The organism is Microcoleus sp. K4-B3 (genome assembly GCF_036704615.1).
GTDB lineage: Bacteria > Cyanobacteriota > Cyanobacteriia > Cyanobacteriales > Microcoleaceae > Microcoleus.
In genome coordinates, this window is the sequence record NZ_JAUBSF010000041.1 from 1 (window position 1) to 53,099 (window position 53,099).

The 53,099-nt window shown below is 46.3% G+C and carries 48 protein-coding genes, 2 rRNA genes and 1 pseudogene; 25 read left to right on the plus strand and 26 right to left on the minus strand.

Annotated elements, in window-relative coordinates; all coding sequences use genetic code 11:
* The 4 genes and pseudogenes from QUA78_RS17835 to QUA78_RS17850 form a co-directional block, all read right to left on the minus strand.
* A pseudogene (locus QUA78_RS17835) lies at positions 1 to 1,049 on the minus strand (IS630 family transposase); the annotation flags it as partial.
* A gap of 677 nt (positions 1,050 to 1,726) precedes the next feature.
* Positions 1,727 to 2,587 carry an SDR family oxidoreductase gene (locus QUA78_RS17840; RefSeq protein ID WP_333305844.1) on the minus strand — a complete coding sequence of 287 codons (861 nt, stop codon included), beginning with the start codon at positions 2,585 to 2,587 and terminating at the stop codon, positions 1,727 to 1,729.
* 398 nt (positions 2,588 to 2,985) lie between these two features.
* Positions 2,986 to 5,634 (minus strand): SdrD B-like domain-containing protein, encoded by a 2,649-nt coding sequence (locus QUA78_RS17845; protein ID WP_333305842.1) that lies wholly within the window; start codon positions 5,632 to 5,634, stop codon positions 2,986 to 2,988.
* 660 nt (positions 5,635 to 6,294) lie between these two features.
* On the minus strand, positions 6,295 to 8,310 hold the full coding sequence (locus QUA78_RS17850; RefSeq protein WP_333305840.1) for an SdrD B-like domain-containing protein: 2,016 nt from the start codon (positions 8,308 to 8,310) through the stop codon (positions 6,295 to 6,297).
* Between the two features lie 186 nt (positions 8,311 to 8,496).
* Here QUA78_RS17850 and QUA78_RS17855 point away from each other — a divergent pair, with 186 nt between their 5' ends.
* Entirely contained in the window at positions 8,497 to 9,177 is a 681-nt protein-coding gene (locus tag QUA78_RS17855; protein WP_333305838.1) for a peptidoglycan-binding protein, read from the plus strand.
* Positions 9,178 to 9,874: 697 nt separating this feature from the next.
* On the opposite strand, the gene QUA78_RS17860 is transcribed toward QUA78_RS17855, so the two are convergent.
* Positions 9,875 to 11,755: a DUF1565 domain-containing protein gene (locus QUA78_RS17860; RefSeq protein ID WP_333398945.1), complete on the minus strand. Its 1,881-nt coding sequence runs from the start codon at positions 11,753 to 11,755 to the stop codon at positions 9,875 to 9,877.
* Positions 11,756 to 12,115: 360 nt separating this feature from the next.
* Between QUA78_RS17860 and QUA78_RS17865 the strand changes: the two genes are divergently transcribed.
* Complete coding sequence (locus QUA78_RS17865) at positions 12,116 to 13,198, plus strand: thiamine phosphate synthase (protein ID WP_333398946.1); 1,083 nt, start codon at positions 12,116 to 12,118, stop codon at positions 13,196 to 13,198.
* A gap of 138 nt (positions 13,199 to 13,336) precedes the next feature.
* A complete protein-coding gene (thiS, locus tag QUA78_RS17870) occupies positions 13,337 to 13,549 on the plus strand; it encodes a sulfur carrier protein ThiS (protein WP_333398947.1) in 213 nt (70 codons plus the stop codon).
* 257 nt (positions 13,550 to 13,806) lie between these two features.
* On the opposite strand, the gene rpmA is transcribed toward thiS, so the two are convergent.
* Both rpmA and rplU read right to left on the minus strand, forming a co-directional pair.
* Entirely contained in the window at positions 13,807 to 14,094 is a 288-nt protein-coding gene (gene rpmA, locus QUA78_RS17875; RefSeq protein WP_333031965.1) for a 50S ribosomal protein L27, read from the minus strand.
* A gap of 27 nt (positions 14,095 to 14,121) precedes the next feature.
* Positions 14,122 to 14,514 carry a 50S ribosomal protein L21 gene (gene rplU / locus QUA78_RS17880; protein ID WP_333398948.1) on the minus strand — a complete coding sequence of 131 codons (393 nt, stop codon included), beginning with the start codon at positions 14,512 to 14,514 and terminating at the stop codon, positions 14,122 to 14,124.
* A gap of 297 nt (positions 14,515 to 14,811) precedes the next feature.
* Here rplU and QUA78_RS17885 point away from each other — a divergent pair, with 297 nt between their 5' ends.
* Positions 14,812 to 17,772: a pentapeptide repeat-containing protein gene (locus QUA78_RS17885; protein WP_333302087.1), complete on the plus strand. Its 2,961-nt coding sequence runs from the start codon at positions 14,812 to 14,814 to the stop codon at positions 17,770 to 17,772.
* A gap of 169 nt (positions 17,773 to 17,941) precedes the next feature.
* Here QUA78_RS17885 and QUA78_RS17890 read toward each other — a convergent pair whose 3' ends face one another.
* From QUA78_RS17890 to glpK, 4 genes are all read right to left on the minus strand, one after another.
* A complete protein-coding gene (locus QUA78_RS17890; protein ID WP_015176895.1) occupies positions 17,942 to 18,157 on the minus strand; it encodes a hypothetical protein in 216 nt (71 codons plus the stop codon).
* A gap of 325 nt (positions 18,158 to 18,482) precedes the next feature.
* Positions 18,483 to 18,983, minus strand: coding sequence for a DUF3122 domain-containing protein (locus QUA78_RS17895; protein WP_333302088.1), 501 nt, complete (start codon positions 18,981 to 18,983; stop codon positions 18,483 to 18,485).
* Between the two features lie 227 nt (positions 18,984 to 19,210).
* On the minus strand, positions 19,211 to 19,582 hold the full coding sequence (locus QUA78_RS17900) for a c-type cytochrome (protein ID WP_333302089.1): 372 nt from the start codon (positions 19,580 to 19,582) through the stop codon (positions 19,211 to 19,213).
* A gap of 73 nt (positions 19,583 to 19,655) precedes the next feature.
* Positions 19,656 to 21,143 (minus strand): glycerol kinase GlpK, encoded by a 1,488-nt coding sequence (gene glpK / locus QUA78_RS17905; protein WP_333302090.1) that lies wholly within the window; start codon positions 21,141 to 21,143, stop codon positions 19,656 to 19,658.
* Between the two features lie 98 nt (positions 21,144 to 21,241).
* On the opposite strand from glpK, the gene QUA78_RS17910 reads away from it, so the two are divergent.
* A complete protein-coding gene (locus QUA78_RS17910) occupies positions 21,242 to 21,826 on the plus strand; it encodes an endonuclease dU (RefSeq protein ID WP_333302091.1) in 585 nt (194 codons plus the stop codon).
* 193 nt (positions 21,827 to 22,019) lie between these two features.
* On the opposite strand, the gene QUA78_RS17915 is transcribed toward QUA78_RS17910, so the two are convergent.
* Positions 22,020 to 23,222, minus strand: coding sequence for a hypothetical protein (locus QUA78_RS17915; protein WP_333302092.1), 1,203 nt, complete (start codon positions 23,220 to 23,222; stop codon positions 22,020 to 22,022).
* A gap of 826 nt (positions 23,223 to 24,048) precedes the next feature.
* On the opposite strand from QUA78_RS17915, the gene apcA reads away from it, so the two are divergent.
* The 3 genes from apcA to QUA78_RS17930 all read left to right on the plus strand — a co-directional run bounded on the left by apcA (position 24,049) and on the right by QUA78_RS17930 (position 25,665).
* A complete protein-coding gene (gene apcA / locus QUA78_RS17920) occupies positions 24,049 to 24,534 on the plus strand; it encodes an allophycocyanin subunit alpha (protein WP_333036136.1) in 486 nt (161 codons plus the stop codon).
* A 176-nt stretch (positions 24,535 to 24,710) separates the two neighbouring features.
* Entirely contained in the window at positions 24,711 to 25,196 is a 486-nt protein-coding gene (gene apcB, locus QUA78_RS17925) for an allophycocyanin subunit beta (RefSeq protein ID WP_006634930.1), read from the plus strand.
* Between the two features lie 265 nt (positions 25,197 to 25,461).
* Positions 25,462 to 25,665 (plus strand): phycobilisome linker polypeptide, encoded by a 204-nt coding sequence (locus QUA78_RS17930; protein WP_006634929.1) that lies wholly within the window; start codon positions 25,462 to 25,464, stop codon positions 25,663 to 25,665.
* A gap of 110 nt (positions 25,666 to 25,775) precedes the next feature.
* Here the strand turns inward: QUA78_RS17930 and QUA78_RS17935 are convergent, their stop codons facing one another.
* A complete protein-coding gene (locus tag QUA78_RS17935) occupies positions 25,776 to 26,198 on the minus strand; it encodes an EamA family transporter (RefSeq protein ID WP_333302093.1) in 423 nt (140 codons plus the stop codon).
* Between the two features lie 36 nt (positions 26,199 to 26,234).
* On the opposite strand from QUA78_RS17935, the gene QUA78_RS17940 reads away from it, so the two are divergent.
* From QUA78_RS17940 to QUA78_RS17950, 3 genes are all read left to right on the plus strand, one after another.
* Complete coding sequence (locus QUA78_RS17940; protein ID WP_333302094.1) at positions 26,235 to 27,455, plus strand: FtsW/RodA/SpoVE family cell cycle protein; 1,221 nt, start codon at positions 26,235 to 26,237, stop codon at positions 27,453 to 27,455.
* A 442-nt stretch (positions 27,456 to 27,897) separates the two neighbouring features.
* Positions 27,898 to 28,227: a hypothetical protein gene (locus QUA78_RS32920; RefSeq protein WP_445302455.1), complete on the plus strand. Its 330-nt coding sequence runs from the start codon at positions 27,898 to 27,900 to the stop codon at positions 28,225 to 28,227.
* A 41-nt stretch (positions 28,228 to 28,268) separates the two neighbouring features.
* Complete coding sequence (locus QUA78_RS17950) at positions 28,269 to 31,520, plus strand: CHAT domain-containing protein (RefSeq protein WP_333302095.1); 3,252 nt, start codon at positions 28,269 to 28,271, stop codon at positions 31,518 to 31,520.
* Between the two features lie 18 nt (positions 31,521 to 31,538).
* Here the strand turns inward: QUA78_RS17950 and QUA78_RS17955 are convergent, their stop codons facing one another.
* Positions 31,539 to 32,192, minus strand: coding sequence for a Crp/Fnr family transcriptional regulator (locus QUA78_RS17955; protein ID WP_333302096.1), 654 nt, complete (start codon positions 32,190 to 32,192; stop codon positions 31,539 to 31,541).
* Positions 32,193 to 32,509: 317 nt separating this feature from the next.
* Between QUA78_RS17955 and hslO the strand changes: the two genes are divergently transcribed.
* From hslO to QUA78_RS17970, 3 genes are all read left to right on the plus strand, one after another.
* Positions 32,510 to 33,409 carry an Hsp33 family molecular chaperone HslO gene (hslO, locus tag QUA78_RS17960; RefSeq protein ID WP_333302097.1) on the plus strand — a complete coding sequence of 300 codons (900 nt, stop codon included), beginning with the start codon at positions 32,510 to 32,512 and terminating at the stop codon, positions 33,407 to 33,409.
* A 246-nt stretch (positions 33,410 to 33,655) separates the two neighbouring features.
* Positions 33,656 to 35,719 carry a hypothetical protein gene (locus tag QUA78_RS17965; protein WP_333302098.1) on the plus strand — a complete coding sequence of 688 codons (2,064 nt, stop codon included), beginning with the start codon at positions 33,656 to 33,658 and terminating at the stop codon, positions 35,717 to 35,719.
* A gap of 59 nt (positions 35,720 to 35,778) precedes the next feature.
* Entirely contained in the window at positions 35,779 to 36,189 is a 411-nt protein-coding gene (locus tag QUA78_RS17970; RefSeq protein WP_333302099.1) for an ester cyclase, read from the plus strand.
* A gap of 208 nt (positions 36,190 to 36,397) precedes the next feature.
* Here the strand turns inward: QUA78_RS17970 and QUA78_RS17975 are convergent, their stop codons facing one another.
* The 4 genes from QUA78_RS17975 to QUA78_RS17990 all read right to left on the minus strand — a co-directional run bounded on the left by QUA78_RS17975 (position 36,398) and on the right by QUA78_RS17990 (position 38,979).
* A complete protein-coding gene (locus tag QUA78_RS17975) occupies positions 36,398 to 37,153 on the minus strand; it encodes a tRNA(His) guanylyltransferase Thg1 family protein (RefSeq protein WP_333302100.1) in 756 nt (251 codons plus the stop codon).
* Positions 37,134 to 37,601: an AAA family ATPase gene (locus tag QUA78_RS17980; RefSeq protein WP_333302101.1), complete on the minus strand. Its 468-nt coding sequence runs from the start codon at positions 37,599 to 37,601 to the stop codon at positions 37,134 to 37,136. The genes QUA78_RS17975 and QUA78_RS17980 overlap by 20 nt, the downstream gene beginning before the upstream one ends.
* A gap of 21 nt (positions 37,602 to 37,622) precedes the next feature.
* A complete protein-coding gene (locus QUA78_RS17985) occupies positions 37,623 to 38,096 on the minus strand; it encodes a TspO/MBR family protein (protein ID WP_333302102.1) in 474 nt (157 codons plus the stop codon).
* A gap of 301 nt (positions 38,097 to 38,397) precedes the next feature.
* On the minus strand, positions 38,398 to 38,979 hold the full coding sequence (locus tag QUA78_RS17990; protein ID WP_333302103.1) for a hypothetical protein: 582 nt from the start codon (positions 38,977 to 38,979) through the stop codon (positions 38,398 to 38,400).
* 364 nt (positions 38,980 to 39,343) lie between these two features.
* On the opposite strand from QUA78_RS17990, the gene QUA78_RS17995 reads away from it, so the two are divergent.
* Positions 39,344 to 39,658 (plus strand): zinc ribbon domain-containing protein, encoded by a 315-nt coding sequence (locus tag QUA78_RS17995; protein ID WP_333131828.1) that lies wholly within the window; start codon positions 39,344 to 39,346, stop codon positions 39,656 to 39,658.
* Positions 39,659 to 39,821: 163 nt separating this feature from the next.
* Here QUA78_RS17995 and QUA78_RS18000 read toward each other — a convergent pair whose 3' ends face one another.
* The gene (locus tag QUA78_RS18000) at positions 39,822 to 40,673 is read right to left on the minus strand and encodes a DUF1232 domain-containing protein (RefSeq protein WP_333302104.1); all 852 of its coding nucleotides are present in this window, start codon (positions 40,671 to 40,673) and stop codon (positions 39,822 to 39,824) included.
* A gap of 134 nt (positions 40,674 to 40,807) precedes the next feature.
* On the opposite strand from QUA78_RS18000, the gene QUA78_RS18005 reads away from it, so the two are divergent.
* Positions 40,808 to 41,632 carry an NAD-dependent epimerase/dehydratase family protein gene (locus QUA78_RS18005; RefSeq protein ID WP_333302105.1) on the plus strand — a complete coding sequence of 275 codons (825 nt, stop codon included), beginning with the start codon at positions 40,808 to 40,810 and terminating at the stop codon, positions 41,630 to 41,632.
* Positions 41,633 to 41,692: 60 nt separating this feature from the next.
* Here the strand turns inward: QUA78_RS18005 and QUA78_RS18010 are convergent, their stop codons facing one another.
* The 7 genes from QUA78_RS18010 to sufB form a co-directional block, all read right to left on the minus strand.
* Positions 41,693 to 42,325 carry a Uma2 family endonuclease gene (locus QUA78_RS18010; RefSeq protein WP_333139912.1) on the minus strand — a complete coding sequence of 211 codons (633 nt, stop codon included), beginning with the start codon at positions 42,323 to 42,325 and terminating at the stop codon, positions 41,693 to 41,695.
* Between the two features lie 139 nt (positions 42,326 to 42,464).
* Complete coding sequence (locus tag QUA78_RS18015; RefSeq protein WP_333302106.1) at positions 42,465 to 43,409, minus strand: hypothetical protein; 945 nt, start codon at positions 43,407 to 43,409, stop codon at positions 42,465 to 42,467.
* 114 nt (positions 43,410 to 43,523) lie between these two features.
* On the minus strand, positions 43,524 to 44,786 hold the full coding sequence (locus QUA78_RS18020; protein WP_333302107.1) for a SufS family cysteine desulfurase: 1,263 nt from the start codon (positions 44,784 to 44,786) through the stop codon (positions 43,524 to 43,526).
* A gap of 178 nt (positions 44,787 to 44,964) precedes the next feature.
* Complete coding sequence (gene sufD / locus QUA78_RS18025; protein WP_333302108.1) at positions 44,965 to 46,329, minus strand: Fe-S cluster assembly protein SufD; 1,365 nt, start codon at positions 46,327 to 46,329, stop codon at positions 44,965 to 44,967.
* Complete coding sequence (gene sufC / locus QUA78_RS18030) at positions 46,326 to 47,117, minus strand: Fe-S cluster assembly ATPase SufC (protein WP_333302109.1); 792 nt, start codon at positions 47,115 to 47,117, stop codon at positions 46,326 to 46,328. The genes sufD and sufC overlap by 4 nt, the downstream gene beginning before the upstream one ends.
* A gap of 192 nt (positions 47,118 to 47,309) precedes the next feature.
* A complete protein-coding gene (locus QUA78_RS18035) occupies positions 47,310 to 47,744 on the minus strand; it encodes a clan AA aspartic protease (protein ID WP_333302110.1) in 435 nt (144 codons plus the stop codon).
* Between the two features lie 208 nt (positions 47,745 to 47,952).
* Positions 47,953 to 49,395 (minus strand): Fe-S cluster assembly protein SufB, encoded by a 1,443-nt coding sequence (gene sufB, locus QUA78_RS18040; RefSeq protein WP_333302111.1) that lies wholly within the window; start codon positions 49,393 to 49,395, stop codon positions 47,953 to 47,955.
* A 188-nt stretch (positions 49,396 to 49,583) separates the two neighbouring features.
* Between sufB and sufR the strand changes: the two genes are divergently transcribed.
* The 9 genes from sufR to QUA78_RS18085 all read left to right on the plus strand — a co-directional run bounded on the left by sufR (position 49,584) and on the right by QUA78_RS18085 (position 52,781).
* Positions 49,584 to 50,288, plus strand: coding sequence for an iron-sulfur cluster biosynthesis transcriptional regulator SufR (gene sufR, locus QUA78_RS18045; protein WP_333302112.1), 705 nt, complete (start codon positions 49,584 to 49,586; stop codon positions 50,286 to 50,288).
* Between the two features lie 222 nt (positions 50,289 to 50,510).
* Complete coding sequence (locus tag QUA78_RS18050; RefSeq protein WP_333302113.1) at positions 50,511 to 50,918, plus strand: hypothetical protein; 408 nt, start codon at positions 50,511 to 50,513, stop codon at positions 50,916 to 50,918.
* The gene (locus tag QUA78_RS18055) at positions 50,896 to 51,081 is read left to right on the plus strand and encodes a hypothetical protein (protein WP_333302114.1); all 186 of its coding nucleotides are present in this window, start codon (positions 50,896 to 50,898) and stop codon (positions 51,079 to 51,081) included. Before QUA78_RS18050 ends, QUA78_RS18055 begins: the two co-directional genes overlap by 23 nt.
* A 45-nt stretch (positions 51,082 to 51,126) precedes the next feature.
* A 5S ribosomal RNA gene (gene rrf, locus QUA78_RS18060) occupies positions 51,127 to 51,243 on the plus strand.
* 174 nt (positions 51,244 to 51,417) lie between these two features.
* Positions 51,418 to 51,639: a hypothetical protein gene (locus QUA78_RS18065; RefSeq protein ID WP_333302115.1), complete on the plus strand. Its 222-nt coding sequence runs from the start codon at positions 51,418 to 51,420 to the stop codon at positions 51,637 to 51,639.
* Positions 51,617 to 51,802, plus strand: a complete 186-nt coding sequence (locus QUA78_RS18070; RefSeq protein ID WP_333302114.1) for a hypothetical protein — start codon at positions 51,617 to 51,619, stop codon at positions 51,800 to 51,802. The genes QUA78_RS18065 and QUA78_RS18070 overlap by 23 nt, the downstream gene beginning before the upstream one ends.
* Positions 51,803 to 51,847: 45 nt before the next feature.
* A 5S ribosomal RNA gene (gene rrf / locus QUA78_RS18075) occupies positions 51,848 to 51,964 on the plus strand.
* Between the two features lie 135 nt (positions 51,965 to 52,099).
* Positions 52,100 to 52,399 (plus strand): type II toxin-antitoxin system HigB family toxin, encoded by a 300-nt coding sequence (locus QUA78_RS18080; RefSeq protein WP_333207050.1) that lies wholly within the window; start codon positions 52,100 to 52,102, stop codon positions 52,397 to 52,399.
* The gene (locus tag QUA78_RS18085; RefSeq protein ID WP_333398949.1) at positions 52,383 to 52,781 is read left to right on the plus strand and encodes a transcriptional regulator; all 399 of its coding nucleotides are present in this window, start codon (positions 52,383 to 52,385) and stop codon (positions 52,779 to 52,781) included. Before QUA78_RS18080 ends, QUA78_RS18085 begins: the two co-directional genes overlap by 17 nt.
* The last annotated feature ends 318 nt before the right edge of the window (positions 52,782 to 53,099 follow it).

Here is a 53,099-nt window from a genome sequence, read left to right on the forward strand (position 1 = left end):
CCTTCATTTAATAATCTATGTAGTAATTCTGACAATTCTTCTACTGACTTAAACAGTCGATGTGCTATATATTCTTTCGCTGAATGCCAGACCAATTCAATCAAATTATAATCGGGGCTGTAAGGTGGTAAAAATTCTCAAATAATATGAGGCATTTCGGCTGATATTTGGCTCAGAATATCTTTCTTTTTATGAAAACTAGCATTGTCTAAAATAATTACAATCTTCATTCCAGATTCGGCAAATTTTTCAGCTTGATTACCCAGTTCTCTCCATTCTTGAACTATCGAATCATTTAAGGCATTAATTTGCTCGTAAAAGGTATTCGAGTCTCCTCTTTTTATCACAAAATTTAACCTTTTTTTGTCATGATATCTCAACCCACCCATAATATTTACTCTGCCTCTTTTCCTTTGACCTGTGATTTTTTTGCGACTGCCTTTTTTACCCCAACTTTTTCTTCTTATCACTCGTAAACTGAATCCACTTTCATCCCAAAACCATACCTGTAAAAGCTCTGGTGTTTCTTTTGTTATTCTTAAATACTCAGATAGCTTCTGTTTAAATACTTCTCTTTCAATGGGATTTTGTTTGTCTTCTAAACTATATTTAGCCCAAATATAAACGTATTTCTTTTTATGTAGTATTCTGGATATTTGGGAACTACTCAATTTAATTCCTGTGACTTTTTCTAAATATGTTGCTAGTCGGGCTGCTGTCCATCTCCCAAATTCATATCCATATTCTTCCGGCTCTTTGTCGATTGTATCTATCAATATTTTTTCATACTCTGGAGTGACTTTGCGAAAATTTCCTGGGCTTCTTTTATCTAAAAAACTATCCAAATTATCAGGGTCGCCATGAACTGACCAATAAGCTACTGTTGTGTAAGCAATCTCCATAAATTCACTAATTTCTTGATAAGTTTTTCCGTCATTTATTAGCAATAAAATTAGAACTTTTTCCCTCACATAATTATTCTCAGACTCTTTTAGTATTTTAATGAGTCTCTGTTTTTGATTTTGAGATAGATGATTTTTGGCTGGCATACACTATAACTAATCATTGCTTATTTTTTTATATTATACAATCTAGCTGCGTCTCAGCTTAGTTGCTGATAGGTGTTCTTTAGTTAAATAGCTTTTTGAACCTGGATATTTTAACTTTCATCCGGGAATTAGCCCGGCTAAATATTTTCAGTGATTTTGTGCAAAAAAAAATGTTTAAACTTCTAATCGTTTTTGTATTTTTCGATAATTCAATGCTTTTAATCTAAGCTTAATAGCCTGGGTTCTATTCCAGAAAATAATATTCTATTAGGGAAAATAAAATATTGCAACTCTTCTAATTGTGCCTCTATCCTATCGTTTTTTTGCTCAGACTCGCGACTGCGGGCGCGATCGGGCGCCCGCAGCTTCCGTGTTCTATCCCCTGCAGTCGCGAGTCTGAGCGCCCGCTACTGGCACTAACTACTTCTATACCCCCTTTTTTTCTTGAATTTGAACTGACCACTTTTCTTTTATTTACACAAAGCATTCAGACGCGCTATAGGAGTGATTGTTAGCAAACCCCACTCCTACAAGATACTATTGTTTTTTGCAATGACCTACTTGCTAAAGCAATTACAAGAGTATCTACCGGAATGGCAACTTTCTGAAACCTTACCCAAATGGGATATGACGATTATCCCTATTTGACTGGTACTTTATTTCTCCGCAACTCCTTTCTATCCGTTAACCACAGAGCCACCATTGGGATGCAAAATTTGACCCGTCATGTAAGACGAATCTTTTGAAGCTAAAAACACGTAACTGGGGGCAACTTCATCGGGTTGACCGGGGCGTCCCAAGGGCGTGTCTGCACCAAATTTTTCAACTTTTTCTTCAGGGAAAGTTGCAGGAATTAGAGGCGTCCAAATCGGGCCGGGAGCTACTCCGTTGACGCGAATTTTTTTCTCAGCTAGACTTTGAGACAAAGAGCGGGTAAAAGCAACAATTGCTCCTTTTGTTGAGGAGTAATCTAGCAATTGTTGGTTGCCTTTGTAAGCGGTGACAGAGGTAGTGTTGATAATTGCACTTCCTTCTTTTAGGTGTTTTAGAGCGGCTTTTGTGAGGTAAAACATTGAAAAAATGTTGGTGCGGAAGGTGCGCTCTAATTGTTCGGCGGTGATGTCTTCAATGCTTTCTTGGGGATGCTGTTCGGCGGCATTATTGACGAGGATGTCGAGATGGCCAAATTCTTTAACTGTTTGTTCTACAAGATTTTGGCAGACGCTTTCATCGCCGATGTCGCCGGCGATCGCAATACAGCGGCGGCCTTGTTGTTCGATCGCCTCTTTGGTCTTGTTAGCATCTTCCTCTTCGTTGAGATAGCTGATGACCACGTTAGCCCCTTCCTTCGCAAAAGCGATCGCCACAGCACGCCCGATACCGCTGTCTCCGCCGGTAATTAAGGCTATTTTGTCCCGCAATTTGTCGCTACCGCGATATCCCTCGGCGAAGGATTGAGGTTGTGGAGTCATTTGGGATTCAACACCCGGTTGCTGTTCTTGATGTTGAGCCGGATTGGTTTGTTGTTGAGTTGGCATAAAATATTCCTCTATGTTCTACCTCTATAAATAAAGGTTTTCTTGGGGCAGGGAATCATTCTTTTTGCCGATCGCGCTCTACGACTAAAGACAGTAATTAAAGAGATAAATAAACCCTTCTTCCGAACCCATGATTGTGGCGGGCTGGTTTATATAAATTGTGAGTTTTCCTCAAAGATTGTCGGTAAAACCCGTCCCTAGGAGCATCGGGATATATTTGTTGTAGAGGCGGGTTTCACGAAAAATATTTCCGGTAATTAAAGAAATCGATAAACCCGCCCCGGGAGCCTCTAATTATTGTCAAAACAGCAAAAAGCACGCCAAAACATCATTTGACGTGCAGTTTAAACAAGCTAGTTACTAATTGCTGAGTCTCAAACTAGAGACTCTACTTAAGATTAAAGCAGTGAATTCGCAGAAGTCTTAGGAGGAGCGACGAACAAGGATTCATCGTCGGAATTCAGAGCTTTTAAAGAGTAGTCAATCAGAAAATTTACCGACTCTTGGAACTGGTTGGAGTCAAAAACCTCAGGCGCAGCACCACTCCCCTCTTTTACAACGATCCCGCTGTAATCCTTACTGACTGGTTGAGCGTCTAAGCCGCCGCGGTTATTGAGATCATCATCGTCGAGGCTAGAAGCAGTTACCATAGCCGGAGCCCCAGTAGCCAAAGCCCCAGTTAGCACATCATAATCGATGCTAGAAGCACTGACGGTTGGTGTAGCTGTTGGTGTCGGTACCACCACAGTAGGCGTAGTATTAGGGCCCGGCACGTCAAAGCTAACCGGGTTGGGCCCAGTTCTGATCGGGAAATTGTTGGGAACACCCGGAGTATCGAAGACTTCCAAAACCGAGTAGCTGGCTGGAGACAAATTATTAAACCGAGCAATCCCAGCAGCATCAGTTCTCACCAGCGGTTCTGTTGCAGCATCATAGCGGCCGTTGCCGTTCAAATCCAAAGTGAAGGGCACATCGGCAAGGGGCGGTTCGCTTCCGTCTTTTACACCGTTGCGGTTGTCATCTCGGAATTTAGGAACCAAGAGGTCATAGCGGCGAGAGTTACCGACCAAAGCGCAAGTAAAGGTTTGATTCGCACCGAGAACAACATCTACTGGTTGAGTCGTTTGGAAGTAACCAGGAGGCGTTACTTCTCGAATGCTGTAAGTGCCGGGGCGCAAATTGTTGAATGCAAAGACACCAAACTGATTGGTAGTAGTAGTCGGTTCATTTGCTTGCAACTGACCGTCACTATTACTATCGATAAAAATGGTGACACCAGGAATAGCTGGTTCATTCCCATCTCGATAACCGTTCAGGTTGAAGTCTTCAAACTTACACCCGGTGATGTTGCTGCTGGGTGTGTTGGCAAAGGTAACGTTGGCGTCCTGAAGATTGAGAGTAACATCGACGCGATCGGCAGTAGAAGCCGAGAAATTCGGCGGTACAACTTCTCTGACGACATAGTTGCCTACTGACAAGTTGGTAAAGGCGGCTCTTCCCTGGTCATTTGTCCTGAGTTGCTGTTCTCCAGTGTCGGGAGTCCCATTATTGTTGGTGTCGAGGAATACGGTGACACCGTTAATTGGCACTTCACCCTGAGTTGGTTCGTAGCGACCGTTGGCATTCAAATCATTGTATTTGAAGACATTGATGTTGGGTAGAGTGTTGCCCACACCGGCATTACTGCCAACACCCTGAGTAGCTCCAACTGGAGAAAAGGTAAGTGATGGTTGGGGGTTGGGCGCTGGTAAAGTTGTAACTGGCGCTGCAAAAATCGGCCGCTCACCAGTGGTCGCGATCGATCTTTCACCTGTTTGTTGAACGCCGTCGCGGTTGGTGTCTACGAATCTAGGGTCGTTTGGTTTCAGCGTGTAGGTTGAGTCTGCTACTAGCAGCGGTTGCTCTTTGCTGATCGTACCCTGGAATCGCGCCTGAGGCCCTGGTGCGGAAACCAGAGCGGGGTTTCCAGTTGTTGATACTGGAGCATTGAGGTTTCCTGGGGCACCGCCACCTACTTCTGCAGGCAGTACACCTGGAAAAATTTCCAACACTCTGTAATTGCCAGCTCGCAGATCCTTGAAGGTAACTACTCCGTTCGCATCTGTGATCGCTATCGGTTCGGAGCCTGCTCCATCCCAGCGACCGTTCGCGTTCACATCTAAAATAAACGGTACTCGGGCAATGGGGGGTTCCAAGACTCCATTAACAACATTTCGCGAGCCGTTGCGGTCTATGTCTCGAAATTTGTTAACTTCAATTTGATAGAGCGGAGTATCGCCAACTTGAGCGCAGGCAAATGTTTGACCTGCTGCTACCGTCACGTCCAGTACCGGAACGTTGCCGGGAGGAGTGCTTTGGGGAAAATCTTGTGTTTCTAAGGGTTCTGCGTCCGTAGCATTAACTTCTAGTCCGGTAACAGAATTAATCTGTCGTCTGATCCGTTCTTCCCGAATCTTGTAGGTTCCGGGTGCTACGTTGAACGACCATGCACCATTTTTGTCTGTTAAGGTGTTGGCTTCCCCTGCATCGCGTTGACCGTTGCCATTTGAATCAATATAGATCCTGACATTTTTAATGCCCGGTTCATTTCCATCTCGGAAGCCGTCGGCATCTATGTCTAGGTATTTGCATCCAACGATTCGGCTGCCTGTAACTGCGGTGTTGCCAAAGAAAACGTTAGCATTTCTGTTGCCGACAGTGACCGCGAGGGGGTTGGGAGTGGTAGCACGGAAACCGGCAGGTATTGCGGTTTCCGTGAGTACGTAGTTGCCAGGGATAAGATTTATGAATGAGAACGCGCCGTTAGCGTCCGTCGTGGTTGAGACTTCGCCAGTACCAGCATCCAATACACCGTTGGTGCTTGTTGCTGATTCGAGGAGGATGGGGATATCCCGAAGACCCGGTTCATTTGGCTGTCTGACGCCATCTGCGTTCAGGTCATTGAACTTGATTCCTAAAATTGCCGGGCCAGCATTCCCAACCACAACAGGCTGTAGTTGCAGGGCAATGCGCTCTAGCTCTTCGTTAGTTTTAGTTAAATCTGTCATGATTTCTCTCCTTCACACCTAAATCCACGTAAATTACAGACTACTGTATGGGTTGTAAGTTGCTGAGTAGTTTTTACTAATAGCTGACAACCGCTACTCGATTTTACATACGTCTGCACTTGAGGTAATGTTCCCATCTCACACAACAATGCCTCAAGCTTTGTCGCTGGCAAGTATATCAGGTTTTGAAGAACCCTGGCAATTTGAGGGCAACATCTTCAAGATTTGCACGCCTTCTCTGTCCGTACATACTTGCTGTTTCGAGCTTTAAAAAGCCTAAGACTGATTTCTCCCCCCTGATATCAAGTCCGGCTGCATCGTTCTTGTTTGTCCTGGGAGATCTGTGCTTGGCAATCCCAGAGGATGCCATCGCCAAGCACAGATCTCCCAAGATCGATCGAGCTACCGGACTTGATATGACTTGCTTTGCCTGGAAATACGCCGATCGGGGTTGGGGGAATTGCCTGATAGTTTCTCACTCACAGAGATGCTACTGCCTCTGAATATTGCACCCAATATACAAGCCAGTTTCGGAGTTGCCGGAACTTAGGCTTGAGTGTTGGAGGTTGCCAACAATAGGGTATCACGCGATCGCCCTTTAACCTCTTCGTTATTTTTATCTGCGGTTTGGGATTCCGGGCGATCGAGCTTTGTGTCACCCTACATCACCGGGAAATCTCTCACACCCATCGGCACAACCGAGTGAGCGATCGCCGAATTAATTAATTCATTTCCCTTGACAATTTGGTTGATTTCTGCATTCAGATTCAGACCGACATTCTGTTGCTCAATGTTAGGAATATTGCCTAAATTCGCAAAAGATCCATCACTCCAAAAATCACTAATTCGATAAATATCACGACCCTGGCTCGAAAGCAAGCTATCCGCCCCAATATTGCCCGCAGGTTCGCCCGCGTAGTTGCTGGCATCCGTCCGCGAATCCCGATTCAAGGATTTAGCCGACCTATCCTCAGTATCTCCCGTCAGCAAATCTCCCGTCACCAAATCAATGCTGCTGGCCCGAATCTCTGCCGAGACAACAACCACCGCAGGCGGGGTCGTTTGAATGAAACCGGGCGGCTGGACTTCCCTGACAACATAACTACCTACCGGAACGTTGCGGAAACTGTAATTGCCTTGAACGTCGCTTAAGGTACTCGCTTCACCCGGATCTAAACTGCTGTTGTTGTTGAGGTCGATGTAAATTTGAGTGTTGGCGATCGGCGGTTCCCCGGGATCTAGGCGGCCGTTGGCGTTAAAATCGTTAAATTTCACACCGCTGATCGTGCCCGTTACCAACACGTTGCCAAAGCTGAGATTAGTGGCATTTGTGCCGTTGCCCACGGCGATCGGAGTCGGATTTGGCGTGGTTTGTCGAAAACCGGGCTGCGGGACTTCCCTGACCACATAGGTCCCTTGAGGCAAATTGATAAAAGAGAAATTACCTTGGGGGTTTGTTAAAGTCGAAGGTTCGTTGGGGTCTCGGCCGCCGTTGTTGTTGAAATCAAGGTAAATCGGCCAGTTGGCAACTCTCGGTTCCGTCGGTTCGTTGATACCGTTAGCGTTGAGGTCGTTGAACTTGAAGCCGCTGATGCTGCCGGTGGGAAAATTGTTGCCGAAATTGACGCCGACAGCGTTGGTATTGCCCATGATGTCGATCGGGCCTGGGTTTGGCGTAGTCTGTATCCATCCCGGTTGCTGGACTTCCCTCACCAAATACCGGCCCGGAGAAACATTCGCAAAAGTGTAGTTGCCTTGCGGGTTTGTGATAGTGTTGGGTTCGCCCGGGTCAACGCTGCCGTTGCCGTTGAGGTCGATGTAAATTTGCCAGTTGGTCAGAGGTGGGTCTGTCGCGTCTCGGACGCTGTTGGCATTGAGGTCGTTGAACTTGAAGCCGCTGATGCTGCCGACAAAAAAGACATTGCCAAAATTGATGTTGTTGACAGTGGCGTTGGAACTAACATTAACCGGGCCGGGGTCAGGCGTGGTTTGGCGAAAACCCGGTTGCTGGACTTCTCTCACCAAATATGTATCTGCGGGAATATTGACAAAAGCGTAATTGCCCTGAGGGTTTGTCAAAGTAACTGGTTCGCCGCCGTCGAGCCTGTTGTTGCGGTTGAGGTCGAGGTAAATTTGCCAGTTAGCTAGCCCTTGTTCCCCGGGATCTCGGAGGGTGTTGCTGTTGATGTCGTTGAATTTTGTGCCTGCGATCGTCCCTGCGTTAAAGTTGTTGCCAAAATTGATATTGCCAGCGTTTGTGCCGCTGGTAATCGTGATGGGTGCTGGATTTGGGGTAGTTTGGCGAAAGTTCGGCTGCTGGACTTCCCTAACTTGGTAAGTTCCCGGCGGCAGGTTGGCGAAGATGTAGTTGCCTTGCGGGTTTGTGAGGGTGGAAGGTTCGTTAAACTCTGGCTGGCTGTTGTTGTTGAGGTCGAGGTAGATTTGCCAGTTGGGAATTGGGACTTCTCCGGGATCGGGGCGACCGTTGGCGTTAAGGTCGTTGTATTTGGTGCCGCTGATGCTGCCGACTTGGAAGTTCCCGATGTTGACGTTGCCGATGTCTATTTGGCGGGCGGTTCTGGTGGGATTGCTGCTGGATTCGGACATGGTGTTGCTGGGGCCCAAGGAACGCGGTTCAATGTTTTCTGTAGGGCAATCTAGCAGTTTTTTTGCCAATTGCAGCTATTTGAGAGGGATAAATTTTTTTTAGGAAAAGGAAGGGCAGGAAATCAGAAATGCCCAATGCCCAATGCCCAATGCCCCATGCCCAATTTGCAATGCCCAATTCGCAATGCCCAACTTCCCAATTTTTTCCAGATTTGATGTACGATCGCTACCAGTTTTGCAGAGGTCGAATTCCCAATGTCCCAAAACTTGACAGCAAGCTGGAATGACGCCCGCGAGGTTCCGAGTTGGCTCGGAGGCTGGAGTTTGTGCGGTTTATTGGTAATGGGATCGATCGCCTCTACTCCTGTTGCAGCACAGCTACCTACCTCCGAACAGAGTAACAGCAACAGCCCGATCGCTCAAACAGGTGCGATCGTCCGCCCCGCAATCAAATTGGGCAGCCGCGGATCGGAAGTGATCGAACTCCAAGCTGCTCTTAAATTGTTGGGCTTTTACGCTGACACTGTAGACGGGGTTTTCTCGCAAAGCACGGCTAGAGCTGTATCTGAGTTCCAAGAAGCAGCAGGCATCGCTCCAGACGCAATAGTCGGTCAAGATACTTGGAACCGGCTGTTTCCTGCGGCTCCGAGCGCGATCGTCGAAAACCCGATAGCCAACGATCCTGTAACTGCCGACAACTCAGAGATTAGTCCCGAAGCACAGCCAACCAATTTTCCAGTTTTGAGAAGACGAATGCGGGGGCCGGCAGTCAGAGATTTGCAAGAGCGGCTGCGGGCCAAGGGATTTTTGCGCGCGAGTGCTGACGGCGTGTTTGGCCCGGAAACTCAAGCTGCTGTCAAGGCTGCTCAGCGACAATATCAACTGCCAGCAGACGGCATTGTCGGCCGCGCAACTTGGGAAGCTCTGCTGCGTTGACAGCAAGCCAATAGTGCCGGCTATGCACGTTGCGCGAGCGGACGATCGTACAAATTGTTAATAATCGCTTTTGGAAGTATTTCTGCACGTCAAAAAGTGTCAAGTTTGGTAAACAAAGTATTCTCATGCGCGCAGTTGGTGTTAACTTAAAAACATGAGGGGCAAAACCAAGAAGCACAAAAACTTGGATAAAAAATTTGGAATTAGAGTATTTGTCCCGCTCGGCTCTAGTTCGCAGGCAACGCCTGAACCGTGTAGCTTATTAGCAAAGAAAGGTTGATATTGCGATCGGGATTTGTTAAATAGCTTGAGGCTATTGTATGAATCAAAATTTGCGATCGCACAGTCAAACACAGAAGTCTGAATAGACTCCGCTGATAGCTAGCTCGTCCGCAGAGTAGTTGCCAAAAAGTCCACCTTAGTTGTAGTTTGCTGAAACTCAGCAGAGCTAAAAACCCACTTGAATCAACTTAATTTACAAACTTTTTAGGGTCTGGCATCCGATATGCTAGGCCCTAAAATTTTGTTGTTGGTTATTGGTTATTGATTATTGGTTATTGGTTATTTGCGCTCGGTTATTGGTTAACAGTGCGAGCTTCTAGCTCGCACTTCACAATCATTATCGGTGATTAGCCGGAAAGGATATTCCCAATGCCCAATGCCCAATGCCCAATGCCCAATGCCCAATTTCCAATAACTATTTAATGTCCTCAATTCGAGCATTCAAACCGTTAGCGGTGAGCATTTGTAGCAATTCCTCAGCTTTTTCGCGTTCCCGAAAAGCACCGGCTTGCATCACCGGTCGTCCGCTGGAAAAAGAGCGAAAAGCACCGGGAACGAGAGATTTCATTTTTTGTCGATCGCCAGAAGTGTTGGTATCCACCACAACTCGATACCGCAAACCCAAAGCAGACGGTCGATCGAATGACGGCGAATTCTCCCGGGAATCGGGCAAAGAATTCCCCCCTAAAGCAGCAGGTACATAGCCGCCGCTTCCGAGAGGAATGTTGCGGCCCGGAACCGGCAATCTACCCTCGGAAGAAACCGAACTCGAACTATCAAAATTGGGAGGAATAATTGGTTGCTGTACCGAAATTTCCGAAACCGATCGAGTATTCGGATCGGGCACGGGAATTGCGATCGCCCCTGGCACTACCGCTGAAGCAGCGGCAGTCCTCCCAGAAAGCTCTTGCCGCAACTGGGCGCTTCGCGGTGCGGGTCGATTTTGCACCGGTCGCCTGGAAACGGGCGCAGGTTGCGAAATTGGCGCTCTTTCAACTCTGGGACTTAGCCGCCCGGGAGTGTAAGCAGGGAGAGAAGTGTCTGGGCCGCCGATGCTGGGAGGTCGATCGGCCCTTAGCTCAAAAGCACTTCCCCCAATTGGCGCAGGAGGGCTAAAAGTTCCCGCCACATCAACCGATCCCGTCGTCCGGCTGCTCGACAATTGATTGCCGTAAGCTGGGATTACTTGACCTTTGGCCGCATTGTTTACATCGTACTGACCGTTGTTGCGAATGACATTCCCCCCCGGTTCGGTCGCAGTTCCCAAATCCGGCAGAGATCTGGCGATCGCCACAATTCCGTCCCGCCGATTACTCTCGATATAATTGTTGCGCAGCACCGGTCTAGCATCAGCTTGCACCACCACGCCGTCCTTATTGCGAGTAATTTTGTTGCCGATCAGCAGAGGCGAAGCGTTCTGCGCTACATTCACCCCAAATCCCGTGTTTTCAAACACATTATCTCGAACTTCCGGCTGGGAACTTCCAAAAATCGTGATGCCGTTAGCTCCATTTTTCGAGAAAACATTCCCGCCAATCGTCGGCCTGGAAGTACCGACTACCGAAATTCCGTCGTGAGTGCTGCCAGAAAAAGTATTGTTGACAACCGTCGGAGAACTCGATTCGATCCACAAAGCGTAACCGCGAGAGTTGGTATTCGTCACCGTCACCCCGCTGAGTCCCGCCCCGTCTGCGCCTAAAATCGCAATATTTTGACCCGCCGAAGTCGGACTGATAAAGTATCCTCCGCCTTTGATGACAATATTCTGACCGCGAGTGTTGGGATTTCCCTGAACTGTCACCCTAGGCCTGAGCATTAATGGAAATTTTTCGCCGGTTTGCTCGCTGTAAGTACCGGGCGCTAGCAAAATCGCTGTTTTGGGCGGGGCCACGCTTAAGGCGTAGGTAAGGGTTTTGAACGGAGCTCGATCGCTGCCGTTGCCCCCTGTGTCGCTGCCCCCGGTCGAACTGACGTACAGTATGTTAATGTCGCTCTGCAGGGTCTGAGAAAGTAGCTGCACTCCCGGTACTCCGGCAGCGATCACTGACGGTTGAGGGCTGCAAAAGGCGGTCATCGCAAAGACGAGCAGAAGGCAAGAACTCAGACAAGATTTTTGCGATCGATTTTCTGTGCACCAAGTCTGTTGTGAGTAAATCAGCATAAAAAAACGCAACTTATCTGTGAGTCGAGTTTCGCCTCCGGTGTTTCGTGTCGGGTTTTTGCGATCGAAGTTTAAATACGCCCGCCTGTTTGGGTTGTTCTCCCTTAATCTTTGGTGTTGTTCTGCTAACCTCACGGCTCTCCTCCCAAGTGTGGTATGCAGCTTAACGATTTCACTCTCATCAAGTTTGATCTATTATGCTTCGTTTTTCTCAAATTCAATAAAACTTAAAAATTTGTCTAAATTAAATCGGTTGAAGTAAAAATTAGGCCGATCGCTTTGCTACGATCTTGACCAAGAATTTCTTGATGGTACCCGCCACGTGATTTATCCGTGGAATCAATCGAAAGCATCTCAAATCTAAAATCCTCAAGCCCCCGAATTTATCCGTGGGGTCAATCCAAAATCCAAAATCTAAAATCTAAAATCGAATGACGGCGTGGGAGAATATAGCGGTTTGACTGGTAGGATTAATTATAATTAGGGTGGTTCTGAATGACCGACAAACAAAACAGAACTTTACCGGCACAGCCAGCACTCTGCCGGATCTTAGATGCAAATTTAGATCGATCGCGCGAAGGGTTGAGAATTATTGAAGAATGGTGCAGGTTTGGTCTCAACAACGCCGATTTAGCAGGCGAGTGCAAGCAACTGCGTCAAGAATTGGCTGCTTGGCACGTCGCAGAATTGCGAAGTGCTAGGGATACGCCGGCCGATCCGGGTACGGAGTTGACTCACCCGCAGGAAGAGCAGCGTTCAAGCATTCAGCAGCTACTTGAGGCTAATTTCTGTCGGGTGGAAGAAGCTCTGCGGGTACTCGAAGAGTATGGCAAAATTTACGATCGGAATATGGGCGCGGCTTTTAAGCAGATGCGCTATCGGGTTTATACTCTCGAAAGCAATTTGCTGGCTTACCGGCGCTACCAGCAGTTACTTCGATCGCAGTTATACCTCGTAACTTCGCCGAGAGACAACTTGATGGGAGTTGTGGAAGCTGCTTTGCAAGGCGGACTGACTTTGGTGCAGTACCGCGACAAAAGCTCAGACGACGGGGTAAAGCTGGCCAACGCGCGCCAGCTTTGCGAACTCTGTCACCGCTACGATGCTTTGCTGATTGTGAACGATCGCGTGGATTTTGCGATCGCAGCGGATGCCGACGGCGTACACTTAGGACAGGGAGATTTGCCTGTGGCGGAAGCGCGCAAGTTGCTCGGCCCGGGACGGATCATCGGTCGTTCTACTACGAATGGCGAGGAAATGCAGCGAGCTATTGAAGAGGGAGCCGACTACATTGGAGTTGGGCCTGTTTATTCCACTCCTACTAAACCTGATAAACAGGCGGCGGGTTTGGACTATGTGCGGTATGCTGCTGATAAGTCGCCGATTCCGTGGTTTGCGATCGGCGGAATTGATATCAACAACCTCGATGAAGTATTGAATGCCGGAGCTCAAAGGGTTGCCGCAGTACGGGCGATTATGGAAGCAGAACAGCCTACTTTAGTCACGCAGTTTTTCATCTCGCAGTTGATTCGGATGCAGAATTTGAAAGCTCAGAAAGCTTTGCAGGGGAAAACCTAGTAACCGAGGACACGGCAATGCCGTTTCCCTACCCGGATATAATTGTAGGGAAACGGCACTGCCGTGTCCTGACTGTGGGTAATATTAATACCGATGCCACCGGATTTGATATAACAAATAACTAATAACTAATAACTAATGATAAATCAAATTGCGCTGCAAGTGAACGGAGAAACCCGCAATTGTGCGATCGACACACCGTTACCAGAATTACTAAAACAATTGGGATTAAACCCGCGCTTGGTGGCTGTGGAGTACAACGGGGAAATTCTGCACAAACAATTTTGGGAAGCTACACAGATGCAAGAGGGCGACATCTTAGAAGTTGTCACAATTGTCGGAGGAGGTTAGCCAAAAATTGGTGACAAATTAAACCTTAAATTGTCACCAATTGGTAGAACCTAGGAATGTCACTTGCAGTCAAGTCTAGATCCCCCTAAATCCCCCTTAATAAGGGGGACTTTGAGAAAAATATTGTACACCTAAATCCCGTTAATTAACAGGGACTTTGAGAAAAATCTTGTCCCCCCCTTAATAAGGGGGGCTAGGGGGGATCGAGACTTTGAGACAAACAAAAGAGACTTAAAGAACGCCGCAAAATATCGCAATTAAACTGCTACAGGTTCAGCCACTGGTGCTGCTACAACAGGATAAATGCTGACTTTCTTGCGAGTTTTGCCTTTTCTTTCAAAAGTCACCACACCGTCAATCATGGCAAACAGAGTATCATCTCTGCCGATACCAACATTATTACCGGGGTGAACTTTAGTGCCGCGTTGGCGGATCAAAATGTTGCCAGCTTTGACAACTTGACCGCCGTATTTTTTGACACCCAGACGCTGAGAATTAGAATCGCGTCCGTTACGTGTACTGCCTGTACCTTTCTTGTGGGCCATAATATCCTCAACTGTATTTACTATGTTTTATTCTGAATCAGTTTCGGCGGTTTGGGGAGTTTCAACAACTGCTGCAGTTAAGTCTCTGGCGGCTAAGACTGTACCGTTGACGCTAATCGAGTCAATCATAAAGCGAGTTGTTTCTTGACGGTGCCCTTTTTTCTTCCGAGTTTTCTTTTTCGGCTTCATCTTGTAGACGAGGACTTTGCGGCCCCGGAAATGCCGCAGAACCGTTCCTTCTACACTGGCATTTTCTAGTAGAGGCTGGCCGATATGAACCTCGCCTTCGTGCTGGATCAGAAATACTTTGTCTATGGTGACTTTGGATTCAGCTTCAACGTGAAGCAGTTCGATGTCGTAGAAGCGGCCTGGTTCTACCCGAAATTGTTTGCCGCCGGTTTCAATGATTGCGTAAGTCATGGGATGGTTGTTGAGATTGCCGTACAGGTAGCTGATGAGTCATTGGTCATTGGTCGTTGTGGACTTTTGACGGAGGACTGCTCTCCAGCTTTTGGAATGTCTTAACCTGATCCGAGCCGGATTTAGACAGACAATCTACTATTATTGCGGGTTATTGTAGTTTTGTCAAGATAAAAGGCACTTAATCTTTTCTAGTTGTTAGTTTGAGAACAGATTTGTGGCGACGAACTACGGAATGCTTACAGAGTTAAATGTAGATTTTCTCAGCTTCTCTCTTCTGAAACAGGGCAGGTAAAAATGGCAAATCGCATCGGGAAATTCTTCAATACTGATATCAAAGAACTGTTTTCCGCCGAAGCAGCGGAGGGAATCGGAGAAGCTGGGAAAACAGCCGCCGAATTGGCAAAAATGTTCAAAGAACAAGGGCTGGACAATAGCAACTTGCTGCTAGAGGTTTTGAACTCTCCCTTAGCTCAAGTTGTGGGAACTGGATTGCCATTTATCGGGATTGCGGCGAAAATGCTGGCCTTTTTTATCGAAAAAACTCAACAGCAGCCGACTTTAGCTGAGTGCATTTTTCTAGTCAGTCAGGCGGCTTATCTGGAAAGTTTTAAGGATTTTCTTGAACAAGACGATAGTCTGTTAAATCGCATCGGGCAAACTCCGGTTTCCGATAAAGTCAAGCAGTTGCTTAAAAAATTGGCAGATTTAGAAATTAGTGATAAAGCAGCCAAAGAAACTGTTATTTGCTTCCGCGATTCGATATTAGCTAAGGAATTCAACCTAGTGCTGTCACAGCGGCTGCAACAAGCCGGACTAAATGCCGATGAAGCTCAAATTTTGACAAAGAGAGTTGCTGCTAATACTCACCGCTATTTGATCCAAGCTTGGGCAGTTTCCGGCGATGCCATGAAACATCTTGGACAGCCTTCTATCAGCGAATGGCGGGAGGAACAGGAGAAATATCAAAGCATTGATAACTACCTGCAAAAACAGATTGCCTCTCTACCGTTAGAACCCGTATTTGAAGAAAATTTTTCATTCAAGGATATCTACGTGCCTCTGAAGGCAAAGCCCATTGATAAAAATGGCAAGCTCATAAATGATGCAGAAGCTTTTGATTTAGAAACTTGGGCAAAGCAATTGCTTGAGGATGAAAATAAACAAAATCGGGTAATGTTTGTCGAAGCTGGGCCCGGACGCGGTAAGAGCGTTTCTTGTCGGATGTTGGCTGATTGGGTGCGGCAACATTTGCATCCAATTTGGACGCCCGTGTTAATTCGACTGCGAGATATTCCCACATTGCAAAAGAGCTTTCGAGAAACGCTGAAAAATGCAGTTAATGCGAGTTTTGCTAGCGATGACGGCTGGTTGATGGATCGAAACACGCGATATTTGTTTTTCTTGGATGGCTTTGACGAGTTGCTGATGGAAGGGAGAAAAAGCGGCGGTTTAGAGCAATTTCTCAAGCAAGTAGGGCAATTTCAGCGGGACTGCGATCAGAATTCGGAAATGGGACATCGGGTTTTGATTACTGGCAGAACTTTAGCTTTGCAAGGGATTGAAAGGCAAATGCCAGATAACTTGGATCGAGTCGAAATTCAGATAATGGATGACGGACTACAGCAACAGTGGTTGAGCAAGTGGGAAGCCCAATTTGGGGCGGAAAAAACCTCTGCTTTTCAGCATTTTTTGCAAGATGAATGCTGTCCAGAGAATGTAAAATCAGAACTGTCGCGAGAGCCACTCTTGCTTTATCTGTTAGCGGCGATGCACCGGGACAAAATCTTGAAAGTTGAGGATTTTCAAGGAACTAACAGCACTCAAGCAAAAATTTTGATTTACAACCAAGCTGTGAATTGGGTACTCACTGAACAGCGGTCTAAATTGCTCAATCGCAATTTGACCGAACTGGAAACAGAGGATTTGCGGCGCATCCTTACAGAAGCAGGGTTGTGCGTGGTGCAGTCGGGAGGGGAATGCACTCCTGTAGCGATGATTGAGAAACGATTGACAGAAGACAACTCGGTTAAAGCCTTACTTGAAAAAGCACAAATACCGATTGGCGACAATCCTCTAAGAAATGCTTTGGCGGTTTTTTATCTTCAGCAAGGCAGTAAAGAAGGTTCTGTGGAGTTTGTACACAAGAGTTTTGGTGAATTTCTGTGTGCGGAACGATTGAAACAAAGTCTGGAAGAGTGGACAGAACCAGGAAAGAAACGTATAAAATTTAATACTCAAGACTCTCAGATGCACTGGGAGATTTATGATTTGTTGGGTTATGGGCCGCTGACGGAAGAAATTGTGGAATATTTAATGGGGTTGTTAACAACTCCGGCTGGTTCAGGGGAAGAAAGTCTGTTTCGCCCTGTGGAATTATTCCAGCGTCTGGAAGATTTTTATCTGCGGTGGTGCGAGGGGGAATTTATTGATGCGCCGCCGGAAAATTTGCCTCAGAAGAAGATGCGCCTACTGCGAGATCAATTGAAAACCCAAGATTTGGGACAGCGACAAATAGATGTTTACGCTGGTTTGAATGTGATGATTTTGCTGTTGGAGTTGCACCGTTACGGTCAGCAGAGAGATGAATTGAAAGACAAAATGGTGTTTTATCCTTGTGGGAAACCTAATGCTGAAGGTAGACTTGACGATGCAAGTCGGTTGTTGCGTCTCATCGGTTATAGCTGTTGTGTTGGGAATTTTGGCTTTCGCCAAACAGTTGGGAGATTCCTCAGTGGTGCAAACCTCAGCGGCGCAAACCTCAGTGGCGCAAACCTCAGCGGTGCGAACCTCAGCGGTGCACAGCTCAGCCGCGCAGACCTTAGCACCACATACTTTACCATCGCAAACCTCAACGGCGCAAACCTCAACGGCGCATACCTCAGCGGCGCATACCTCAACGGCGCAAACCTCAGCGGTGCAGAGATCAGCGGCGCATACCTCAGAGGCGCATACCTCAGTCGCACAAACCTCAGCGGCACAAACCTCAGCCGCGCAGATCTCAGCCGCGCAGACCTCATGGGCGCAAACCTCAGTGGCGCAAACCTCAGCGATGCAGACCTCATGGGCGCAAACCTCAGCTACGCAAACCTCAGCTACGCAAACCTCAGCTACGCAAAGCTCTTCGGCGCAAACCTCAACGATCGCACTATTGGAGATATCCAATGGGATGAAAACACAAAGTGGGAGAATGTTCGAGGTTTGGATACAGCCGTTAATGTTCCAGAAGAGTTAAGGCGACAGCTAGGAATGCAGTAGAAACATTTTTCCAGGCTTGGCGTATCATTTTTATGAACAGGCTTTCCGGCCTGTTCCACAAAGACAGAATTTTCTGGTGGGGTGGGCCCGAGAGTCCGCGCCCGAAAGGCTTATTGACATACGAAGATCGATCGACCTTATTCTCTCCAAAAGGTCGATCGAACGGGATTCAAGCAGTCGCAGAACATTTGCGCGATCGTAACAATTCCAAAGCTTGCTGTTTCACCCGACCTTCCATCACCTCTTTTTGCAAATTAATAAAAGCCTCAAAATCTTCTAAACCGTACTTAGTCATCTGCAACTGCTGTCGCAACTGTTCTTCGGCCTCAACCGTTAAGTAACCTGTTGCCAAAGCTTTTCGGACAATTTTACTGATTAAAGTCATAGTAGCTTCACCCTGAATACACCTACGTTAAAACACTGAAGTTTTGTCACCCGACTAACTCAGCTTTTAGTTTGTTTCATAATTAGCCTTAAAATAGGTTAAATCTACCTTAAGATCTATGTAAATAAAGTTATTTTTGATACATAGATGAACCTGTAGCGATTTTAAATGTAGAGTCCCATTAAATTGATCTATTTAGTTTTTGCCCGACCACATTATTCTTCAAATACGTTAAATCTACCTTAAGGCATAATTTAAACATAACGATTTGTGACCTTGCAAAGTGTATCGATTTTAAATGTAGAGTGCGCTTAAATTGGTATATTTAGTTTCTGTCTAACAACAGGCGCCATTCTCTCACAGCAAAAGGAGGAACCAGCAATTCTGTTTCTTTTTGGTTTTTCACGGGGAAATTCAACCGCAAAGGTCGATTACTGTCCAATTGTGAAATTATTGATTTGAAATCGTATTCTCCGACATTAATCGGCAAATCAGACTCGTTCCAAATATCTTTTGCTGTGCCAATTTCCCGCTTTCCCGCCGCAACTTTCATCGCTACAGGGTGCTGCACTTCTATTCCGGGAAATCCTACTAATCTCAGATTTAAAGACTTTACTACTCCCGACTTTACTCGTTTGTACAAAACAACTTGCCACGCTTTGTCATCTGTATCGCGCAGGCTTTGTACGGAGCGGAACATTACTGTCTCAGCAGTTTCTGGATATTTGTGAATCGAAGCCAAAGCGGGCGGGTTAACCGCTAAGATTAGATAAAAGCACAAGCTAATAATAGTTAAAGTTCTCCGCCAACTATAAGGTTTTTTCAACTTCCAATACCTCCAATAATTTACAGTTTTAGCAAAAAATAGAAAAAAAACAGGTTTGTCTTGAGATTATTAAGGGATGAACAATAAAAGACAAGAAGCAGGCAGGTTTTGTATCAACATTATTCGTCGATGACCAAGTTACGCGCTAAACCTGCCCTACATTATACCTCGGCTTGGTTTCGTGAAGTTAAGCGCTAAACCTGGTCTTACAATGTACATAGTCTGCTTTATTTCCAATCGGTTTCGGCTTGGGATAGCACGTAAGCTGAAACATCGATAATTTGTTGTTCAGATAAACGATCTTTGTAAGCGGGCATAATACCTTTGCCGTTGGTTACTAAGTTGGAAATGTTGGCGATGGAATCCATGCCGTATTTTTTTAATGCTTTTTGTTTCAAGTTTTTGCCGCGCCTGATAATGTTGCTACCGTTGATGTGACAGCCTGCACAGTTGGCGCTGAAGACTTCGGCTGCGGTTGCGGGATTTGTAGCTGTATCTGCGAGGGCGATTTGGGAATTAGTGGCGATTTCTACAAATGCCAGTGTCAGTATCAATAGAAAGGCGGTGAGAAATTTTTTTAAGTTCTTTAGCGAAATCATCTATTTGCAATCTGAAAAATAGTGCTGGATTTAATGATATCACTAAATACGCATTCTGGGTTAATTCAGCGATTCATTCTTCCCAATCAAATGTGCGGGAAACTGCTTTTTTCCAAAAGCGATATTTTTGCTCGCGAAGTGCGATCGGCATTTTCGGTTCCCAAGTAAAATCCACCGCCCAATTGTCCCGCAATTCGGCTAGCTGACTCCAAAAACCTACCGCCAAACCCGCCGCATAAGCCGCGCCGAGTGCAGTAGTTTCTGCTACCACAGGCCGCACCACAGGCACTCCCAAAACATCGCTCTGAAACTGCATAAGCGTGTGATTTCCCACCATTCCTCCCTCTACTTTTAGAGACAAAAGCTGCACAGCAGAATCCTGATTCATCGCATCCAATACTTCCCGAGTTTGCCACGCTGTAGCTTCCAATACTGCGCGGGCAATGTGTGCCTTAGTCGCGTAGCGAGTTAAACCTGCAATTACTCCCCGGGCGCTGTCTTTCCAATAGGGCGCGTAGAGTCCAGAAAAGGCCGGGACAACGTAAACTCCGCCGCTATCTTCGACTGTATTTGCTAATGTTTCTACTTCCGCAGATGTGTTGATGATGCCCAAATTGTCCCGCAGCCACTGCACTAAAGCTCCGGCGATCGCAATACTGCCTTCCAAAGCATACACAGCGGGCGATTCCCCCATTTTGTAGGCGACTGTTGTCAGCAATCCTTGCTTTGAAGGGACGATCGCCTCACCAGTATTCAGCAGCATAAAACAGCCCGTACCGTAAGTATTTTTCGCCTCCCCGGGACTAAAACAAGTTTGCCCGACCAGGGCGGCTTGCTGATCGCCCAAAGCAGCAGCAATTGGAACACCTGCAAGCAATCCTTTTGCAGTTCCAAAAACTTGACTCGAAGGGCGAATTTCTGGCAGCATCTGGCGGGGAATTGCCATTATTTCCAAAGTTTCGGCATCCCAATCGAGGGTTTGCAAATCCATCAGCATCGTGCGGCTGGCGTTGGTAACATCGGTAATGTGCGCGCCGCCAGTCAGGTGCCAAATCAGAAAAGTATCGACATTGCCAAAAATCGCATCCCCTTGATTTGCAGCTTCCCGCAATCCTGAAATATTGTCCAACATCCACCTAATTTTTGGCCCGCTGAAATAAGTTGCCAGCGGCAAACCGCATCGTTTTTGAAATCGATTTTTGCCCTCAACTTCAGCTAATTTTTCGCAAATTTGGTGAGTGCGGGTATCTTGCCAAACAATCGCATTGCCGTAAGGTTTGCCGGTGTTTCTGTCCCAAACAATTGCAGTTTCGCGCTGGTTAGTAATACCGAGGGCAGCAATATCTTTGGGGTCGATATTGCCGATTTCGAGAACATTTTTAATCACGCTTTGGGTGCGCTGCCAAATTTCATCGGGATTGTGTTCCACCCATCCCGGTTGCGGATAGATTTGCTGGTGTTCTTGTTGGTTGCTGCAAATTATCTGTCCCCGGCGATCGAATACGATAAACCGGGTGCTGGTAGTTCCTTGGTCGATCGCTGCTACGTATTTTTTTGTCAATTGTCTAAAACCTTTTTAGTAATGAGCTATTTAACGTATATGATACTATGTAAAACACAAGCTCATCTCAAAAACTTTAGTTGAGGGAACTCCACAAGTTGAAACTGGCAGATTTGCTGAGGCTCGATCGCACAATTAAGGTTATTGGCTTTGACGACGCTCCGTTTTCTCGTACAAGCGGCAGTCTGGTGTCGATCGCGGGCATAGTCTGCGGGGGAACGCGATTTGAAGGAATGGTGTGGGGACAAGTCCTCCCAGACGGATTAGATGCCACGGATGCTATTTCTGGGCTACTCCTCGGAGGCAAATTTCTGCCGCAATTGCATCTGGTTTTGCTAGACGGAATTGCTTTCGGAGGCTTCAATATTATTGATCTTCCCGAGTTAGCATCGCGGCTGCAAATTCCTTGCGTTGCTGTCATGCGCCGCCAACCAGATTTAGCTGCTGTTGAAAAAGCCCTCCGCCATTTACCCGACTCGGAATACCGTTTAGAATTGTTGCGTCGCGCTGGTAAAATCCACGCTTTTGAACCTTTCTTTTTTCAAGTCTGTGGCGAAAAGCCGGAAGTAATTGCACTGGTACTCCAGCGTTTGACAGACACTGGGAAAGTTCCTGAAGCTTTGCGTTTAGCTCATTTGATTGGTGCGGCGGTCATTACTGGAGTTAGTGGAAGTTCTGCTTGAATTATTGTTAAGAACGGGCAAGATGCCCGTTCCACACAGACTAAATTTTCTTCTGGGTGGGCCGGAGATCCTGTTAACAACGGGCAAGATGCCCGTTCCACAAAGAGTAAATGTTCTTGTGGGGTGGGCCGAATATCCCGCCCATGAAAGACTTATTGACAATGGTGCAATATCTCAGTTTCTACTCTCTTACTTACACAATTTCGCCGTCAATTTCACCGAATTCGATTTGAGTTCCCAATGCCAAAGTCAGGGTACTTTCAGGTTCTACCATTTTTATATCGCCTTGAATGTCTGTAGCCCACCAAGCGCGATCGCACAAATTTATCAATCCTAACGAAAGCTCGTTTCTCGATCGAGAATTGACTATAGCGACAACACCGTTAGATGCTGCGGCTGTTAAACTCGGTATGTCAGAGGTGAATAGTTGAGTTCCCGCACTCAGAGGAATCACTCGACTGCCTAATTTCAGAGAAAATTGGCTGCTGGTAAAAGAATTTACTGCAGGCTGAGCTGATATAAAGGTAGGCGGAATATTTGTTGGTGTTGGGGCTGGCAAGTCAGAGTTTCCTACTGTAATTGTACAGTTGCCGATTTTCTTTTGGTCGCCCGATCGCAAATAACTCACCGCCCCGCTATCAACATTCTCGCACACAATTTGACCCGCTTCCAATTGAAACCGCATTGCCAAAGGCGAAACATTAGGAATACAGATAATAGACAAATTTTCATCGCTGCCAAAAGTTACCGGTTCCGAACCCAGAGTGAGAGTGCGATTTGCTCCGGTATCGTAACTAATTACCAGCCAAGCTTTGTTGAACAAAGTTTCGGCTACAACCAACATGATTCCAATCCAAAAACCGATCGCAGCACAGCCAGCTAAACGGCCCGCAGTACCGGATAAATTGTAAGCAAACAGAATAAACAAACAGCCGCCCAACACACCCCCAACACCGCCGCCTCCCGTGCCGCGAAGCGCTCCCAAATTAGGAATCCGCTGTGCAAGTCCCAGTCCTAACAAACTGCCAGCTATTCCCCAGCAAATTACTCGCAATAATTCGTTGTTGCCATCGCCAATCCCGCTGTAAATGCCTTCGGCGATCGCCCCAGCAATCGCTCCTGCTATTAAACCAAACAATCCACCATTTTTTAAAGCTTGTTTTATTTGAGGCTTGCCTTTTACATAGTAATAATAGCCGAACATAATAGCAGTAGCAATCCCACCGCCTACCAATCCAAACCAGCGAGTTGTAGACAATACACTCTCAAAAAAAGATTCCGAACCAGTGATCCCCTGCATGAAAGGTTCGGTGATGAGATTGCCGGCGAAACCGCCGACAGCACCGCTAATCCCAAACTGCAAAGCTTTTTTAAGGGCTGATAGATTTCTTTTCACGGCACACCAGATTAAAAGTGAGTGTCAAATCTAGCTACAAGCTCGAAAGTTAAGATTTCCGATGATTCTGATATCTTGCACCACGATCGAGAACAGGCCCGACGGCCTGTTGCACAAAGAAAGAGTGAGTTTTCTTGTGGGCCGTTGCTCTTCTAGCCCGCCCGTCCAAGACTTATTGAGAATTAGTGCAAGATGTGAGACGATCGCACATCTCCCCCCTGTCTCCTGCCTGTCTCCCTTCTCTTCCTCTCAGGGCCAAGCCTGGGAGCCTCGCGCCGTCGCCCGCCACCCATCCCTCGCGAGGCATCGAGCGCCTGGAACCCTTGCTGCCAGATAATTATAGCGACTTTTAAATCGGTGAAATTTTAACTTAGAAGACCCAAGCGAGGGCCCAAATATGAAAAGGAATGTTACAAACTATTACAGTAACACTCAGAATGTGAACATAATGCCTCAAAATACTTGCGAGAGGTAGTTGTGTCAGAGAAGCAATATCCTTACTAACTGCCGGACAGTCACTCGATCGCCACTAAGTGGCCTGCTGCAATCTCGATCGTAAATTAAAGATCGCATCAGTCATTTGTGGTATTGTAAGCGACAGGCTTAGTGCGAGCACTCACAACCGCACCGGCGTGAAGAACCAGCGCCGTTAAGCACCGAAGGCAGTCACCCGCCAACAACTTCAACAGTTGCTGACTGTGGAAAGTCCAGCCTTCCCCGTCAAAGCTCCTGCCTGAGCAGGAAAGATACGGGACGCAAGTGCCCGCCTTCGCTAGCTCAGCGCAGAGCAGTTCATATAGCAAAATATCCAGCGGGTACACACAAGATGAGTATCGTCACCAAATCAATCGTCAACGCAGACGCCGAAGCTCGCTACTTGAGCCCAGGTGAATTAGATCGGATCAAGAGCTTTGTCACCTCTGGTGAACGCCGCGTCCGCATCGCCCAAATTTTGAGCGAATCTCGCGAACGCATCGTCAAGCAAGCAGGCGACCAACTTTTCCAAAAGCGCCCTGATATTGTTTCTCCCGGCGGCAACGCTTACGGCGAAGAAATGACCGCAACTTGCTTGCGCGACATGGACTACTACCTGCGTTTGATTACCTACGGAATCGTAGCTGGCGACATTACTCCGATCGAAGAAATCGGTATTGTCGGCGTCCGCGAAATGTACAAATCTCTCGGCACCCCGATTGAAGCCGTCGCCGAAGGCGTTCGCGCTATGAAAAATGCAGCAAGTTCGCTGCTGTCTGGAGAAGATGCTTCCGAAGCTTCCTCTTACTTCGACTACGTTATCGGTGCGATGCAGTAAGGAATTTCGATTTTAGGTTTTCGATTTTAGATTGAAAAAGTGGGGGTTGCCGGCAACAAGTTAAAAGCTTTTGCAAATAACCAGCCAGTTAAAAATCTCAAATCCCAAATCCCAAATTCCAAATTCTAGCTCCAAAATTGGACTGACTCAGCCACTTTCAAGGAAACAAGACAACCATGCAAGACGCAATTACCGCCGTTATCAATTCCTCTGACGTTCAAGGTAAGTACCTCGACATCAGCGCTCTAGACAAGCTCAAGAACTACTTTGCTTCTGGCGAACTGCGCGTCCGCGCCGCTACAGCCATCAGCGCCAATGCAGCCACAATCGTCAAAGAAGCAGTTGCTAAGTCTCTGTTGTACTCTGACGTAACTCGTCCCGGCGGCAATATGTACACCACTCGTCGTTATGCAGCTTGCATCCGCGACTTGGACTACTACCTGCGCTATGCCACCTACGCCATGCTAGCTGGCGACCCTTCCATCCTCGATGAGCGCGTGCTCAACGGTTTGAAAGAAACCTACAACTCCTTGGGCGTGCCCATCGGTTCTACCGTACAAGCAATCCAAGCAATGAAAGAAGTCACCGCTGGTTTGGTCGGTTCTGACGCTGGTAAAGAAATGGGCGTCTATTTCGACTACATCTGCTCTGGCTTGAGCTAAGACTCAGGAAGAAGGAAGAAGAAAGAAGGAAGAAAGAAGAAGAAATAACACTTATTTCTTGCCTCTTTTAACTTTTAACTTTGGACTTGTTACCTTTGGCTTTGAAAAGAGGTCAGGGAAGTTGAGAGTGATTGCTAGACCGTCAAAGGCTTGTCGAGAAAGCCCGACGAGTTTTAACGAGCTAGTTTTGACTCCTAACTCCCTGCCTTCAATCTTTAAAAAATCCATCTAATAATCTGTAAACCTACTCAGGAGTTAGTTTCCCATGAGAATGTTTAAGGTGACTGCTTGCGTCCCCAGTCAAACTCGCATCCGCACTCAGCGCGAATTGCAAAATACCTATTTTACTAAGCTCGTTCCTTACGACAACTGGTTCCGGGAACAGCAAAGAATTATGAAAATGGGCGGCAGAATTATTAAAGTGCAACTGGCTACCGGTAAGCCCGGAGCTAATACGGGCCTGCTTTAAGAGCCGAAGCTGGATTAGTAGAGGGGTAAGAGGTCGCTATGACCTCTTTTTTGTTGTTATAGCAGAAGAAAGAACGTCCAGCGTTGTTAATTTAATCATTGATAAATATTTTAATAAGCAGAAAGTATAACTGCGATTATCGCTAACAAAACAGCAAGCATTTGTGGTAATGCAATAGCCTCTTTCAATAATAAAGATGATAATAATATAGTAATCAGCGGGTAGATAGACGTAACACTCACTACATTGGCAACTTCACCTTTGCCAAGGGCTATAAAAAATACTAATGATGCCACCGTGCCACAAACGCCAACTAAAATCGCAAACAAAATTCCCCTAACATCTCCCTCAAAACTAAAATTATTAGTGTGGAAAATAATAAATAAAGTAGTTAAAATAGCGCCAATAGCTTCATAAACAAAAGCAGTTTTGTAGTCAATATATTTAGTCGCTAAATTGCCAAAAAATCCCCACAAACCATATAAGAGCGAGCAGATTAATGCGTAAATTAACCAATCTGGTACTTTAGCCATGTTTGTTAGAGTTTATTGAGATCATTCTAAAATCCTATGGCTAATGACATTCGACGCTTGATTCCATTTTTTGACCCCAGCGCGTCTCAATGGGCCGCTGAGGCCCGGTGGCTGAGGTGGCTGACTTTTCTGTGGCTGTTTGTCGGGCTGACAGCATTGTTTTCGGCTTCCTATCCGATCGCAAATTATGAATTTGGAGACGGCCTTTATTATTTTAAACGACAGCTAATCGCAGTGGCGATCGGGCTTGCAGGTTTTAACTTGATGGTATACTCCCCCCTGCGTTACCTGCTGAAAACAGCTCAGTGGGGAATTTTGTTGCTGCTGGGATTGCTCTGGTTGACCTTAGTTCCGGGAGTGGGAACCACCATCAACGGGGCGACTCGCTGGATATCTCTGGGCCCGGTTCCGATTATTCAACCTTCTGAGTTGATCAAGCCGTTTTTCGTTCTCCAAAGCGCCCGCATTTTCGGCAACTGGCCCCGGTTGACCAATAAAGTTCGCTTTACTTGGCTGGGAATTTTCGGCGCAATGCTGTTGGGAATTTTGTTGCAGCCGAATTTAAGCACCACGGCTTTGTGCGGGATGACTTTGTGGTTAGTGGCTTTGGCGGCGGGCTTGCCTTACTTGCAGTTGGGCGCAACGGCTATGGGGGGAATGCTTTTAGCAGTTTTAAGTATTAGTTTTAGGGAATATCAGCGCCGCCGGATTATGTCTTTTCTCAATCCTTGGGCAGATCCGATGCAAGACGGCTATCAGTTGATTCAAAGTCTGCTGGCTGTGGGTTCTGGGGGCATTTGGGGTGTGGGTTTGGGGATGTCGCAGCAAAAATTATTTTATCTGCCGATTCAGTACAGCGATTTTATTTTTGCTGTGTTTGCTGAGGAGTTTGGTTTGGTGGGAGGTTTCTCACTGTTGCTGATGTTGGCGGCTTACACTACGGTGGCTTTGAGGGTGGCGACGCGGGCCCGGAATATTGAGTCTCAGTTGGTGGCGATTGGGGTGATGGTGGTGATGGTGGGACAGTCGCTGCTGAATATTGGGGTGGCGACGGGGGTTTTGCCGACTACGGGTTTGCCGCTGCCGTTTTTTAGTTACGGGGGTTCTTCGATGTTGGCGAGTTTGTTGTTGTCGGGGTTGCTAATTCGGGTGGCTAGGGAGAGTTCTGAGGCTGATGTGGTTTCTTTGGACGGCCTACGTGGAAAGTCTGGAAAGCCGAAGTTGCGATCGAACAACGGCACTTCACAAACCGAATAATTTGTCAATAGTAAACACACCCGATTAACTGGTTCCCAGGATCTGCCTGGGAACCAATACCCAGAAGAATAGCCTCGATTCTTGCTGGGACAAATTGGAGGCGGAGCCTGTGGATCTGCGTTACCAGGCAGAGCCTGGTAACGAGTAATAGCAAATAAAAACTAACGATCGACTATTTCCGCCCGTCACCCTTATTTGGCGGTTCTTCTTGTTGTTCTTGAGGTTTAGCTGTGATGTTAGCTAATTCTTTTTTGTCTGGTTGCGGTGTTTCTGGAGTTGAGTTAGCCATTGAGTTTTTCCCTAAATAGATGCAGCGCTTAATTATATCTTTTCCGGCTACAAATGTGTTGCTGTAGATAGATAGGGGGAGGAAAATCAAGACAGACAATTCTGATGCAATTCGATTTTGGCTTTAATATTAGACAGCATTATGTAGATGCAAATGGCTGTCGCTTGCTATACTGCTGGAGGGTTGCAGCCAAACAAATCGGAGGCGGACGCAAAAACACCATTGTTAAGAATTAAATGCCGAGATGGCGAGCTCGAACGATTAACCCTTGCTGCTGCAATTTTCCCAGCATTCGCGTTACTGTTACCAGAAAGAATTGGTTTAAAGCCCCAAGCCCGATCGGGAGAAATTAAAAGAAGACTATTTATTAGTCCAATCCTCTTCCTTCCAGTTAGAGGTCGCTATCTTGCCGTCAACAGTCAACAGTCAACAGTCAACAGTCAACAGAACTGCGTCGTGCAAATCGCATTAGCAATATCTTGATGTGTCAAGCGGATATTCAAACCAGAGGCCTCTCAAAAGTTATGAAACTGCAAAAAATTGGATTGTCGGGACTGATCTCAATCTTAGCGGCGCTGACTGTAGGTGAGTTTCGGTTTATCCCTAACTCTCAATTTAAAATCATCAATTCTCAGGCCTTAGCTCAAACCCAAGCTCAGCGGAAAGCCGAAGCAGACCGACTGTCCGACCAAGGGCATCAGCAGTATCAGAGTGGTCAATTTCAAGCTGGATTACAGTCTTGGCAACAGGCACTAATAATTTATAGGGAAATTAAAAACCGCCAAGCTGAAGGGTGGGCTCTCGAAAGTCTGGGACGTGCTTACAGTCACCTCGGCGACTACGCTAAAGCGATTGAGTACGCTCAGCAGCAGTTGGCGATCGCACGAGAAATTAAAGACCGCCGAAGTGAGGGAGTAGCTTTGGGAATTTTGAAAGAAGCTTACTATTATCTAGGCAACTACGCCAAAGCCCTTGAGTACGCTCAGCAGCAGTTGGCGATCGCACGAGAAATTAATGACAGCCGAAGTGAGGTAGAAGCTGACAGAAATTTGAGAAGTGCTTACGATACCATCTACAACCTCGACCGCTACGCTGAAGAAATTAAGTCCGCTCAACAGCAGTTGGCGATCGCACGGGAAATTAATGACCGCCAAAGCGAGGGGAAAGCTCTGGGAATTCTGGGACTTGCTTACAGTGACCTCGGCGACTACGCTAAAGCGATTGAGTACGCTCAGCAGCAGTTGGCGATCGCACGGGAAATTAAAGACCCTCAAGGTGAAGCAGTGGCTTTGGGAAATTTGGGACTTGTTTACCGAAACCTCGGCGACTACGCCAAAGTTATTGAGTACGCTCAGCAGTTGTTGACGATCGCACAAGAAATTAATGACCGCCAAAACGAAGGGATAGCTCTAAGAAATCTGGGAGATGCTTACATAAACCTCGGCGACCACGCCAAAGCCCTTGAGTACGCTCAGCAGGGCTTGGTGATGGCACGAGAAATTAAAGACCGCCAAAGTGAGGGAAGAGCTCTGGGAATTTTGGGACAAGTTTATTATTCTCTAGGCAACTACCCCAAAGCCCTTGAGTACGCTCAGCAGCAGCGGGCGATCGCACGAGAAATTAATGACAGCCGAAGTGAGGTAGAAGCTAACAGAAATTTGAGCCGTGCTTACGGTTCTATCGACAACCACTACGCCAAAGATATTGAGTCCGCTCAGCAGCAGTTGGCGATCGCCCGCGAAACTAAAGACCGCCAGAGTGAGGTAGAAGCTTTAGGAAGTTTGGTAAGGTTTTATATGATTCTCCAGGACTCCGCCAAAGCGGTTGAGTACGCTCAGCAAGGCTTGGTGATGGCGCGAGAAATTAAAGATCGCCAAATTGAAGGAGGAGCTTTGATAGTTTTGGGAGAAGCTTACATATACCTCCGCGACTACGCCAAAGTCATTGAGTACGCTCAGGAGTTGTTGCCGATCGTCCGCGAAATTAAAAACCGCCGAAGTGAGGCAGTAGCTTTGGGAAATTTGGGAATTGCTTACGTAAAGCTTGGCGACTACGCCAAAGCAGTTGAGTACGCTCAGCAGTCGTTGGTGATAGCCCGCGAAATTAAAAACCGCCGAATAGAGCGATCGGCTTTGGGTAATCTGGGAGATGCTTACCGTAACCTCGGCGACTACGCCAAAGTGATTGAGTATGCTCACCAGCTTTTGGCAAACACGCGAGAAATTAAAAATGAGGGACAAGCTTGGAATGATACGATGTTGGCTTTCTATGAGGGAGCAGCATTGAGTAATCTAGGATGGGCTCTCTATACATCTGGCAATCTTACAGGAGCCGAGCAAACCCTACTAGATAGCATCAAAGTTTCAGAATCTTACTCACCCGGGTCAGGCGATGCCTCACAAGTGGCAATGTTTGACGAGCAAGCTAACTCCTATGTCAACTTACAAAAAGTCCTCATTGCCCAGAAAAAAACTCAGGAAGCGTTAGAAATTGCCGAGCGGGGTAGAGCCAGAGCTTTTGTCCAGTTATTGGCATCTCGTCTCGCCCCATCTGCCTATTTCCGAATTCCTATCAATCCGCTCAATATCCAGCAAATTCAACAAATCGCTAAAGAGCAAAACGCTACTCTCGTCGAGTATTCAACTATTGGGAATGAATCCATCTATATTTGGGTAATTAAGCCGACTGGTGAAATTACCTTTCGCTCAGTTGACCTCAAATCTCTTAACATCAATCTACCCGAAGCCAGCGAACAGACAAGAGTATCTGCTGCTCTCGGGACGAGAGGATTAAACGAGCAAGATACAGCCTTAGCTGAGATGATTCGCGGCACTCGCGAGGCTCTGGGTGTATCGGCGGGGGACACTGCCAATCGACAAGCGGCTAATCGCCCTGCTTCTACCCCTGCTAATTCTCGCATAATCTACCCCAAATTACAGCAAAGTTATCAACTACTGATTCAACCCATTGCCGATCTTTTACCTACTGACCCGAATGCTCCTGTCATCTTCATTCCCCATCAATCCCTGTTTTTAGTTCCCTTTGTCGCCTTACAAGATCCGACAGGTCAATATTTGATTGAAAAACATACTATCCTCACCGCTCCCGCCATTCGAGTTTTGCAGTTAACCCACCAATCACGGCAAAAAGTCCGACAACTTTCTCTCCTGAATAACTTAGTTGTAGGCAATCCAATTATGCCCAAAATTGGCACCCCGCCGCGCCAATTAGCTCCTTTACCGGGCAGCGAACGGGAAGCAATTACAATTGCCCAACTTCTGAATACTAAACCGATTACAGGCTCTCAAGCCACTAAAGCATCGATTACTCAACAGATGCTAAAATCCCGGATTATTCATCTGGCAACTCACGGATTACTCAACGAAGTGAAGACGCGAGATTTACCGGGAGCGATCGCCCTGGCTCCATCAGGAAATGATGACGGATTGTTGACTTCGAGCGAAATATTGGATTTAAAATTAAATGCTGAATTAGTGGTATTAAGTGCTTGCAATACTGGCAGGGGAAAACTGACAGGCGATGGCGTGGTTGGGTTATCTCGTGCTTTAATTAGTGCTGGAGTTCCCAGTATTATCGTTTCTTTGTGGTTTGTGCCCGACGATCCGACAGCGGAATTAATGGCAGAATTCTATCGCCAGTTACAGAAAAACCCGAATAAAGCTCAAGCTTTGCGGCAAGCGATGCTGATGACAATGAAGATGCACCCAACTCCGCAAGATTGGGCGGCGTTTACGCTGATTGGCGAAGCAGAATAAGATTTTTTTCTGCGCTTGCTACACTGCTTGAGGGTTGCAGCCAAACAAATCCGATGTGGACGCAAAAACACCTTTATTAAGAATTAAATGCCGATCGCCATCTCGACTGATTAACCCTTGCTGCTGCAATTTTCCCAGCATTCGAGTTACTGTTACCCGCGTCGTGCAAATCGCATTAGCAATATCTTGATGTGTCAAGCGGATATTCAAGCGAGTGCCTTCAACCACAGGCTGACCGAATTCCTGTTGCAATAATAGCAGTAGCTGATACAAACGGTCATCTACTCGCCGCTGTCCGGCGATCGCTAAAATTGCTTCCATTTGCCGCAGCCGCCGTACCATTTGAGGCAACAACTCGTGAGCCAATTGAGGAGAAGCTTCGATTTCCACCATAGAATACCACATCAAATAAATATCTGATGTCGCCGTAGCTCGGTAAGTCTGCAAGCTTGTCAACCACAAACCGAAGCACATCGAAGGCCCCACCCAGCCCAAAAGTCCTTCTTCCCCGGTTGGATAAAGGGTACTCAGTTGGACTAAACCTTGACAAACTCGCCAAATACCTTGCGACATCAGAGGAATAGTTTCCCCTTTTGCATAAAAATGCAAGTTCCGAGTCGCTCCGGTGTCATGCTGGAGTTCTGCTAAAAGTGCTTTGGAAGTTGGCAGCATATCTGTTATTTCCAGCTAAAAAATAGTTGTCTGAGACCTACGGCTCTGACTCTAGCCCACCAAGGTAAAGGCTGGGTAATCGTTCGGTTAGGGAAAAGATAAAAATTTGTTATTTGTTATTTGTTATTTGTTATTTGTTAGGAGAATTGTGTTAATAAATAGTCTGTCAATCAGGATTTAAGACAAAAAACAGCGAAGTTGTCAAGTTCGATCGCACTTCCAGGCCCGCCGAGTCAACTGCTGCTATCTGCTGCCACAATTTTCAAGAACTTCTAAAATAGTTCAAGAAGGTATCAAAAGACAAAGTAAGGTTTTTCATGGCCGATCAATTAATTCGCGCTACAGCCGCAGAGGGCGGAATTCGCGCTGTGGGCGTCATTTCCACCCGCCTCACCGAAGAAGCAAGACGGCGGCACAAGCTCTCCTATGTGGCTACAGCCGCCCTCGGCCGCACGATGTCGGCGGGGCTGCTACTCGCCTCCAGCATGAAACGCCCCGAATCGAGAGTCAACATTCGCATCAAAGGAGATGGGCCCCTGGGCGGACTTCTGATTGATGCGGGACTGGATGGAACGGTTCGAGGTTATGTGGACAATCCCGGAGTGGAATTGCCGCCGAATGCTCAAGGCAAACTCGATGTCGGCGGGGCAATAGGCAACGGTTATTTGTACGTGGTGCGGGACGTTGGATACGGCTTCCCTTACTCAAGTACGGTAGAATTGGTTTCCGGCGAAATTGGCGACGATCTGAGTCACTATTTGGCAACATCGGAGCAGACACCTTCGGCTCTGGTTTTGGGGGTGTTTGTGGGGGCCAGCGGGGTGCAAGCGTCTGGGGGCGTGCTGTTGCAGGTTCTGCCGAAGGCGGCAACGGACGAAAAACTGGTGCAAACTCTAGAATCTAGAGTAGCTGCACTGTCGGGTTTTACGCCGCTGCTGCGATCGGGCAAAACGCTGCACGAGATTCTCGAAGATTTACTGGGAGATATGGGCCTGGAAATTTTCCCGGAAACTCAGATGGTGCGCTTTCACTGCGGCTGTTCGTTCGATCGAGTTTTGGGAGCTTTGAAAATGTTGGGCGAAGCGGAACTGCAAGACATGATTGAAAAAGATGGCGGGGCTGAGGCTACGTGCCATTTCTGCAACGAGGTTTACCAGGCTAGCAGCGATCAGCTTGCGGAACTGATTGGCGATTTGCGATCGAACTCCGGTTCTTGAGATAATAATTGGTAATTGGCAATCATGAGTGCGAGTTAGGGATAAAGGCCTTGACCAATTGCCAATTACCCCTTATCAATTACCTAATCACAAAATTTTGATTTTTGCGGTTTGGCGATCGCCTCTTGTAGTCTTTCGCCTGCAGGAGTATTGAAAAGTGATGAATACATTCTATAGAGCAGTCAATAGCAGCGATCGCTGTTTTGAAATAATTAAGACAGGCTGGTTGTTGTTTGTGGTGAGGATATGAGTCAAGAGCGCAAAACACCAGGCCGTTGGTCTGCATCAGAATCCTTGGAGTCAACAAAGGATTCTTCGTCGCTGGTGCGGGTACCAGCAAGGAAAAACCGGGCTGAACGACTTAAAGAGCTCCGAGAGTTGGTTACTTCGGGAAAACTGCCGGGAGGGCATTTGGAACTACCGCCGAATTTGTCTGGGGAAAACTCGCAGCCGCTGGGGGAACCCAATCAGTTGTGGCGGAGGTGGTCGAATAAGTGGCAGTTTTGGCTGGCTGTGAGTTCGATCGTGTCGGTGGGTATGGGGTTTGTGGCACTTGCGTCTTTGCTCAACCTGACCTCGCAGTCGAATTGCTCAAAGATTTTTTGGCCGACGGCTTCTGCTAACGATCGCTTTTTTTGCGCTCAAGAAGCAGCAAGCAAGCGGACGGCGGATGATTTGCTGTTAGCGATCGAATTAGTGAATGCTTTGCCACAAGACCATCCGCTGCGGCCGAGAATTAACGGTCAAATCGATCGGTGGTCAGAGGATATTGTCAGGTTGGGAAATGTTAGTTTCCAAGAAGGAAAGCTGGAGGAGGCGATTGCGATCGCTCGCAAGGTTCCTAAAGACGTTCCCGCTTACCCGACGGTGGAAAAGCAGATTGAAAAGTGGCAGTCGATATGGAGCGATGCAGAGAAAATTTACCGCACGGCCCAAGACCACTTGCGTAAGGAAGAGTGGGCGCTGGCTTTCCGCCAAGCTACTCTGCTTTTGGATTTGGGAAATACTTTCTGGGAATCAGCTAAGTACGAGGAATTGACTAAGCTAATTCAGACGACTCGGGCTGAGGGCAATAAGTTGGTAAAAGCCCGGAATACAGCCTCGGAGGGAGGTCTCGACAATCTGGTGATGGCGATTAAGCTGGCTCAGGGAATTGGTCAAAACAGTTATTTGTATCAAGCTGCCAATAAGGCGATCGCGGAATTTAGCAAGAAAATTATGGAGATCGCCCAAAAACGCTTGCAGGCAGGCGATTGGCAGCAGGCGACCGCGATCGCTAGCAAGATTCCCGACGCTGCAAATTTAAGGGGACAAGTTGAGGATTTTAACCAGTTGGCGAATGCTACTGCTCAGGCTTCAACTGGCTCTGTTGAGGGTTTCTCAAAGGCGATCGAGATTGCTCAAAATTTGAATTCGGGCCGCCCTTTGCACAAACAAGCTCAAGATTTAGTCGGCCGCTGGCAGCAAGAAATGGCTGATGTGAAAGTTTTGGATTTGGCAAGCAGGCTGGCGGCGCCGGGAGGGGTCAAGGATTTGAGGGCTGCGATCGCGCAATTGCAAACAGTCCCGCAATCAAATCCCCGCTCTGAGGAAGCTCGCAGTCAAATTAGCAGCTTGAGCCGTCAAATCGAGCTGCTGGAAGACAGTCCGTATTTGCAAAGGGCGAACGATTTGGCGAGTACGGGCGATCCGAATGCTCTGGAAGCGGCCGTTGCTCAAGCTTCTCGGATCGCTAGAGGTAGGGCCCTTTACGTGGAAGCTCAAACCAAAATTCAAGCTTGGATCGAGAGGAGACAGCGGCTTGTTGACCAGCCGTTTTTGGATAGAGCTCAGCAGCTAGCTGCGGGCGGCAATTTGGCGGGGGCAATTGAGATGGCCCGCCGGATTCGATCGGGACGGGTGCTTTATGAGGAAGCTCGATCGAACATTCGGACTTGGGAGGCTCAATTTCAGGGCGAGCAAGGTTTGCAGAACGCCCGTCAGGCCGCCCGAGGGGGGACTGCGGAGGCTCTGCAAACGGCTATTGCGCTGGCCCTTGAGGTGCCCGAGTCGAGTTCGCTCCGGTGGCAGGCGAGTGAGGCGATTGATGAGTGGAGCCAGCGGATTTTGGCGCTTGGTGTGGAACAGTCGTCGTCGGATCTGGCTGGGGCGATCGCGACTTTGAAGAAAATTCCCTCGGGCACTCGGGCTTTTGAGCAAGCTCGATCGCAAATCGAAGTTTGGGAGGAGTCGCTGAATCCTCCGGATGCTGAATCTCCCCCTCCCGATCCCCCGGAAACCGAGCCTCCGAGCAGCCCTCCGAGTCGGTAAATTTGAGGGTGAGAAGCTGCTAAATAATATCTTTAGTTATCTGTATCAGGGAACCAAAAATGAAAACGCCCAAGCAAGCGATCCAAGACTGGGTTTCTGCTTATAACGCTCGTGACCCTCACGCCCTGATCGAGCTTTATCACGACGATGCAGAGAACCATCAAGTTGCCTTTGGCGATCCTCTAAACGGGCGTGAGGCATTGCTTGAGAGTTTTGTTACCTTCTTCCAAGCCTTTCCAGACAATTACACGCACGTTGAGAATTTGTTTGAGGATGGCGAGTGGGCGATCGTCGAGTGGACTGGTGGCGGCACATTTCTAGGTGAGTTTGGTGGCAACCTACCAACTGGCAAAAGTTTTACGCTGGAAGGCTGTGGCTTCTTTCATGTTGTTGATGGCAAAATCCATTTTCAACGCGGTTACATAGACAAGCAGACTTGGTTCATGCAGCTTGGGCTACCGATATCATAAGCTTCCAGTTGTGCAACTGTACAATTATTTCGCATCAAGTCTTTGCTGGCTAAAACCTGCGTTGCAGCTAGATACTACCGAAAATAGGCTAACTCGCTTGCTCAACATTGGGCGGGGGGTTTAAACCCCAGTCTCACAGCTTGCATTCGGTTAAAACCGGCTAAGAATTCATCAATTGCCACTGGATTTGACAAGATATCCTTAATAGTTAATCGCCAACATTTAAAAATTGGTAAATAAATTCTTTGTATTCCTCTTTCACGGGCAGCTCTTCATCGACTTTGAGTCGCCGCCGCACTGCCACAATTTCTTTGCGTTCGATCGGGTTATAACCTGGTTTATCGTATTTTTCCCAATACAATCCCGTTCCCCGGCGCTGCCAAGCCGGCAGTTCGTTAAAGTTAATTCCGTTTTGAAACAGCAATTCATTTTTGAAAGCCACTGATTGTTTCTCTAATATAACTGCTGCATTTTCACCCGTTTCGCCATTTTTTCGCAGCATCCAATAACTCCAGCCATTCAAAGCGCAGCGCGCTGCATCTGCTTGGCGCCATAGAAAATAATCTATTACTTGCGATTTGTTGGCTGCGGAACAAATGCGGCTGTCAAAATTGACTGCTGTTTGGGCGGCGCGAGTGAAAGTTGCACTGGCAATACTGGCAGAAATAGAGACAATTTTTTCTAAGCTGCGGTCAAATAAATCCCAATCTGGAGGAAACAAAACTGAGATTTCGTCACTTTCGGTATAAGCGTAAATGCCGTCTAGTTCTGACAGGAGTGCTTTGGCAGTTTCCACCATTAATTCGTGGAATTTTAAGTCGAAAGGCTTATCAAAACTTGAGGAAGTAAATTTGGAAAAACTGCGACCGTCGGCGCGAATTACTGTGTGAGTTCCCGGCAATAAACGCAGGCTGTGAAAATATTCAAGCTCGCGCATTTTTTTTTCAAATGTCTGATTGTCCATGAATAACTTCCTCTGCGGGCCAGGTTTTTACTTCAAAGGTAAAGTTTTCTGCTATGCGGGCGGAAAACAGCCGTTCAAACCCTTCGGCGTAACTGGGCAACACCATTTTTTTTAGAGTAGCATAAATTGCTATGTCTGGAACTTGAGATTTGCCCGATCGCTTGTGATTTCGAGCTAAACAGTCGCTGACTATTGATTCAAAGTAGTAACCGATGATTTGGGCATTATAGGTGCGACCGATATCAATCAGCGACTTGCGATCGAGAACTTCGGGATTGGTGTTGTCAACTGCGACTGAATGACCTGCTTGCAGTGCATTTTCAATTAATTGAATTTGTCGGCGCGATTTATTTCTATTGCTTCGCATTAAATCTTTGCTGACCAAAACGTGCGTGGCAGCTAAATAGTCGCGGAAAAATGTGCTTTTTCCCGATGCTTGCAATCCCATTAAAATGACTAATTCCAGAGCCTAAACATCCGCCGGATTCAGGTGCATCATTGCCCAAGTGGTGTAAGTGCCGATCGGACTCCAAAGTATGTAAGGCAGCAATAACAGGGCTGCGGGCTCCGAAACTTGCAAAACAATTAAAGCTAGTATTACGCTTAAAATAGCGCCCGTTCCGCCGATTATTGTGCCGACTTTTAGGCTACGCAATTTGCACATAACGGGCGTGTAAGAAATAGTCACTATTTCTAAAAGCAGGTACAAACCCATTCTCAGCCAAGTCTCCTGAGTTCCGGGTTCTTTTTCCCAAACAATCACTGCTGACCAAGCGGCACAAATAAAAATTACTGTCCAAATTAGGGGAATTACTTTTTCAAATACTAGCCATCTCGGACGCTGCAAGCGGTTGAACCATTGGATGTCGCTGGGCGCGATTATGTTAGCGGCTAAAGCTACTACAAAGGCGACGCCTCCAATTACCATCCAGGATTTAATCATTTCTTTACCTTGGGCGAGGTTGACAGGTTCAATTCAGCAGATATTATCTCTAATTTGGGCGATCGCGCAATCTGTCCCTAGTTATATTAGGTTGGGTTCAGTCGCGACACCCCACATCAGTTGAAAAGTCATTTAGACTTCTGGGAAACCTCAATTTATTTTCTTCTATTCCACTTCATAATATAAAAAATGTGACTCTTGCTCCCTCCCCTTGACAAGGGGAGGGTTCGGGTCTGCTTTTCAGTAAATTTGACCAGTAAATTGAACAAAAAGTCTCTTAGTCTTTCAAAAAAATCGGCGACTAGCCGAGCCGATGATGCTGTTCTAATTCTAAACTAGAGTCATCCTCTTTTTTGGGAACCAGAAGCGTATTTTCGCTGCTCGGTTGCAACACGGCTTTAATCACTTGGAGAAAACGGTTAGGCTTTTTAGTTTGACAGTTGAGAGTGCGGCGGTCTTGCACTTTTTTAGAAAGGTGCCGCATCACAGATAAATCGAGTTCATCTATGAAATGGTCTGCTATACGTTCTCCCATTAAATCAATAGCTTCAGCATACTGCTCGGTCAGGGTTTCTATGGCATCGTATGCTTCGTCAGCAACTTGACTTGCTACTGTTTTATTTTGGTCGCCTGATGTCTGGGAATTGGTGCGGCGCCGGTCTAAAAGACTTTGGTAGTCAGCAATGCTCATTCCCAAATTGTAAATATGGTGGTGAGCGTGATCCATCAAATCTACTTCGCTGGGATAGAAGAAACCGCGAGTGCTGTTGATGCCGTGCAGTTTTGCCCAACGTCGCAGATTTGTCTCATCTGGCAGTTGGTATCGCTCCAACATTTGAGCTGTGTTCAGCTCTACTTCTGGCGTAACTTTGAAATCGCTCATCGGTAAATCCTCGCTGGTGAGTAAATAAATAAAATTGAAACTTAGAATCTGTGATTTGCGTACAGTCTGAAAATGACGATCGATCGTTTGACGGCATTCACGGAAGTCTTGCGGGCATTTGCTAGCCGTCGATCGTGCGATCGTTAGATGGAGTCAGAGGATTTCAGGGTACTTTTGGGCTTTGTCTCGATCGCATCCGGGAGCTAGCACACAGGGTTAATAATATAGCTGATTTAAGGTTTTAACAACCGTTAAAAATAGTAAAGTTTGATTTTTTAGCTGGAAATTTTAGTAATGTTGAGCTATAATATTCTCAATTACCGTGCAATTAGTAATTTTAGTAGTTGCAAACGAGATTCTTAGTATGCCTGTATACGATTATTTTTGTCCCAAAAACAACCAGCAGTTAGAAGTTTCGCACAGCATGAACCTGGAAGTTTCGACTTGGGGTCAACTGTGCGAGTTGGCTAAGTGCGAACCCGGGGAGACTCCTGCTGATGCTCCGGTACGCCGGCTGCTGAGCGCTCCGAGGTTGATGAAGCCGACATCCGACACCGATTATAAAAATTCGGGTTTCAGCAAGTACGTGAAGCGGGATGAAGGGGTTTATGAAAATGTCACGGCTAAGGACGGTGAAAGCCGTATTGTCAATCGAGATGGCAAGCCGATTAAAGACTGAAAATCCACAATAATCAAGTTTTCAGTTGGGTGAATTACAGATATTGGGTAGGGACACGGCACTGCCGTGTCGTGCCTTTTATTCGATTGAAAAGTGCTATATTATTCAGATCGTATTATGCCGATGCAGAGGGAAACAATACCAGCGACCGGACATAATATTATTAGCCAAACCAATCTTTCATTTTGTGTTGGGCTTGTTCTTTAGTATCAGCATTAATGTAGACTGAAACAGTAGCTATTGCCGCCAGCAAAACTCCCAAATCGTCGGTAAATCCGATGCCGACTAATATATCTGGAATCGCATCGACAGGAGATATAAAATAAGTCAGAGCTCCAACTACAACTCCTTTTGCCCAAGCAGGCACGTTTGGGTTCTGAGCCGTATAGTAGAGAATCAAAGATTTTTCAACTACTTCTATTCCTGCGGTTAAAGCAAAATTTTTAAGTTTAACCCAAAAACTTTCATCGGAGTATTTCATATTAGAATCACTGAGGTTAGTCGTGGTTCTTTTTGGGTCAATTAAATCGAGAGGGATGCCCTTATTTTTGAGCTGGGAAACAGCAGAATTGAAAGATGCTGATGCCTGATTTTTATTAGGCGCGCCCTCCCGTATTTGTTTCATGTCTGCGATGAATTCCTGCATGGCTTGGATTTGCAAGTCGGAAACCGCCAGCAGTTTTTTTGCGGATTGGATAGCCTCGCTTTCTGCGGGATGCAGCGTCTTATTTGCCCCTGCAATGTTGATTAAAAAATACATGACTCCCAAACGCAGCGGTTCTTCTGAGTGGCTGAGTGTTTGCAAACAGTCGCTGAGTGAAGGGGGAGTGGCTGTGTAGGATTGGATTTGAGTCTTTGCAGAGTCAGAAAACTTGTCTAAATTTATGGTTTTAAACAACAAATCTAGTTCGTCAATATCAACGGAACCATCGGCGGCTGCGATCGCAAACAAAGAACCATAAAAAGCTAAAAGTTCGCTTTCTGAGGATGTGGCAAAAATATCTCTCTCGGACATGATGCTACTCCGATTGATAACGACGCTTTGCATTTTACCACAAAACTCAGATCGAAATGATTTCGGCACTGGCATTCAAGGGCTGCGGAAACCGGCAATAATTTTAGAGAGGATGACACAATGGAGAATTTTTTATGAAAGTTGCGATCGTCGGCTGCGGCTATGTGGGTACTGCGACAGCCAAACATTTACGCGGCAAATCTGATTGTACCGTGACGGCGACAACTACGACGGCGACGCGAGTAGTTGAATTGGAGGGTGTCGCGCAGCGGGTGGCTGTGCTCAAAGGAAATGACAAAGAGGCAATGACGGCTGTATTGCAAGAACAAGATGCTGTTATGCTGTGCGTAGGTGCTCCAAATTCTCAGGCTTATCGGGAGAGTTATTTAGAGACTGCGACAACTTTAGTATCGGTTTTACACCAGATACCGACAGTAAAGCAGGTTATTTATACGGGTACTTATTCTGTGTATGGCGATCGCCAAGGTGAATTGGTAAATGAAGATTCACCCGTTGCGCCGGCTAATCCAAACAGTGAAATTCTAGCAGAAACGGAACGGATTTTATTAGCAGCATCTAGTCCCAATCTTCACGTCTGCATTCTCCGTTTGGGAGGAATTTATGGGCCGGGGCGAGAATTAGTTAAAATCTTTGGACGTTCGGCTGGGAACACTCGTCCTGGTAGGGGGGAAGATGCTACTAATTGGGTGCATCGCGATGATGTTGTTGGGGGGTTAACCTTTGCTTTGGAAAATCGATTGCAGGGAATTTACAATTTAGTCGGGGATGTGTCGCTATCTAGTGGTGAATTGCTCGATCGCATTTTTGAAGCTCACAATTTGCCGCCCGCTTCTTGGGATGGAAGTCCTAGCGTGCGGCCTTATAATGCGAGGGTGTCGAATCTAAAGATTAAGGCGGCTGGTTATCAGTTTATCCATCCTGAAATTAGGGAGTTTTAATAGTCCTGGGCGCAGCACCTAATTATGTAGGGTGCGCACTGCGCACCTTGCTAGAGAATATTATATTTTCCCTTTAACCCAAGTTCTAAAGGATTTCAGCAAAGCAATTTCTCCTATCGTTTGAGTGCGACTGAAAAACCCAGCCATTTCTGCTACCGATACAAAGGGAAAAGCAATACTAAAGTCGCGCTCAATATATTCAGTTTCTACCAACTGATAAAATTTCAAAACTCGCCCGTTATATAGCCAGAGTTCCGGGACGCGAAGTGCGGAGTAAATGGCAAACTTATCAACTGAACTGCTGGTAATATCTATTTCAATTGCTAAGTCGGGCGGTGGGGCAGTTTCTAAATCTAGTTCTTGCCTGCCTCTAACTGCTGCTTCATTTTGGATATAATAACAGTTATCTGGTTCTATGCCTTTTTTGGCATTTTTGAGTTTGAGAGTAGTTGAGCCAGCACTTTTAATTTCAATGTCGAGTTCTTCTGCTAAAGCAAGGATGAAATTACCGAAATTGCTCTTGTAGTTCTCATGTTCAAATAGTGGCGCCATAATTTCCAGTCTCCCTTCATCGTAAGCTATGCGATAACCTCGCTTATCGCCTATTTCTTTGAGCAACGTTTCAAAGGTCTGCCAGCTAATGTTTTCTAGCAGTGTTCTCTGTTCGGCTAAACTTGAAGTAGTAGCAATCATCTCAAAATCTCCTTGAGCTGAGAAAACTCTAGTTTTATTTTACCACAGGCCCAGATACTATCAAAAAGGGGGTGCTTTTTTGAACCGCAGATGCAGGCGGATTGACGTGGATGAACGCAGATGGAGGAAAGGGCGATCGCTAGATTAAATAATTATCTCGATAGCGATCCTGTGCCATTTGTCGTGCTTCAAATTCATTCCATTGCTGGATATGTCGTAAAGTTTCTACAGTTGTCAATTCATCGGGAATTTGTGTACCTATTATTTGATTGATTACTTCGGCTATTACCCGACAACAGCTTTGTGGCCAACAGACTACTTGCTCCTCAGCAAATCTAATGACTATCCATCCTTTTTCTAAAAATAGTTGATGGCGCTGATTTTCTTGGATAAGCACTTCGTAATTTTTAGGCTCACCGGTTTCATCGTGATAAGGTTTATCAATTGTTATATCAATACGTAAATTTGTTGGTCGATCAAAATAAGAAACTTCTATACAGTAAGGTTGATAGGAGTTAGATTTTTGGATAATTAAATTGTTATAAATTTTATCTTGAAATAATTGCTGTAAGTTCTTATAAAATTTACTTTCAATCCACTGACACTTTGTACTGACAATTCTACCTTCAGGAGGGACGGTTTTTATGATAATGTCTTTAATTATCTGATAGCGATACTGTTTTATTTTTTCCGGTTTTTGGGATTCTGCTATCTGCCGTTTATGCTGAATCTCACGCTTTTGCCATTCTGCCAACAAATCTTTATAATCGCACATTTGTTGCTTGTATTGATTAAGTGTTCGTAAATAATACATTTGTTGTTGCCCGAAGTTTAAGGCAGTAACCAAAATTCCACCTACAGAAATATAGAAACTAACGATAATATTTCTACTGGCAATCAGACCGATAGTTGCAAAAGGAATAATTAATGGAAGAGATTTATAAAAAAACAAAAGTACATCAATTGGTTGGGGCTTATAACTAGGAGGTAAAGGTTTTGGTTCACTAAATTTCCATGTGAATGGAACTGCATCCATAGCTTGAATAACAGGGTCGGGCATGAGGATAATAGGATATTGATTCATGTTTTTTAGTGGTTGTATTATTAAACTATAATACTCAACTATTTTCACGAGATATTGCGCTCGGCAAAGGCCAACAATGTTCTAACAAGGTGGGCAAATACCCACCCCACAAACTTATCCCATAATCCCACCAAAAAAGTCGATCGTCTCTTTCAACGCTTTGACAAACACATCAATCTCCTCGCGAGTATTGTAAAAATACAAACTCGCCCGCGCCGTAGATGAAACGTTCAAATAGCGGTGCAAAGCTTGCGTGCAGTGATGCCCGGAACGAATCGCGACTCCCTCCTGATCTAACATGGTAGACAAGTCTTGAGGGTGAATTTCTCCCGCAGTAAATGCCGCCAAAGCTGCTCTACCTTCGCCCTTGCTATCTGGTTGTGGCCCGTAGATTTTAATCTCTGGAATTTGCCGCAATTGTTGGAACATATAAGCAGTCAATTCAGCTTCGCAAGCGTGAATCTTATCCATGCCAATGTTACTAAGATAATCGATAGCTGCACCGAGGGCGATCGCTTCTCCGATTGCAGGCGTGCCGGCTTCAAATTTGTGCGGCAAATCGGCATAGGTGGAATAATCGAGAAACACGTCAGCAATCATCTCGCCGCCGCCGAAAAACGGAGGCATTTCTCTCAGCAAGTCCAGCTTACCGTACAGAAAACCGATGCCAGTCGGAGCGCACATTTTGTGACCGGAAGCAACCAGCCAATCGCAATCTATTGCTTGCACATCTACTATCATGTGCGGCACGCTTTGGCAAGCATCTATTAAAACTTTCGCGCCGAAACTGTGGGCAATTTCGCAGATTTGTTTAACAGGACTGATGCAGCCCAAAGTATTAGAAACGTGAACGGTTGACACCAATTTAGTTTTATGGGAAATCAGCGTTTTAAACTGTTCCACATCAAACTCGTTAGTTTCCGTTAACTCGACAAACTTCAGCACCGCACCGGTTCTTTGAGCCATCATTTGCCACGGCACGAGATTGCTGTGGTGTTCCATCACCGACAAGATAATTTCATCTCCGGCTTGCAGATTGCTCAAGCCCCAAGAATAAGCAACCAAATTAATTGCTTCGGTGGCGTTGCGAGTGTAAACAATTTCTTGCCGCGACGCCGCATTTATAAAAGCAGCAACTTTGTCTCTAGCACCTTCGTAAGCATCAGTCGCTTTGGCGCTGAGAGTGTGAGCGCCGCGGTGCACGTTTGCATTGTATTGTTCGTAGTAATCGCGCCAAGCGTTGAGCACAGCTAGGGGTTTTTGAGAAGTAGCTGCATTGTCTAAATAAACTAGCGGTTTACCGTTAACTTTTTCATTCAAAATTGGGAAGTCGCCGCGAACTTTTGATGCAAGTGTTTTTTCTTGAATAAGTGTCATAAATTTCATAAGTTAGTATTGTTGCTGATTCTGGGCGGGCTAGAAGCCCACCCCACAAGAATATTTATTTTTGTGGAACAGGCTTCGACGCTGTTGCTGATTCTGGGCGGGCTAGGAGCAACGGCCCACAGGAACATTGATTTTTGTGGAACAGGCTTCGACGCTGTTGCTGATTCTTTTATCCTTGGATAGCCACGCAGGTAGAAAGCATTTTCGCCACACCTGCAATTGGCAACAGATTGAGAATTTCTGCTGCAAAAGCATCAATTAGCAAATAGCGGCTTCTTTCTAAATCCAAACCGCGACTTTGCAAGTAGAAAAGTTCATCATCTTCTAATTGACTGACAGTTGCACCGTGGGAACATTTAACGTTGTCGGCGACAATTTCTAACTGCGGTTTGGTATCTACGCGGGCTCTCGGCGACAGCAACAAATTCCGGCTCAACTGTCCGGCATCTGTCAATTGTGCGGCTTTGCGAACGAAAACTTTGCCGTTAAATACAGCGCGAGCTTTGTTGCCGATAATGCACTTGTGCAATTGGCGACTTGTACCGTGAGGGTGATTAAAATCGATTAAACTGTGAGTGTCCGCCAACTGTTCCCCAAAGGCTACGCTTAAGCCGTTTAAAGTTGTTTCAGTGGCTTCGCCGCGCTGAAATACTTCTAAATTGTGCCGCGATATTTTGCCTCCCAAGCTGATAGCATGACAAGTATAACGGCTGTTGCGAGATTGCTCGATCGCACTTTTGCCGATATGAACAACCTCCCCACCTTCCCGCTGAAGCCGAACGTGATTCACAGTGGCGTTTTCGCCGACAACAACATCCGTTACAGCATTAGTAAACGCTGGTACATTACCGATTGTTGCGTAATCCTCAATCAGCGTCACATTGCTTCCAGGCTCAGCTATGACTAAGCAGTGCGGCTGGGACATCGTGGGAGATGCACCTGGCGCTGTCAGGAACAGCAAGTGAATCGGAAGGTCGATCGACATCTTGGCCGGCACGAACACCACCGCAGAATCCGTCAAACCCGCAGTATTCAGCGCGGTAAACACCTCTGTTTGCTGTTTGTGCTTGCTCAAAACATCGGTGATGCGCCCTTGATATTTTTCGGGTACATTAGATAGATTACCTGCGTAAAAGTCGATCCTCTTCGAGGGCTCCGCTAACGGCAAATTGGGAAAAACCGACGACTCCACCGTTGACAAATCCGGCGCATAAAAACCGTTGACAAATACCAATCTTAATGGTAAATCTGCCTTGTTTTTCACTGGCATAATGATATCAGCCAGCTTAACTGTTGACTGATTGCTCTGGGGTATATGAAAAGGAATTTGCAACACCGCCGACAAATCAGTAAAGCGCCATTCTTCATCCTTCACCGTCGGAAAACTCGAAGAAAGGACGTATTGAGTCGCCGCATCCCGCAAATCCTGCAACCCGTAAGCAGAACTTTCGTTATTAGTTGCGCCCAACTTACCGCACTGATTCACCAAATCAGCCAAAAACATTTCTCTAGTAGCAACTTGCGTATTTATCATCGCGCGCCTACTCCTGCTGCTTCCTCTTCCACAACCCAGTCATAACCGCGCTCTTCCAATTCCAGCGCCAACTCTTTCGGGCCAGTCAAGATAATTCTGCCCGCTTCCATGACGTGAATAAAATCAGGAATAATGTAATTCAGCAACCGCTGATAGTGAGTAATCACCAACATCGAATTTTCAGCAGTTGACAACTGATTCACACCGCCGGCGACAATCTTGAGAGCATCGATATCCAAACCCGAATCAGTCTCATCCAAAATAGCTAACTTCGGTTCCAACAGCGCCATTTGCAAAATCTCATTCCGCTTTTTCTCGCCGCCGGAAAAACCCTCATTTACGCTGCGGCCTAAAAAAGAATCATTCATCTTCACAATATCCAGCTTTTCCTCGATTAAATCTTGGAAATCAAAAGCATCCAATTCTTCCAAGCCGCGATGTTTGCGGTGAGAATTGTAAGCCACGCGCAAGAAATCCAGATTGCTAACGCCGGGAATTTCTAACGGATATTGGAAAGCCAGAAATACGCCAGCCAAAGAGCGTTCTTCCGGCGCTAATTCCAGCAAATTTTGACCCAAAAAAGTAACTTCTCCCCCCGTTACCGTATAAGCAGGATGGCCGGCTAATATTTTGGATAAAGTGCTTTTTCCCGAACCGTTCGGACCCATAATCGCGTGAATTTCACCCGATTTTATTTCCAGATTCAAACCCTTCAGGATTTGGGTATCTTCCACATTCGCAGTTAAATCGCGGACGGATAGCACCACTTGACTATTTTCTACAATCATCTATTTTTGTCCTTTTCCTCAATGCACTTTACAGTTTTTTCTTCTAGTTCCTAGGCTCTGCCTAGGAATGCGTGTCGCGAGGCTCTGCCTCGTTGGAAACGGGAGAGAGAAATGTGAGGCAGAGCCTCTAGATATGCGTTACCAGGCAGAGCCTGAGAACGAGAGTAATCTCGATATTGTTCGCCGCTGACCTCACTTGAGAAGCATTCTAGCAACATCAGGACTCTTAGGATTGACAATCAATCTTTCATTTTTTAGATCAATTAATACATCCATCGCTTGCATGGGAATTGCCCCTAATAATATTTCAACTTCACCAGGAACAACCATTGCACTTACTATCGCTTTTCGATTCTCAAACCTGACTTCTACAGGCCCGACAACCTCCAAACTAATTACAGTTCCATCTGCTAATTCAGCTTCCTGTTCGTCAACTTTCAGCAAATTTAATTGCTGCTTAATGGACTCAGGAATAACTAGCAGTGAAGCCCCACTATCTACCAATGCTCTAACTTTCATCGATTTAATTTGGTCTTCTGAAATGTAGCCTCTGCGGTGCAGTGCTACATCGTCGCTGCAAATCAGTTCTATGTCTGCGTAAGTAATTCCCATGCTTGCTGTTTTCACGCTTAGTCACCCTCCTTGTAAAGGGTTAGTTGTCAATAAATGGCTGGTTTGTGGGTAGGGCGGATTGATTTAATCTCACATTTTGCACCAATATCAACCAGGGGCTTTTTGGTGGGTGGGGGCGGGTTTATTTAACCTGTCTTCACCGTTTAAGGCTATTGGTGAACCCGCCCCTACAAGTTTTTGATAATGGCGCAAGATGTGAGTTCTATCCGACACTTCCTTCCAGCTTCAGACTCAACAGCTTATCAGCTTCCGCTGCAAATTCCATCGGCAACTGATTGAAAACATCTTTACAGAAACCGCTAATCATCATGGAAATAGCATTTTCTGCGGAAATTCCCCGCTGTGCGAAGAAAAACAATTGCTCTTCTCCAATTTTAGAAGTAGAAGCTTCGTGTTCCACTTTAGCAGTGTGGTTCTGCACTTGAATATAAGGGAAAGTATTCGCTTGAGCGTTATCCCCAATCAGCATGGAATCGCACTGAGAGTAATTGCGAGAGCCTTTAGCATTAGGCCCCATTTTCACCAAGCCGCGATAGCTGTTGGATGAATTTCCAGCCGAAATCCCCTTAGAAATAATCGTGCTGCGAGTATTTTTACCAACGTGGATCATTTTGGTGCCTGTGTCAGCTTGCTGCTTGTTATTTGTCAGCGCTACCGAGTAGAATTCGCCCACTGAGTTGTCGCCGACTAACACGCAACTGGGATATTTCCAAGTAATCGCGGAACCGGTTTCTACTTGTGTCCAAGAAATCTTAGAATTAACTCCCTGACACAAACCCCGTTTGGTCACGAAGTTGTAAATGCCCCCTTTGCCGTTGGCGTCGCCTGCGTACCAGTTTTGCACTGTGGAGTATTTGATATCGGCATTGTCCATTGTTACCAATTCCACGACGGCGGCGTGCAGTTGATTGGTGTCAAACATGGGGGCGGTGCAGCCTTCCAGGTAAGAAACTGAGCTGTTTTCTTCTGCAACAATTAGGGTGCGCTCGAACTGGCCGGAATCTCCGTTGTTGATGCGGAAATAGGTTGACAATTCCATCGGGCATTTGACGCCTTTGGGAATGTAAACGAAGGAACCGTCGCTGAATACGGCGGAGTTGAGGGCTGCGAAAAAGTTGTCGCCGACTGGTACGACGCTGCCAAGATATTTTTCTATTAGTTCGGGATAATCTTTGACAGCTTCTGAGATGGAACAGAAAATAACACCATCTTTGGCTAACTTTTCTCTAAATGTTGTGGCAATTGAAACGCTGTCGAAAACGGCATCGACGGCAACATTTCCGAGCCGCCTTTGTTCGGATAGGGGAATACCGAGTTTCTCGAAGGTTTCTAGCAGTGTCGGATCAACTTCGTCCAAACTGTTGAGCTTTTTGGGCTTTTGTTTGGGCGCGGAATAGTAGATAATTTGTTGGTAGTCGATCGCGGGATAGTTGACGTGGGGCCAAGTGGGCTCGGTCATTTTCAACCACTGCCGATATGCTTTGAGGCGGAATTGCAGCATGAATTCCGGTTCGTTTTTCTTGGCGGAAATCAGGCGGACTACATCTTCGCTCAAGCCGCGGGGGATGGTGTCTGACTCGATGTCGGTGACGAAACCGTATTTGTAGGGCTGGTTGACTAAGGTTTTGACTGTGGTAGAACTCATTATTTTGCGTGTTCAGTGTTCTAGATAATGCTCTCTGGATGGCAGACGGGGCAATGCCTGTCTGGGCTTGAGCGAGTTCTGCTGGACTGCTCTGGGAAGTTAAACAACAATTTTGTTGCTTTACTATATTTTAAGCTACATTAACAATAGTGATATTGTCAAAGTCAAATTAATAATTTTTTGTGAAGATGATGGAGACTACTCAGCAGACTTCCACGAAACAAGACATCCTGCAATATTTGCTTAAGGGAGATAAAGGGACGGCTCTTGAGTTGGCGGAGTCTTTGGATATCAGCCCGCAGGCGATTCGCCGTCACTTGAAGGATTTGGAAGCGGAGGGGCTGATTCAGTATCAGTCAGTTCAGGCTGGGATGGGGCGGCCGCAGCACATTTATGAGCTTACCAGTTTGGGGCGCGATCGATTCCCGAATCGTTACGGTGATTTTGCAGTCTCTTTCCTGGATACGTTGGCGGAAACCGTCGGCCGCGAGCAAGTGATAACTATCCTGCGAAAACAGTGGCAGCGCAAGGCTACGGACTATCGGCGACTGGTGGGTGCGGGTTCGCTGCAAGAGCGGGTGACTAAGTTGGTGGAACTCCGCAGGGCTGAAGGTTACATGGCTGAGTGTTATCCTGTAGAATCTGTAGAGGTTGGGATCTGCGATCGCACTGGTTTGGGCGATCGATTTGTGTTGATGGAACACAACTGCGCGATTTCTAATGTTGCTGAAACTTTTCCGAGTGTGTGTGGCAATGAGTTGGAAATGTTTGCGGGGGTATTGCCGGACTGTACTGTGGAGCGGACTCACTGGATTATAAATGGGGAACACCGCTGCGGTTATTTGATTGCAAGAAGGAAAGAAGAAGGAAGAAGGAAGAAGGAAGAAGGATGAGGGAAGGCATTACACGGATTTTGACACAGATACACGGATGGGTGTTTTTACCAATTACCAATTACCGACAGCACTACACGGATTTTGACACGGATACAGGGATGGGTGTTTTTTGCTTTTACCGATTACCAACAGCACGACACGGATTTTGACACGGATACACGGATAGATGTTTTTACCGATTACCAATAACAAATAACAAATAACAAGTAACTAATAACTATGGAACCGCTAGCAGATTTTTTAAAGCCGGAAGAGTGTGCGGAAGTTGATATGGCGCTGCTGTCGTCAAAGGAAAAGTTTTCGGCGCGGGTGGCAATTTATGCTTTGAGGGTGCTCAAGCAAATTGCTGGGGAGACTGGTTTGCCGGTGGCTGAGGTGACAAATGGGCAGGTGATGGATTGGATTAAGAATGATGAGAGTATTAAAGGGTCGATCGAACTTGATGCTAGTTTTGAAAACTTTTTTACGAATTTGGTGGTGGCGTCTTTGCGGCCTTTGAGGCAAATTGCGGCAGAATCGGGAGGGGCGATCGAACAATTAACAGTTAAGCAGGTTGTGGCGTGGTTTGTGAAGGACGGGAAGATTCGCAGAGAGCAGGGTGTAGATGCAGCGTTTTTGGACTTGTGAGTTAAAGGTCGATCGACCCCACTGGCAAATAATACGTCAAACTCGGCTATTGGGGGCGGTTTCGGGCGATCGAAAAAAACTTTTGAGAAAGGGGTTGACAGACAAAGGAAAACTTGATAAGGTAATTAAGTCGAGCGAAAGAGATGCAGCGCATCAAGCTTAAAATTAAGCCGAACGCAGACACAGGATTAAAAGTTTTCAAAGCTTTCCTGGTGCTTATGATGTAATGGAACCACTCCGATCCATCCCGAACTCGGTTGTTAAACGTTGCTATGGCGAAGATACTCGGCGGGTCACTGCCCGGTAAAATAGCTCAGTGCCAGGTTAATCATAAATTAAAGCTCTTTTCCCGCAACGACGGAAAAGGGCTTTAGTTTTTTGGGGAGTTATTACTCATCTACACAAAAGCTCGTCTTGGGCCGGCAGGATGCCTAACCCCTACTCCCCACAAGAATTGTTGCAGATGTCTTTGGTGCGAGTTTTGTAGAAATCTCAATATTTGCAGCCAGCAGCAGATTTTTGGTCGATCGAACTTGATGCAAGTTTTGAAAACTTTTTTACGAATTTGGTGGTGGCGTCTTTGCGGCCTTTGAGGCAAATTGCGACAGAAGCCGAGATGCCGATCGAACAATTAACAGTTAAGCAGGTTGTGGCGTGGTTTGTGAAGGACGGGAAGATTCGCAGAGAGCAGGGTGTAGATGCAGCGTTTTTGGACTTGTGAGTTAAAGGTCGATCGACCCCACTGGCAAATAATACGTCAAACTCGGCTATTGGGGGCGGTTTCGGGCGATCGAAAAAAACTTTTGAGAAAGGGGTTGACAGACAAAGGAAAACTTGATAAGGTAATTAAGTCGAGCGAAAGAGATGCAGCGCATCAAGCTTAAAATTAAGCCGAACGCAGACACAGGATTAAAAGTTTTCAAAGCTTTCCTGGTGCTTATGATGTAATGGAACCACTCCGATCCATCCCGAACTCGGTTGTTAAACGTTGCTATGGCGAAGATACTCGGCGGGTCACTGCCCGGTAAAATAGCTCAGTGCCAGGTTAATCATAAATTAAAGCTCTTTTCCCGCAACAACGGAAAAGGGCTTTAGTTTTTTGGTGAGTTACAGATGTTTATAATATGACAAATGCGTAAGTCCAGAACAAAATCTGGTGTAGTTGGGAAAACAAGGGTGAAATGCGTGTTATCAGCCGAAAAATCCTGCGAGATTTCTGTGAAAGCCATGCCGATTCCTGCGATGCACTTTATGACTGGTATAGAGTTTCAAGTAAAGCGGAATGGCAGAACCTAATTGATGTTCAGCAGATTTATCCAAAAGCTGAGTCAGTCGGAAATTTTACCGTATTTAATATTAAGGGAAATCGATATCGGCTGATTGTTGATTTGGTTTATGTTTCTCAAAGAATCTACATCAAATATGTTCTGACTCACGCTGAGTATGATAAGGATGAGTGGAAAAATGATCCGTACTTTTGATGCCAAATCTTATACAGATTTACTTGTTCGGTATCAACCAAAACCGATCGCAAATGAAGCAGAAAACGAGGCCGCGATCGCTCTCGCTTGCGAACTGGAACACCGCCCTATGCGATCGCTGGAGGAAGAGCTATTTCTGGAGCTTTTGATAACGCTGATTGAAAAATTTGAATCTAAAAATTATCCGATTCCTGCAGGAAATGCTGCTTCAATGTTGCAACATTTAATGGATGCGAGAAATTTGGACAAATCTGATTTGATTCCTGTTTTGGGAACGGAAACAGAGGTTGATAAAGTTTTTGTTAGCGGAAGGGCGATCGAAATAGATGAAGCCAGAAAATTAGCCGATTTTTTCCACGTGGATATTAGTTTGTTTCTTTAATCGCGATCGGCTACTTGTTGAGTAGGAGTTGCTGATATTAGCTCTCCGGCTGATTAGTCATTAGTTTTAAGCGATCGTGATCGATTTAAGTGATAACTAAGGTGATCGCTACCTGTGCAAGTAATTTTATTTTCTAAGCTCTCCAAACTTAACCTTTTTAAGGTGTTCATATCTATTCTGCAATTCTCGAAATTTATTTTCAATCAAGGGATGAATTCTTTCAGGAAATGGCTCATTCAGGGTAGAAGTTCACGGGGGTAGCAAAAACCCAAAAAATCTGATAAGGTGAGGCACATGGAGAAGACAGTGCCGGAATTA

Bases quoted from the DNA above. Each gene is read 5' to 3' on its own strand.
- QUA78_RS17940 (WP_333302094.1), top strand. From the start codon at position 26,235: ATGGCTAATGACATTCGACGCTTGATTCCATTTTTTGACCCCAGCGCG.
- QUA78_RS17840 (WP_333305844.1), bottom strand. From the start codon at position 2,587: ATGCCAACTCAACAACAAACCAATCCGGCTCAACATCAAGAACAGCAA.
- QUA78_RS17935 (WP_333302093.1), bottom strand. From the start codon at position 26,198: ATGGCTAAAGTACCAGATTGGTTAATTTACGCATTAATCTGCTCGCTC.
- QUA78_RS18080 (WP_333207050.1), top strand. From the start codon at position 52,100: ATGCGTGTTATCAGCCGAAAAATCCTGCGAGATTTCTGTGAAAGCCAT.
- QUA78_RS18000 (WP_333302104.1), bottom strand. From the start codon at position 40,673: ATGTCCGAGAGAGATATTTTTGCCACATCCTCAGAAAGCGAACTTTTA.
- QUA78_RS17975 (WP_333302100.1), bottom strand. From the start codon at position 37,153: ATGGACAATCAGACATTTGAAAAAAAAATGCGCGAGCTTGAATATTTT.
- rplU (WP_333398948.1), bottom strand. From the start codon at position 14,514: ATGACTTACGCAATCATTGAAACCGGCGGCAAACAATTTCGGGTAGAA.
- QUA78_RS18010 (WP_333139912.1), bottom strand. From the start codon at position 42,325: ATGATTGCTACTACTTCAAGTTTAGCCGAACAGAGAACACTGCTAGAA.
- QUA78_RS18005 (WP_333302105.1), top strand. From the start codon at position 40,808: ATGAAAGTTGCGATCGTCGGCTGCGGCTATGTGGGTACTGCGACAGCC.
- QUA78_RS17855 (WP_333305838.1), top strand. From the start codon at position 8,497: ATGTCCCAAAACTTGACAGCAAGCTGGAATGACGCCCGCGAGGTTCCG.
- thiS (WP_333398947.1), top strand. From the start codon at position 13,337: ATGATAAATCAAATTGCGCTGCAAGTGAACGGAGAAACCCGCAATTGT.
- QUA78_RS17995 (WP_333131828.1), top strand. From the start codon at position 39,344: ATGCCTGTATACGATTATTTTTGTCCCAAAAACAACCAGCAGTTAGAA.
- QUA78_RS17900 (WP_333302089.1), bottom strand. From the start codon at position 19,582: ATGATTTCGCTAAAGAACTTAAAAAAATTTCTCACCGCCTTTCTATTG.
- sufC (WP_333302109.1), bottom strand. From the start codon at position 47,117: ATGATTGTAGAAAATAGTCAAGTGGTGCTATCCGTCCGCGATTTAACT.
- QUA78_RS17970 (WP_333302099.1), top strand. From the start codon at position 35,779: ATGAAAACGCCCAAGCAAGCGATCCAAGACTGGGTTTCTGCTTATAAC.
- hslO (WP_333302097.1), top strand. From the start codon at position 32,510: ATGGCCGATCAATTAATTCGCGCTACAGCCGCAGAGGGCGGAATTCGC.
- QUA78_RS17865 (WP_333398946.1), top strand. From the start codon at position 12,116: ATGACCGACAAACAAAACAGAACTTTACCGGCACAGCCAGCACTCTGC.
- QUA78_RS18085 (WP_333398949.1), top strand. From the start codon at position 52,383: ATGATCCGTACTTTTGATGCCAAATCTTATACAGATTTACTTGTTCGG.
- QUA78_RS17890 (WP_015176895.1), bottom strand. From the start codon at position 18,157: ATGACTTTAATCAGTAAAATTGTCCGAAAAGCTTTGGCAACAGGTTAC.
- QUA78_RS17965 (WP_333302098.1), top strand. From the start codon at position 33,656: ATGAGTCAAGAGCGCAAAACACCAGGCCGTTGGTCTGCATCAGAATCC.
- QUA78_RS18070 (WP_333302114.1), top strand. From the start codon at position 51,617: ATGCAGCGTTTTTGGACTTGTGAGTTAAAGGTCGATCGACCCCACTGG.
- apcB (WP_006634930.1), top strand. From the start codon at position 24,711: ATGCAAGACGCAATTACCGCCGTTATCAATTCCTCTGACGTTCAAGGT.
- QUA78_RS17990 (WP_333302103.1), bottom strand. From the start codon at position 38,979: ATGAGCGATTTCAAAGTTACGCCAGAAGTAGAGCTGAACACAGCTCAA.
- sufD (WP_333302108.1), bottom strand. From the start codon at position 46,329: ATGATAAATACGCAAGTTGCTACTAGAGAAATGTTTTTGGCTGATTTG.
- QUA78_RS18020 (WP_333302107.1), bottom strand. From the start codon at position 44,786: ATGACACTTATTCAAGAAAAAACACTTGCATCAAAAGTTCGCGGCGAC.
- apcA (WP_333036136.1), top strand. From the start codon at position 24,049: ATGAGTATCGTCACCAAATCAATCGTCAACGCAGACGCCGAAGCTCGC.
- QUA78_RS17950 (WP_333302095.1), top strand. From the start codon at position 28,269: ATGAAACTGCAAAAAATTGGATTGTCGGGACTGATCTCAATCTTAGCG.
- QUA78_RS32920 (WP_445302455.1), top strand. From the start codon at position 27,898: ATGGCTGTCGCTTGCTATACTGCTGGAGGGTTGCAGCCAAACAAATCG.
- QUA78_RS18055 (WP_333302114.1), top strand. From the start codon at position 50,896: ATGCAGCGTTTTTGGACTTGTGAGTTAAAGGTCGATCGACCCCACTGG.
- rpmA (WP_333031965.1), bottom strand. From the start codon at position 14,094: ATGGCCCACAAGAAAGGTACAGGCAGTACACGTAACGGACGCGATTCT.
- QUA78_RS17930 (WP_006634929.1), top strand. From the start codon at position 25,462: ATGAGAATGTTTAAGGTGACTGCTTGCGTCCCCAGTCAAACTCGCATC.
- QUA78_RS18050 (WP_333302113.1), top strand. From the start codon at position 50,511: ATGGAACCGCTAGCAGATTTTTTAAAGCCGGAAGAGTGTGCGGAAGTT.
- QUA78_RS17985 (WP_333302102.1), bottom strand. From the start codon at position 38,096: ATGATTAAATCCTGGATGGTAATTGGAGGCGTCGCCTTTGTAGTAGCT.
- QUA78_RS17955 (WP_333302096.1), bottom strand. From the start codon at position 32,192: ATGCTGCCAACTTCCAAAGCACTTTTAGCAGAACTCCAGCATGACACC.
- QUA78_RS17845 (WP_333305842.1), bottom strand. From the start codon at position 5,634: ATGACAGATTTAACTAAAACTAACGAAGAGCTAGAGCGCATTGCCCTG.
- sufB (WP_333302111.1), bottom strand. From the start codon at position 49,395: ATGAGTTCTACCACAGTCAAAACCTTAGTCAACCAGCCCTACAAATAC.
- QUA78_RS17885 (WP_333302087.1), top strand. From the start codon at position 14,812: ATGGCAAATCGCATCGGGAAATTCTTCAATACTGATATCAAAGAACTG.
- QUA78_RS18015 (WP_333302106.1), bottom strand. From the start codon at position 43,409: ATGAATCAATATCCTATTATCCTCATGCCCGACCCTGTTATTCAAGCT.
- sufR (WP_333302112.1), top strand. From the start codon at position 49,584: ATGATGGAGACTACTCAGCAGACTTCCACGAAACAAGACATCCTGCAA.
- QUA78_RS17980 (WP_333302101.1), bottom strand. From the start codon at position 37,601: ATGGGATTGCAAGCATCGGGAAAAAGCACATTTTTCCGCGACTATTTA.